Genomic DNA, 57,671 nt, shown 5'->3' with positions numbered 1-57,671 from the left:
GTCGTCCGGGGGCGCGGTGAGCTGCCCGTGGCGGTCGAGGCGCAGGTCGACGACCGGTGCCTCGACATCCAGGTAGGGAAGGGTGAGCGCGGTGGGGCGGGAGCGCGGGAGGAGTGCGGGCGCCCGGGGCGGGACCGGCACTCTCGGGCGGGCGGCCGGTGGTGTCGGGCGGGCGGGCCCCGGCTGTCCGTTCGCGGGGCCGGCCGCCCGGGTCGACGCGACCGGCTCGGGCCGGCCGGTGGCCGGCGCCGGTCTCCGTTCCCGTACCGCCCGCCCCACCCCGGGGTTCTCGCCGCTCCCGGCGGACGGTGCGACCGGTGCGCCGTCGGTGGCGGTGACGGGTGCGGGGGCGGGCTCGTCGATCCGGGCCCACCAGACGCCGCCGACCGCCAGAGCGACGGTCAGGACGACCGTGCGGGTCAGGCGGTAGGCGCGCGTCCGACGCCAGGGCCTGGGCCGACGGGCGTGGTCAGGCCGCGCCATCGGCACGTCGGCGGGTCCGGAAGTAGACCGCTCCCCCGACCACGATCAGGCCCACGGCAGCCGCGCCGGCGACCGGCGAGAAGGCCTCCGCACGGGCGACCCCGCCGCCGCCCGCGGGAACCCCGCCGTGCGGGCCGCCCGGGCCGCCACCGGGACCGCCGGGACCGCCACCGGGGCCACCCGGACCGCCGGGCGGGGTCGGGGACGGGCTCGGGTTGCCGATCGGGCAGTCGACCTGGAACACCTTGTGCTTGCCCGCGCCCTGGCCGCCGACGATGTTCCACGTCAGCTTGTACTGACCGTCCGGCAGCGCGAGGGGCAGGGTGTGTCCGGTGCCGTCGGGCTCCAGGTCGAGGGTGTCGCCGAGGGTGGCGCCGTTCGCCTCCAGGGGCTGGGTCTCGATGGACCACTCGATGTCCTGGCCGTCGGGGAGGTCGTCGAAGTTGAACGCGGCGAGATAGAAGTCGCAGACCTTGGGCTCGTCGCGCTGGTCGTTGAAGGGCGTACCCACCTTGTGGATCTTGACGTCGCCGTTGTCGCCGGGGGCGGCGAAGGCGGGGGCGCCGACGAGGGTGGTGCCCGCGAGGGTGAGGGCCGCGAGCGCGGCGGCACGGGCGCCGGTCCGGCGCGGGCGGAGTGAGGTGGTCATGCGCGATTCCTCCGAGTCAGATGATTTTCATACAAATCCTTCTTCTTCTGACTCTCTTTCACATAAGCACCCACGAAGCGGCAAGCAACGCCCTACGCCCCGTCGGACATCACCCTTCCGGCCCTCTCCGGCTTCTCCGCCTGCACCTGCGGGGCCGACGAGCGCATCGCCGTCCCCGCCGACAGCAACAGCAGCGCGCCGAGCATCACGAACGGCGCCGCCACACCCGTGACCCCGGCGACCAGACCGGCCGTGGCGGGCGCGGCGACCTGGCCGAGCCGGTTGCCGGTCAGACGCAGCGCGAGGGCGGTGGAACGGGCGCCGGGCGGGGCCGCCTGGACGACCGTCGTCATCGACAGCGGCTGTCCGACGCCCAGGCAGAAGCCCAGTACCGCGAGCATGATGGCCAGCCCCCACACCGGCACCGGCAGCGCGATCCCCGCGCACAGCACGGCTGCCAGCAGGCAGGTCACCGTGAGCAGCAGGCGCCGGCCGAGCAGCCGCAGCAGGGGCGTCAGCACCAGCCGGCACGCGATGGTGGCCGCCGCGCGCAGCCCGAGCAGTACGCCGATCACCGCCGGCGCGATGCCCCGGTGCTCGCCGACCACCGGAAGGTAGGCGGTCAGGATGTCCGTCGCGGACAGTACGGCGAGGCTGACGAAGATGCCCGCGGGGACGCCCCGGGTGCGCAGGATGCGGTGCACGGGGACGCGATCACCCTGCTCCGTACGGGACTTGACGGCCGTACGGTCCTCGACGCGCCACAACGACGTGAACGACAGCGCGGCCACCGCGCCCGCGACCAGCAGGGCGCGGGCACTGGTGGCCGCCATGTCGTGGCCGCCGATCAGCGCGCCCGCCGCGATCGGGCCGACGAACTGGCCCAGCGAGACACCGATGGTGAAGTGGCCGAAGTTGCGGTCCTGTTCGTGCGGGGCGGACCGGCGGGCGACGATCGACTGGCCGCCGATGACGAAGCAGAGGTGTCCGAGGCCCATCACCCCGCTCCACGCGGCCATCGTGCCGAGGGAGCCGGCGGTCGCGCCGAGGGCGCAGCCGCCGGAGACCAGGAGGGCACCGACGGTCAGCAGGGGTGCGCAGCGGCCGTGGTCGGTGCGGCGGCCCAGGGGTACGGCGGCGAAGAGCGGGAGCAGGGCGTACGCGGCGGCGATCACGCCGATCGCCCGTTCGTCGGCGCCCAGCGCGAGGGCCCGGTAGGAGACGGCGGGCCGGGCCATCGACACCGCCCCCTGCGTGAAGCTGAAGGCGATGACTAGGCGGAGCAGCCAGCCGCGGTTCCCACCGGGCCTCATGGTCGTGTCCTCCATCGAACGGTCGGACAGGGAAGGGCGGTTGAACGGACAGTTGGGCGGGGAGCCGCCCGGACGGTCAGATGATGCCGAACAGGATGCCTGCCCCGAGGATGGCCAGCGAGGTCAGCACGGCCCACTTCACCACGAACTTCGTGTGGTCGCCGAACTCGACCTTCGCCATGCCTACGAGGACGTACACGGCCGGGACGAGCGGGCTGGACATGTGCAGGGGCTGGGCGATGAGGGAGGCGCGGGCGATCTCCAGCGGGGAGACGCCGTGGGCGGCGCCGGCTTCGGCCAGGACGGGCAGGACACCGAAGTAGAAGCCGTCGTTGGACATGAAGTAGGTGAGCGGGATGCTCAGCAGGCCGGTGACGAAGGCCATGTGCGGGCCCATGCCGTCGGGGATGTTGTCGACGAGCCAGCGGGCCATGTGGTCGACCATGCCGGTGCCGGTGAGGACGCCGGTGAAGACGGCGGCGGCGAAGACCATGCCGGAGACGTTGAGGACGTTCTCGGCGTGGGCGCCGAGGCGGGCCTTCTGGTCGGGCATGTGCGGGAAGTTGACCGTGAGGGCGAGCGCGGCGCCGAGCAGGAACAGCACCGGGATCGGCAGCCACTCCATGATCATGGCGGTGAGGAGCGTGACCGTGAGGAGCGCGTTGAACCAGTAGAGCCTGGGGCGCAGGGTGGTGCGGTTGGGGTCGAGGACCTTCAGCATCCGGTCGTCGTCATCGTCCGTGCTGCCGCTGTCGGTGGCGCCCTCGGCACCCGAACCGCCGGTGAGCGGGGCCGGGTTGCCCGCACCGGAGCCCACGGCCGACTTGGCGCCCGAACCGGCGCCGACGAGCACGGTCTCCGACTCCTGCTCCTGTTCCCGCTCCTCCACCAGGACCGCGTCCAGGGTGAGCACGCCGAGCCGCTTGCGCTCGCGGCGGCCGAGGACGTACGAGAGGGCGATGACGAAGGCCAGGCCGACGGCGAGGGCCGGGATCATCGGGACGAAGATGTCGCTGGCGTCGAGCTTCAGGGCCGTCGCGGCACGGGCCGTCGGACCGCCCCAGGGCAGGGTGTTCATCACACCGTTGGCCATCGCGGCGACGCCGGTCATCACGACGAGGCTCATCTTGAGGCGCTTGTACAGGGGGTACATCGCCGAGACCGTGATCATGAAGGTGGTCGAGCCGTCGCCGTCGAGGGACACGATCGCCGCGAGGATCGCCGTACCGACGACTATCCGCAGCGGGTCCGCCTTGGCGAACTTCAGGATCCCTCGGACGATCGGGTCGAAGAGACCGACGTCGATCATCACACCGAAGTAGACGATCGCGAACATGAGCATCGCCGCGGTGGGGGCGAGGCTGGTGACGCCGTCGATGACGTAGTCACCGAGCTTGGCGCCCTTCCCGACGAAGACGCAGAACAGTGCCGGGATCAGTACGAGCGCCGCGATCGGCGACATCTTCTTCAGCATGATCAGGACCAGGAAGGTCGCGATCATCGTGAAGCCCAGAATGGTCAACATGAGTGGGTTACCTAACGTTCGCCCTTGAACTCCCACCGGAGTCGGCAGTGCGTTGACGTTAGGTCGGCCCCACAAGTCTTAACAAGATGTTGACGCGCGAGCAATAAGCGCAAAACTCCAGGTCACAGCGTTGTGCCTGCTGGGGCGAGATCGATGGGTACACCATTCAGCACGGCGTTGCCCGACAGCGGGTCCAGCAGACTGCCGTCGAGGAGCTGGTTGACGTTGACACCGGGGTCGACGGCGGCGTGCGCCAGCCGGGTCCCCGGCCTGTCGTGTCCCCACCCGTGAGGCAGGCTGACGACCCCGCGCCGTACGGCGTCGGTGATCTCGGCGGGAGCCACCACCTCTCCCCCGGCGCCCTTGATCCGCACCGGGGCTCCGTCGAGGACACCGAGGCGTTCGGCGTCCTCGGGGTGGATGTGCAGCGTGCAGCGGTTGGTGCCGCCGGTGAGGGCGGGCACGTTGTGCATCCAGCTGTTGTTGGAGCGAAGATGCCGGCGCCCGATGAGCACGATCCCGGCGGGGCGCTCGCGCAGGGCCTCGCGCAGGCGGGGCAGGTCGCCGGCGATGGGCTCCGGGAACAGTTCGATCTTTCCGCTGCGCGTCTTCAGGGGCTGCGGCAGGCGCGGCCGAAGTGGTCCGAGGTCGATGCCGTGCGGGTGGGCGAGCACTTTCGCGAGGCTCAGCCCGTCCGGTCGTACGCCGAAGCCGTCGCCGTACGGGCCCAGGCGGAGCATCAGGTCGAGGCGCCGCTCGGGGCCGTTGTCGCCGTCGAGCTCCTTGGCGAGCTGCTGCGGATCGCGGCCGTGGACCGGGGAGTGGGGTTCCCTGACGGCCTTGCCGAGGGTCTGGTCGATGACCATGGCGTCCACGGCACCGGGGTCGGCGCCGTGCATGCCGGTCGCGGCCAGGACGAGCCGCGCGAAGATCTCGGTCTCGGCCATCCTGCCCGGCTCCAGGGGGACGGCGGGGCGGTTGTAGCGGACCTGGTTGCGGACGGCGAGGGTGTTGAGGGCGAAGTCGTGGTGCGGACTCTGCGAGGGCGGGGGCGGGGGCAGCACGACGTGCGCGTGACGTGAGGTCTCGTTGAGGTAGGGGTCGACGCTGACCATGAAGTCGAGCGAGTCCAGCGCCTTGTCGAGCCTGTTGCCGTCGGGCGCGGAGAGCACGGGGTTGGCTGCGGCGACGACGAGGGCGCGGATCGGCTCGCCCTCCGCGGTGACGGTGTCGATCTCCTCGGCGAGCGCGGAGAGCGGCAACTCGCCCTTCGCCTCCGGGTGTCGACCGACCCGCGAGTGCCAGCGGCCCAGCGCGAACCCGTGGCTGGGTCCGGCCGGCCGGGGTGTCCGGTCGGTGGCCGCCTGCGGGAACAGGGCGCCGCCGGGCCGGTCGAGGTTGCCGGTGAGGATGTCGAGGACGTCGACCAGCCAGCTGGCGAGGGTGCCGTGCAGGACGGTGCAGCTGCCCATGCGGCCGTAGACGGCGGCGGTGGGCGCGGCGGCGAGTTCACGGGCGAGGGTACGGATGGTGCCGGCGTCCACGTCACAGGCCTCGGCGACGGCCTCGGGGGTGAAGTCCCGTACGGCCGCCTCCACTTCGTCGACGCCCTGGACATGAGGCGCCAACTCGCCCAGGTCGACGAGGTGTTCGGCGAAGAGGGTGTGGGTCATCGCGGCGAGCAGGAGGGCGTCCGTGCCGGGGCGGATCGCGATGTGCCGGTCGGCGAGCCTGGCGGTGCGGGTGCGGCGCGGGTCGATGACGGTGAGCGTGCCGCCGCGCGCCCTGAGGGCCTTGAGCTTGCCGGGGAAGTCGGGTGCCGTGCACAGACTCCCGTTGGACTCAAGGGGGTTGGCGCCGATGAGCAGCAGATGGTCGGTGCGGTCGAGGTCGGGGACGGGGATCGCGTTGGCGTCGCCGTAGAGCAGCCCGCTGGAGACGTGCTTGGGCATCTGGTCGACCGTGGAGGCGGTGAAGACGCTGCGGGTGCCGAGGCCGGCGAGCAGGACCGGCGGGTAGAGACCTCCGGCCACGGTGTGCACGTTCGGATTCCCGAAGACGGCTCCGACGGAGTTGGGCCCGTACCGCTCGACCACGCCCCGGATGCCCGCGGCGACGGCGTCGAAGGCCTCCGCCCAGCTCGCCTCGCGCAACTCGCCGTCCCGTCGCACGAGGGGGGTGCGCAGCCGGTCGGGGTCGTTGTCGAGGGCTCCGAAGGAGGCGCCCTTGGGGCAGATGAACCCCTGGCTGAACACGTCGTCGCGGTCACCGCGGGCCCGGGTGACCCGGCCGCTCTCGATGGTGAGCGTCAGTCCGCAGGTGGCCTCGCACAGGGGGCAGACACGCAGGGCGGTGCGGGACTCGGTTCGGGAGTCGGTGGGGCTGGACACGGGTCCTCCCGGTGGGTGGCGGCAACGGTGACGCACGGATGGAGTCGAGCATACCGACCGGTACGGATGGAGGGGAGGGGTTGCGCGCACCCACCTCGGCCGGGCCTGGCGAGTCGACCGAGTGCGGCCGGGCGTGACCGGGCGTGACCGGGAACCTCAGTCGAGCACCCGCGCCAGATACGCCCTCAGCAGTTCCCGCGCCTCCGCGATGATCCGCTCGTCCCCCTCCGGGGCGACCCGGAAGGCCAGGTGGACCAGGGTGTCGGCGGTCTCGACGGCGACCAGGAACGTGCGGCGAAGGTCGTCGTCCGGTTCGCGGCCGATGACGTCGGAGAGGAGAGCGGTGAGGGTGTCGGCGACGAGGTGGTTGGGCCCGGCGTCACGCTTGCCGACCGGGATCTGGTTGCCGAAGTCGACGAGCGAGAAGCCCGGCGCGGTCCGCTTCATCGCCAGGTACTCGTCGAGCACGGCGTCCATGGCCCCGCGCCAGCCGCCCCCGGTCTCCTGCCCCAGGCGCTCGGTGACGCGCGCGATGTAGCGCTCCAGGTTCCGCTGGGCCAGCGCGTCCGCCATGGCGCGCTTGTTGCCGAAGAAGCGGTACACGGAGCCTATGGGGACACCGGCGCGTATCGCCACCGCCCGGGTGCTCAGGGCGTCGTAGCCGACCTCGTCGAGGAGGTCGGCGCAGGCGTCGAGGATTCTGGTCAGCCGTTCGGCACTGCGCCGCTGTACGGGCGCACGACGTAGCGAGGTCGCTGGGGGCACGGGATTCATCATGCCGTTCCGCGACGGTCCGGTGAACCTCGCCCCTTACTTTCCCCCTCTTGCGCCCGCGAACGCCGAATCCTACGGTGAAGCATAGGAATGAGGGCCAGGGAGCGAGGGAGCGCAGATGAGCGAGGACGCACGGAAGGCCGACGAGGGACTCGGCAGCCTCGCCGGGCTCTCGTCGCTGTCCGGTTTCGGCAATGAGCACAGTTCGGAGGCCGTCCCGGGCGCCCTGCCCGAGGGCCGCAACTCGCCACAGCGCGCCCCCCTCGGCCTCTACGCCGAGCAGCTCAGCGGTACGGCGTTCACCGAGCCCCGCGCCCACAACCGCCGTTCCTGGCTGTACCGCATCCGCCCCTCGGCCGCGCATCCCCCGTTCACCCCCACCGGCAACGGCGCGATCCGCACGGCCCCCTTCACGGAATCCGTGCCCGATCCGAACCGCCTGCGCTGGAATCCACTGCCCGAGCCCCCGGCCGGGACGGACTTCCTGGCAGGCCTGTGGACCCTCGGCGGCAACGGCGACGCCACACAGCGCAGCGGCATGGCCGTGCACCTCTACCACGCCGACTCCTCGATGGAGCGGGTGTTCAGCGACGCCGACGGGGAGCTGCTGATCGTCCCGGAGACCGGCGGGCTGCTGCTGCGCACCGAGTTCGGGCCGCTGTTCGTCGAGCCGGGCCAGGTGGCGCTGATCCCTCGCGGGGTGCGCTTCCGGGTGGAGCTGACCGACCCGGCGTCGAGCGGCGGGCGGAGCCCGACGGCCCGCGGTTACGTGTGCGAGAACTACGGCGCCCCCTTCCGGCTGCCCGACCTCGGCCCGATCGGCGCCAACGGGCTGGCCAACGCACGGGACTTCCGGGCGCCGGTCGCCGCGTACGAGGACGTCGAGGGTCCGGTGGAGGTGGTCAACAAGTTCTGCGGCAACCTCTGGGCGGCCGAGTACGACCACTCCCCGCTCGACGTCGTCGCCTGGCACGGCAACCATGTCCCGTACGCCTACGACCTGCGCCGTTTCAACGTCCTCGGCAGCCTCTCGTACGACCATCCGGACCCGTCGATCTTCACGGTGCTGACGTCGCCGTCGGACACCCCGGGGCTCGCGGGCATCGACTTCGTCGTCTTCGCGCCGCGCTGGCTGGTGGGCGAGGACACCTTCCGGCCGCCGTACTTCCACCGGAACGTGATGACCGAGTACATGGGGCTGATCGAGGGCGCGTACGACGCGAAAGCGGACGGGTTCCTGCCCGGGGGCGGCTCGCTGCACAACATGATGTCCGCGCACGGGCCCGACCGGGAGACCTTCGACCGGGCCAGCGCCGCCGAGCTGCGGCCGCAGAAGGTCGACGACGGGCTGGCGTTCATGTTCGAGACACGGTGGCCGATGACCCTGACGGCACAGGCGGCACGGGCGGAGCATCTGCAACCCGGGTACGACGACGTGTGGTCGGGCCTCCAACGCCACTTCCGCCCGTTGCACTGAGCGTTGCCGACCGGTACGGATACCTCCGTGACCTCCTTCGCGCCCGACTCGATCGTCCTGAACCGCAAACTGCCGCTCTGGTACCAGGTTTCGCAGTCCCTGCGCGCCTCGATCCTCGGCCGCTCGGCGCGGGACCCGCTGCGGCTGCCCACCGAGGAGCAGTTGGCGGGGCACTACGGCGTGAGCGTGCTGACCATGCGCCAGGCGTTGAAGGAACTGGAGGACGAGGGGCTGATCAGCCGACACCGCAGGCGCGGCACGTTCATCGAGCCGGACGCCCGACGCGGCGCTCCCGTACGACTGCTGGGCTCGGTCGACGCGATCGTCGCCCAGCAGTCCGGCATGACGACCGAGCTCCTCGACCACGGCAGGGCGCCCGTGCCCACCGAACTCGCCGAGTTCTTTCCGGATCTCGTCGAGGTGGCCACGTACCACCGGCTGCGCGGCGACGAGGAGACCGGTGAACCGACCAACCACGCCCGCAACTACGTCCGTCCGGAACTCGCCGAGCGCATCGACCGGCGCGATCTGGTGCGCTGGCCGATGACCAAGGTGCTGCGGGACGTGGTGGGCGTGGACATCAGCCGGATCACGGACACCGTCCAGGCCCGCCTCGCGGACCCGGAGACGGCCCGGCTGCTCCGGGTCCCGCTGCTCAGCCCGATCCTGCACTACACGGGTGTCGCGTACGACGAGACGGGCCGGGTCCTCGACGTCGCCGTCATCAACTACCGGGGCGACCGCTTCTCCTTCACGGTGACTCTGGACGCGACCTAGGACCGGGAGAGGAGGCGGCGTCGTACGATGCCGAGCGTGACGCCCGACGACGACGCTCCGCTGCTCGCGGACCTCATGCCGTGGTCCGTCGCACCGCCGCGGCTGGGCCGGGGGTGGCCGGCGGCCCCCGACGCCGCGTCCCTGAGGACACGCTGGGACACCCTCCTGAAGGCCGAAGGACCGGACCGCGAGGCCCTGTTCGAACCGACGCGCGCCCGCACCCCGCACTCGGCGGTCGGACAACTGCCGGGCAGGCACGGCGGCACGGAAAGACTCGCCCGTGCCACCGGCCCCTGCGCGGAGCCGGTACGGGTCCTGCGGGCGCCCTTCGACGAGCAGTGGCTGATCCCGGACCACCGGCTGATCGACGCGGCACGTCCGGAGCTGTGGCGGGTGGCGGACGAACAGCAGGTGTTCGTCGTCGAGGCGGCGACCGCGCCGGCGGACTCCGGCGGGCCGCTGCTGCTCGCCTCGGGCCTGCTGCCGTTGGTCCGCCCGGGCCGGATCCGCCCCCTCTACCGGCGCCCCGGCGGCACCGAACCCAACCTGGCGCCGGGCCTGTTGGACCACCTCTCCGACCGCCTCGGCCACCGCACCGGCCCGCTCGACGTCCTCGCCTGGGCCCTGGCCGCCGTACGCCCGGGCCTGGCTGTCCCCCTCACCGCCGATCCCGGACTCTGGTCCCGGGGTGTCGAGTCGGGCCGCCGGATGCTGTGGCTGATGCGACGGGACGGAGACCGGCCCAAACTGCCCGGCGGACGGCGGCCGTACGTGCGGGCGCCGCTGCCCTCCCGCCCGGTCGCCGTCCACTACGACCGCACCGAGGAGACCCTCGATGTCGACGACGGCCGGATCTCCCCGGTGCCGCCGGAGGCGTGGGACTTCGAGGCGGGCGGGGTGCGGGTGCTGGAGCAGTGGCTGGCGGTGCGGCTGTCCGGTCCCGCCGAGCCCGGGACCCTGGAGGAGATCCGTCCGGCGACCTGGCCGCAGCCCTGGACCTCCGAGCTGCTGGAACTGATCACGGTACTGGCACTGCTGGCGGAACTGCGCCCGCAACAGGCCGAGGTCAAGGTGACGGACCCGATCACGGCGAGCGAGCTGCGGACGGCGGGCGTACTCCCGGCACCGGACACGGCACGCCGCCCCGCGTCGGTCCTGGACCACCGGGAAGAGGGCCCGGAAGGCCAGTTCACGCTGCTGTGACCGAGCTGCCTCAAGGGGCGCGGGGCTGTGACATCGTGCGGCTCCGCCGCGTGGGCGCGACAAGCCACAACGAACCCGCACCCGGCAACGAACCCCTCACCCCCGCGGCGCGAACCCGTCCAGCACCCGCAGAAGCATCCGCTCGAACACCGCCTCCAGATCGATCGGCCCCGCGTCCTCCATGAACGCCGCCGCCATCCGCGGATACGCCCCGCTCGCCACCTGCCCCCCGAGATACCCGATCCGCATCGCGTTCTCCTGCTCCTCCGACCACGGCAGGGACCGCGCCCGCTCGGCCGTCGCCAGCTCGTTGCCGACGTAGGTCGTCACCAGGCCGTTGAGCATCGCGATCAGCTCGAACTTCGTGCCGTAGGAGGCGTCGAAGGAGTCGAGGCAGGTCAGGCAGTGTTCGAGATAGCGCAGGGCGTTGGGGCTGAAGCCGTAGACCGGGGACATCAGACGCGGCAGCCACGGATGGCGCCGCATGAGGGCGCGCGTCTGGTGGGCCACCCGGAGCATGTCGGCGCGCCAGTCGCCCGACGGCTCCCACAGCTCGTGCTCGCCGCTGATCGCGTCGACCATCAGCTCGTACAGGTCCTCCTTGCGGGGGACGTAGTTGTACAACGACATCGTGCCGCAGCCCAGTTCGGCCGCGACATGCCGCATCGAGGCCGCGTCGAGCCCCTCCGCGTCCGCGATCCGCACCGCGGCGGCCGCGATGTCGGCGCGGCTGTACGCGGCCTTGGGACCACGGCCCGCACGTTCGGGACGCGTCCAGATCACTTCGGGTACGGCGGCTCGGCCGGCCATCGATCATCACCTCGACCACCCATCGTAGTTACGTACGGCGTACGTAGTGCGCTATGGTCACCGCATGACTACTACGTACGCTGTACTTAGTGAGGGGCTGGAGAAGTCCTTCGGGAAGGTCCGTGCCGTGCGCGGGCTGGACCTGGCCGTGGCCGAGGGGTCCGTGTGCGGGCTGCTGGGGCCCAACGGCGCGGGCAAGACCACGGCCCTGCGGCTGTTCAGCACGCTGCTTCGGCCCGACGCGGGCTCGGCGCGCGTCGCGGGGCACGACCTCGTGCGGGAGGCGGCTGCCGTACGGCGCCGGATCGGCGTCACCGGGCAGTACACGTCGGTGGACGGGGATCTCACCGGCCGCGAGAACCTACGGCTCTTCGCCCGGCTGCACCGGGTCAGGGGGCCCGCCGCGCGCGCCGCCGAACTGCTCGACCGCTTCGGACTGGCCGACGCCGCAGACCGGCCCGCGTCCACCTACTCGGGCGGCATGCGCCGCCGCCTCGACCTCGCGGCGAGCCTCGTGGAGCGGCCCGAGGTGCTCTTCCTGGACGAGCCGACGACGGGACTCGACCCCGCGGCCCGCAACCAGATCTGGGCGGCCGTACGCGGACTGAGGGACGAGGGTACGACTGTCCTGCTGACCACTCAGTATCTGGAGGAGGCCGACCGACTCGCCGACGAGATCGCCCTGGTGGAGCACGGCAGGGTCGCCCACACCGGATCTCCCGCCCAACTGAAGGCGCTCATCGGCTCGTACGCCGAGGTCGTGACGGCCGATGCCGACGCACTGCTCCGCGCGGCGGGAGTTCTGGACCAACTCACCGGTTCCGAACCGGCTTTGGACCGCGACCGGCTCGTCGTCGGCGCGGTCACCACCGACCCGACGGTCACCCTCCCCCGACTGGTGCGCGAACTCGACACCGCGGGCGTGGCGTTGCTCGACGTGAGCCTACGCCCGCCGACCCTCGACGACGTGTTCCTCCGCCTGACCGAGCGCAAGGAGCTTGCCGCGTGAGCACGTTGACCGCCAAGGCTTCCCCGGCTTCCGCGATCTCCACGATCTCCGCCCTGGCATACGACGGTACGGCCATGCTGGGCCGGCATCTGCGGCGGCTGCGGCACAACCCGGGGCTGCTGATCCTCACCCAGTCCATGCCGATCACGATGCTGCTGTTCTTCGGCTACGTCTTCGGCAGCGCCCTCGCGATGCCCGGCGAGGACTACCGGGCCTTCCTGGTACCGGGGTTGCTGGTGGCGACCGCCGCCAACGGCATCATGACGGGGATGTTCCAGGCGGCCCAGGACATGCACCGGGGGGTGACCGACCGGCTCCGTACATTGCCGATCAGCCGGGCCGCCGTACCGCTGGGGCAGGCACTCGCGGACCTTGTGGTGACGGCCGCGGGGACCGTGCCGTTCCTCCTCGTCGGGCTCGCGGTGGGGTGGCGGATCGAGGGGTCGGCGCTGCGGGCCGCCGGTGCGGTGGGGTTGCTGCTGCTCTTCCGGTTCGCCACGACATGGATCGGGATCTGCCTCGGGCTGCTCTCCCGGAGCGAGGAGGCGGCGGGTCAGCTGGGCGGGGCGACCTTCCTGCTGCCCCTGCTGTCGAACGCGTACATCCCGACGGACGGTCTGCCGGGGTGGCTGCGGACCCTGGCCGAGTGGAACCCGATCAGCGCGGTCGCGACGGCGATGCGAAGCCTGTTCGGCAACGCTCCGGTCCCGGTGGACGGCGCGTGGCCGGTCGTCCACCCTGTCGCCGGGTCGCTGGCGTGGTGCGGGGTGCTGATCGCGGTGTTCCTGCCCCTGGCTGTACGCCGGTACACGGACGGCGAAGCCTGACCGCCCGAGGTGCTGTTCTCACCCCCGCCGCCCTTACCCGTCCCGTTCCTGGGGGCTGCCGCCCCCAGACCCCCGCTTAGGCCCTGAAGGGGCCTCGTCCTCAAGCGCCGGACGGGCTGGACATTCAGCCCCTCCGGCGCTTGAGGAGCGGGGGTTCAGGGGCGGAGCCCCCGAGGACGGGACGGGTAGGGGCGGCGGGGGCGAAAAGACGACATGATCCCCCGCATGGAACCCCTCCCCCTCGACGGTCTCACCGTCGTCGCCCTCGAACAGGCCGTCGCCGCCCCGTTCGCCACCCGGCAGCTCGCCGACCTCGGCGCCCGGGTCGTCAAGATCGAGCGGATCGACGGCGGCGACTTCGCACGGGCGTACGACACCGCCGCACACGGCCTCGCCTCGCACTTCGTGTGGTGCAACCGGGGGAAGGAGTCCCTCGCCCTCGACGTCAAGGATCCTCGGGGCCTCGCCGTCGTCCGGCGGCTGGTCGCCGACGCCGACGTGTTCGTGCAGAACCTCGCCCACGGCGCCGCCGCCCGCCTCGGCCTCGACGCGGCCACCCTCTGCGCCGCGCACCCCCGGCTGATCGCCGTGGACATCTCCGGATACGGGCCGTCGGGGCCGTACGCCGGCAAGCGGGCCTACGACATGCTCGTGCAGTGCGAGGCCGGGCTGGTGTCGGTGACGGGTACGCCCGGGCAGCCGGTCAAGGCCGGGATCCCGGCCGCGGACATCGCGGCCGGGATGTACGCGTTCTCCGGGGTGCTGGCGGCGCTCGTACGGCGGGGCGTGACCGGGCGGGGCGGACCGGTGGAGGTGTCGATGCTGGACGCGCTCGCCGAGTGGATGGGGCACCCCCTCCACCATGCGATGCACGACGGCACTCCCCCGGCGCGCACCGGCCTCGCGCACGCCGTCATCGCCCCGTACGACGCCTATCCGACGGCGGACGGCGGTCGGGTGCTGCTGTCGGTGCAGAACGACCGTGAGTGGCGGCGGCTGGCCGAACAGGTGCTGGGGAGGCCCGAGTTGGGGTCCGATCCGGCGTACGCGACGAACGCGGCGCGGGTCGGGAACAGGGAGCGGACCGATGCCCTGGTGGCCGCGGCCCTCGGCGGGCTGGGGACCGACGAGGCCCTGGCGCGGCTGGAGGGGGCCGGGATCGCGTGCGCGCGGCTGAGGGACGTACAGGAGGTGGCGGAGCATCCGCAGTTCACGGCGCGGGACCGGTGGCGGGAGGTGGGGTCACCGGTGGGGCCGTTGCGCGCGTTGTTGCCGCCGATCACCCTGCCGGGCGGGGCCGGGGCGCGGATGGGTGATGTGCCCGCGCTCGGGGAGCACACCGATGCACTGCTGCGTGCCGTGGGGATGACGGGCGAGGAGATCGCAGCACTGCGCCGGGACGGTGTGGCCGCCTGAGCACGGGCATGGAACAACTGGACGAGCTACCGGACGGTGGACGGAACCGGTGACCCGGTGAACCACGGACGGCGCGGGGACGCCGGTACGGTCCGCTCAGCGCCCGCCGAACAGGGTGCGGCTCAGACGGCGCAGCGGGGCGAAGAGCGAGAGCCTGCTGACACGCGTACCGAGGTCGCTGCGCTGCTTCACGGTGTCCCGCGAGGTGAGTTCGCGCATCAGTGAGGTCGCCTCCGCCGTCTCGCGCTGAGGGACCGCGGGTCCCGACAGCACCGAGAGATGGCGGTCGAGGCGCGCCTTGGTCGTACTGCTCCCGCACGTGATCGCGGGCACGCGTGCCCTGCTGTGCATCGTTATCTGTTCCATGTCACTCCCCACCCGTACAAGTCCACCCGGCCCGGGCAGGTTAACCCTATCGCTCCCCCGGGGCACACGTGTATCTCGGTCACAGGATTCACCTTCCCCACAAGGGTGTTGACGATTACTCTCCGAATCCAACCGATTCCAGGGCGAGTTGGACAACTGGTGCACTGGTGGGCTGTTCTGAGCCTCCGTCGGGTTCGACGGTCACAGCGAGTGATGTGGCCGACTTGTCGAGACCGGTCGCGACCAAGGGCGTGTCGCCCTTGAAGAGTCCCAGGGAGCGCGGTTGCACATCAGGGCGCATGAGCCACAGTTGGCGCACGCGGTCGCTCGGCAGCTCCCCGTACCCACTGAGGGTCACCACGGCGCGCCCTTCCGAGGCGGAGGCGATCGCGGTGATTCCCTGGCCCTGCGCGTCCCGGTCGGAGGTCGCACGGGCGTCGGGAGCCGACAGAACGTCGGCAATCTCACGTGCCTGGGCCTGCGCGGTGTCCAGCTTGTCCTGGGTCTGCGTGTTCTGGACGGCGAACAGCGCGGCGACGACGAGGGCGGCTGCCGCCGTGAGCGTGGCCAGCGGGGCGAACATGGGGCGCATGCGGGGCGCACGGCGGACCGGTGGCGGCGGTTCGGTGCCCCACACGTGCGCCGGCAGCTGGTGGCTCCGCCTGCGGGGCGCTTCGGCGGGGCGGCCGGGGGCGCGCGACGCGGAGTGGCCCGGTGACTCCTGCGGAGTCGCGCGTACGGCGGACAGCACCCGGTCGCGCATGGCGAACGGGGGCGGCGCGGCCGTGGACCAGGCCAGCCGGACCGCGTCCTCGGACAGCAGGCGCACCTCGGCGGTGCAGGAGTCGCAGCGGGACAGGTGCTTCTCGAACCGGCGCCGCTCGTCGGGATCGAGGGCGTCGAGGGCGTAGGGGGCGGCGAGCGAATGGAGATCCTCGCGGCCGAACAGTCTGCCGAGCGCGCTCATGCGACACCTCCCAGGCATTCGCGCAGCCGGGTCAGTCCGTCGCGCATCCGTGTCTTCACCGTGCCCAGCGGGAGCGACAGGCGCTCCGCCACCTCACGGTACGTATAGCCCTCGTAGTAGGCGAGGGTGACCGACTGGCGCTGCAGGGTGGTCAGCCGGTCCAGGCAGCGGCGCACCCATTCGCGCTCCATTCCGGCCTCCACCTCCTCGGCCACGTGGTCGAAGGCGGGACGGTGGGAGCGCTGGGCCTCGCGCTGCTCGCGCTCACCGGCCGCGCGGGCGCTGCGCACCCGGTCCACGGCCCGGCGGTGCGCGAGCGTGAGTATCCAGGACAGGGCGCTGCCCTTCCTGGGATCGAACCGGGGCGAGGAGCGCCAGAGTTCGAGCAGGACCTCCTGGGACACCTCCTCCGACTGCGCCGGGTCCCGCACCACGCGCCGCACCAAACCGAACACCGGCCCGGACACGATCCCGTACAGCTCTTCGAAGGCCTTCTGGTCTCCCCCGGCCACGAGAACCAGAAGCTCGTCCGCTCCCACCCGCGTCCCCTCTCTATGGCCGCACACGGCCCCTCCCCGCTCCATCACGCTTGTCACCGTCACCTTAGGCATTCGTAGCGGACCTGCCTCCGGATGGGTACGGATCAACTGCCCTCGAAACGCGGGTGGGCCGCCTCCCAAACGTTTTCAAGAAAGTTTTCAGGTTCGACCAATCCGCATCGGAGAGGGCTCCGAATCTCCGTCGTCAGGCAAGTTGACACGGTGAGGACGGACGGCATGACGACAACCATCTCCAAGGGCGGCGCGCGGCGCAGGAGCATCGCGACCCTCATTTGCGGTGCGCTGGCCGCCGGGGGGCTCGCGGCCGCCGGCGTCACCGCACTCATACCGGGTACGGCCGCTGCCTCCAGCCACCGCGAGGCTCCGCTGATCTCGGGCACCCCCCAGTACGACAACACGGACGTGTACGCGTTCGTGAGCCCGGACAAGAAGGACACGACGACGATCGTCGCGAACTGGATCCCGTTCGAGGAGCCGGCCGGCGGCCCGAACTTCTACCAGTTCGCCGAGGACGCCCAGTACGACCTCCACATCGACAACAACGGTGACGCGCAGGGCGACATCCTGTTCCGCTACACCTTCAAGACGCACGTGAAGAACAAGAAGACGTTCCTGTACAACACGGGTGCGGTGGAGAGCCTTGACGACAAGGACCTCAACATCACGCAGACGTACGACATCGAGCTGATCAAGCTCAAGAACCAGCGCGTCCAGTCGAAGACGAAGATCGCCGACGACGTTCCGGTCGCCCCGTCGAACGTCGGCAAGGCGTCGATGCCGAACTACAAGAAGCTGCGCGACCAGGCCATCCACAAGCTGACGAACGGTTCGACGACGTTCGCCGGCCAGGCCGACGATCCGTTCTTCCTGGACCTGCGTGTCTTCGACCTGCTGTACGGCGGGAACCTCTCCGAGGTCGGCAACGACACGCTCAAGGGCTACAACGTCAACTCGATCGCGCTCCAGGTGCCGACGCACATGATCGTGGAGTCGTCGAAGCAGCCGATCGTCGGTATCTGGTCGACGACCCAGCGCAAGAACGCCAGCGGCTACTACGCGCAGGTCTCGCGACTGGGCATGCCGCTGGTCAACGAGGTCGTCAACCCCATCAAGGACAAGGACAAGTTCAACGCGTCCTCGCCGTGGGAGGACGCGCAGTTCCTGAAGAACGTGACCAACCCCGAGCTGCCGAAGCTCATCGAGGCGATCTACAAGATCCCCGCGCCCAAGGAGCCGCGCAACGACCTGGTGGACGTCTTCCTCAAGGGCGTCAAGGGTCTCAACCAGCCGCCGTACGTGACTCCGGCCGAGGAACTGCGTCTCAACACCTCGATCGCCCCGTCCAAGCACCCCAAGCGTCTCGGTGTCCTCGACGGTGACAACGCGGGCTTCCCGAACGGCCGTCGTCTGACGGACGACGTGATCGACGCCTCGCTCCAGGTCGTCGAGGGTGAACTGCTCGGCGCGAAGAACGACCTCGGTGACGCGGTCGACAAGAACGACAAGAAGTTCGAGAGCTACTTCCCGTACGTGGCTCTGCCGACCGAGGGTTCGCGCGGTCCGCTCGCCAAGGGCACGACCGGCACGAACGACGTCCGCAGCCAGCTCGGTGACGCGCTGCAGCCCGCCGGCGCCTCCGGTGGCACCGACACCATGCTGATCGCCGGTTCGGCGGCGGCCGGTGCGGCCGGGTTCCTGCTGATCACCGCCGGTGTCGTGTGGTGGCGCCGGAACATGGGGAACCGGGCGTACTGACCCGCTTCCCGTCCTCACCCCCACCAGCTGGCGCGGCCCGCTCGTATCCATCCCCCACGGCGCGGGCCGCGCCGCACCCCGGTCGACTCCCGGCCCCACCCGGGCGGTCGTCCACCCGCTTCCCCCGCAGATGACCTGCCCAGGAACCTTGAGGAGAGGGCATGCCCCCGCGTACGAACGACAGCGCACCGGACCGCGAGCAGGCGCCACAGCCGCCACTCACGCGACCGGGCCGTGAGCTCGGCAGCCGGCCGACCGACACGGCGGGGGCAGCCGCGAACCTCGGCACGGTGGATGCCGGGGACACCGATGGACACACCGGCGCGGCGCTGTCCGTCCCGGCCGGAACGGACGTACCCGGCCGGACCGACGTCTCCACGGGGACGGACACGGCCGCGCCGGGCGTGACCGAACCGGCCGGCGCCGACGAAGCAGGCGACGCCGAGCCCGGCTCCGGCCGCACACAGGCCCCGATCACCGCGTCGGCCCCCGGGCCGAACAGCTCCGAGCAGGACTCCGGAGCCCTCGGCACCGCTTCCCCCGCCTCCGGTCTGTCCGACCCCGACGAGCGGGTCACCGCGGTCCGGCGGCTCGGGGAGTCGTCCCGGCGGTGGCGGGCGGTTCAACTCGGCGCCTGTGCCGCCGCGTTGGCGGTGGCGTTCACCGCGGGCGCTGTGGTGCTGGGGGCCGTTCGGGACGAGGGCGGGACCGCCACCGTCGCGTCGGCCCCGGCCGCGATGTCTCCCGCGCTGCTCGCGAGTGGGGACATCGGCGCGAGCATCGCCTCCCTCCAGGCCCATCTCCGGGCGCAGCCCAAGGACTTCGGCAGCTGGGCCACTCTCGGGCTCGCGTATGTCGAGCAGGCCCGCACCAAGGGCGACCCCTCCCGGTATCCGCAGGCCCAGCAGGCCCTGAACCGGTCCCTAAAGCTGGAGCCCGACAACGATCCCGCCCTCGCCGGGCGCGCCGCCCTCGCCGCCGCCCGCCATGACTTCCCCGGCGCCCTCAAGTACTCGGACCAGGCCCTCGCGCAGAACCCCTACAGCGAGCGCGCCCTGTCCACCCGTATCGACGCTCTCGTCGAACTCGGGCGCTACGACGAGGCGTTGAAGGCCACCGACGAGGCCGACGCCAAGCGGCCCGGGGTGCCTGTCTTCACCCGGTACGCCTACGTGCGTGAGCTGCGCGGCGATGTCACCACCGCCCGGCGCGTGCTGGAGCAGGCGCTCGGCTCCGCGACCTCCCGGGGGGACATCGCGTACGTGTCCACCGCGCTCGGGCAACTCGCCTGGAGCCAGGGCGAGTACAAGTCCGCCCTGGAGCACTTCGCCCGCGCCCTCGCCGCCGACGACGCCTACCTTCCGGCGCTCGAAGGCCGCGCCCGCGCCCAGTTCGCCGACGGCGACCGGGCCGGCGCCATCAAGGGCATGGAGGACGTCGTCTCCCGCTATCCGCTGCCCGGTCCGCTCGTCGAACTCGGCGAGCTGTACGAAGTCCGGGGCGGCGAGGGCGACTCGGACAAGGCCCGCGACCAGTACGCGCTCGTCAACGCGTGGACGGCCATCGCCCGCGCCAACGGCGTCAACGCCGACCTGGACACCGCGCTCGCCGCCGCCGACCACGGCGACAAGAAGTCGGCACTGCGCGCGGCCCGCGCGGAGTGGGACCGCCGCGAGACCGTGCACACGGCCGACGCCCTCGCGTGGGCGCTGCACGTCAACGGCCACGACGAGGAAGCCCTTCCGTACGCCCGCCACGCCACCGCGACCGGCTACCGCAACGCCTCCTTCCTCTACCACCGCGGCATGATCGAGCAGGCCACGGGCCACGCGAAGGAAGCCCGCACCTCGCTCTCCGCCGCCCTCGAACTCAACCCCGGTTTCTCCCCGTTGGGCGCCCGCAAGGCCCGTACGGCTCTCAAGTCCCTGGAGGCGGCGAAGTGAAGCCCCGTCGTTCGGCCGCCGCCGGTGCCGCCGTGTTCACGGCCGCCTGCGCGCTCATACTGGTTCCCGCCTCCGCCGCGAGCGCGCATCCGCTCGGCAACTTCACCGTCAACCGGTACGACGGTCTGGTCGTCGCCCCCGGACAGCTGCGGGTCGCCCACGTCGAGGACCTCGCCGAGATCCCGGCGACCCAGGCCAAGCCCGACATCGAGAAGCTGGGTCTGACCGACTGGGCCGGGCAGCGGTGCGCGAGCGCGGCGCAGGGCAGCAAGGTCACCGTGGCGGGCCGGACCGTCACGCTCTCCGTGGGCAGCGCCAGGGCGAGCACGCGGCCCGGTCAGGCCGGCCTCAACACCCTGCGCGTGGAGTGCGAGCTCAAGGCCGCCCTCCCCGGGGTCGCCGAAGGGGACACCGTCGCCCTCGGCTTCCACAGCGCGGGCACCGAGTCGGGGCCCGGCTGGCGCGAGATCACCGCACGCGGCGACCGGATGACGCTCGCCGAGTCCGACGTACCGCAGAAGTCGGTCTCCGGTGAACTGACCAGCTATCCGCAGGAGTTGCTCTCCTCCCCGGCCGACACCGCGCGGGCCGCCCTCCAGGTGGCCCCGGGCGGCCCGGCCCTCGTCGACAGCACGGAGAAGGCGGCACCCGCCTCCTCCGTGCTGCCGCGCGGCGCCGACCGCTGGACCCGCGCACTGGACTCCCTGGTGGCCCGGCACGACCTCACGGTCGGCTTCGCCGCGCTGGCACTGGTCATCGCGACCTTCCTCGGCGCGATGCACGCGCTCGCGCCGGGCCACGGCAAGACCCTGATGGCGGCCACGGCAGCCGCCCGGGGCGGCAGGGCCCGCCTGCGCGACGTCATGCCGCTGGCCGCCTCGGTGACGGTCACCCACACCCTGGGCGTGGTCGCCCTGGGCCTGCTGGTGACGGCCGGTTCGGCGGCGGCGCCGTCGGTCATCGCCTGGCTGGGCGTGGCGAGCGGCGTACTGGTGACGGGAGCGGGCCTGACCCTCACACGACGCGCCTGGCGCCAGCGCGCACACGAGCGCGCGCAAGCCCACCCTCACCCTCACCCCCATCCGCACGATCACGATCACGATCACGATCACGACCATGGTCACTCCCACGACCACGACCACCCCCACCCCCACAGCCACACCCACGCCGCCGACAAGGCGCCGGAACGCGAACTGGTCCTCGCCCACGCATCGCACGCCCACGCGCACACCGCGCTCGCACCCGCCGCAGCTCCCGCGCATGCGCACGACCACGACCACGACCACGGGCATGACCACCAGCACGATCACAGCCACGAGCACCACAAGCACAACGACCGCAAGCACAAGCACGACCGCACCACCCTCGAACACACCCACGGTGGCTTCACCCACACGCACGACATCGCTCCCACCCTGCGCGGCACGATCCTGCTCGGGTTCGCCGGTGGGCTGGTGCCGAGTCCGTCGGCCGTGGTCGTGCTGGTCGGGGCCGCCGCGCTGGGGAAGGCGTGGTTCGGGTTCCTGCTGGTGCTGGCGTACGGGGTCGGGCTCGCGCTCACCCTCACCGGCGCCGGGTTCCTCGTCGTGCGGCTGGGAAGCGGGGCGAACCGGCTGCTGAACCGGCGCCCAGGGCTGGCCGGAGGTCCGGTGCTCGCACTTGTTCGGCGTACCGCGCCGCTGGCATCCGCGTTCCTCGTAGTCGCACTGGGGGTCGGATTGGTACTCAAGGGGGCGGCATCCGCACTCGGCTGAGCTACTTTTGGTAAGAAATCAGGCGGAGTGCAGAAAATCAGCGTGCAATGAGACCGAATCCGTGAGCACGCGGCTGCGATGGGGGGACGCCCGTGTCCGAAGAACCGGGCAGTGAACGCGTGATCGCGGGCCGCTACCGACTGCTCTCGCCACTGGGCGAGGGCGGTATGGGCACGGTGTGGCTGGCCCGCGACGAAGTGCTGCACCGCGAGGTCGCCGTCAAGGAGGTGCGCGCACCCGCCGGACTGCCGACCTCCGAGGTCGAACGGCTGTACGCCAGACTGGAGCGCGAGGCCTGGGCCGCGGCCCGCGTCTCCAACCGGAACGTCGTGACGGTGTACGACGTGGCGACCGACGGGGGCCGGCCCTGGATCGTCATGGAGGTGGTCCGCGGGCTCTCGCTCGCCGACCAGCTGGACGCCGAGGGGCCCATGTCCCCGCAACGGGCCGCACACATCGGCGCCGAGGTGCTCGCCGCGCTCCGGGCGGCGCACGAGGCCGGGGTGCTGCACCGGGACGTGAAGCCGGCCAACGTGCTGCTGTCCAACGACGGCCGGGTGGTGCTCACCGACTTCGGGATCGCGACGGTCGAGGGCAGTTCGGCTCTCACCATGACCGGCGAACTCATCGGCTCCCCCGAATTCCTCGCGCCCGAAAGGGCGTTGGGGCGCACACCCGGCCCCGAGTCCGACCTGTGGTCGCTGGGCGTGCTGCTGTACGCGGCGGTCGAGGGCAACTCGCCCTTCCGACAGAACACGCCGCTCAGCACCCTGCGCGCCATCGTGGACGAGGAGTTGCCGCCGCCGCTCCGGGCGGGGCCGCTGACGCCCGTCATCGAGGGGCTGTTGCGCAAGGATCCGGCCGAACGGATCGCCGCCGAGCGGGCCGAGCACGATCTGCGGATCATCGGGGCCGGGGGTATCCCCTCCGAGGGAGGGACCCTGAGCGCGGACGACGTCCGGACGGTCCCGTACTCGCCGACGATCGCGGCGGCCTTCCCACAGCACCCGACGACGCCCCCGCAGCCGATGCCCGTTCCCACGGCGGCGACCCGGCCCGTCATGCCTCCCCCGGACACCCGTCCGACCACTCGCCCCGCCGAACCAGATCGCAACCGCCGGGCGGCCGTCGTCCTGGTCGCCGGCCTCGTCGCCATCGCGCTGGCGGTGGCCGGACTGACGTACGCCCTGCTGAACCGCGACAACGGCGGGGACGGCACGGACAACGACGCGGGCAGCAGTACGCAGCAGAGCAATGCCGGTACGGGTGCGGCGAGTTCGCCGAAGGACAGCCCCAGCGACTCCGGGGAGGAGACCAGCCCCACTCCGAGCAGCAGTGACAGCGGCAGGACCACGCAGCCGGCGCAGACCGTGCAGGTCCAGGTCGTCGGTTCGGACACCGACTACTCGGGGGTCTGTCCGCCGCCCAACGACCAGGCGCCCGGCTTCACGGCGACGTTCACGGTGGGCAACGTGCCCACGAAGGTCTCCTACCGCTGGGTGACGGAGACGGGCGAGGCGCCGGAGCAGGGGTGGCGAACGCTGTCGTTCCCGGCGGGCGGCGGGAAGACCAAGGAGAACAAGGTCTTCGTGACGACGTACGACAAGAGCGGGACGATCGAGAACGCGATCGGGGTGGAGGTCCGCGACCCGGTGAGCGTGAAGTCCAACTCCGTGCCGTTCTCGGTTACTTGCGAGACGGAGACCCCGACGGACGGGGCCTCCTCTCCCACTGGCACTCCCGCCGCTACACCCTGAACGGACGCCGGTCGGACGGTGAGGCGGTGAGGCGGTCGAGCGGTCAGGCCGCGCTGGTGAACACCGGCAGGTAGCCGCCCGACTGGCCGGCGGCCGTCGGGTGGTAGGACTCGCCGATGTTGAGCAGGTTGAGGCTGTGCAGCCACGAGCTGCCCGAGCAGAGTTCGTGACCGGTGAAGGCCGGCTTGACGTCACCGAAGGTGAAGCCGTGGTCGGCGGCCCTCTTGGCGAGTGCGCTGTTCAGGTAGTCGGCCGCGCCGTTGATCGCGGACCGCTTGGCCTCGGACAGTCCGAGGCAGGTCTGGCCGAGCTTGTAGAAGCGGGGGTAGCCCAGGACGACCACATGGGCGGCGGGCGCCCGGGAACTGATGGCGTTGTACACCTTGTCGAGGAGACCGGGGAGGGTCGAGTCGACGTACGCCCTGGCGGTGTTGATGCGGGAGACGCAGGAACTGTCGGACTGGAGGACACAGGTCGACATGACGTCGGCGAAGCCCGCGTCGTTGCCGCCGACACTGATCGAGACGAGGCCTGTGGAGGAGCCGAGCGGGGTCAGCTGGTTCGCCAGAACATCACCCGTTCGGGCGCCCGAGCAGGCCGTGAAGTTGAAGCTTGAGGGTGAATGAGCGGCGGCCCACAGGTACGGGTACGCCTTCGTGCTGCGCTTGCAGTCGCCGCTGGAACCGATGTAGCTGCCCGAGCCGACCCCCGAGGAGTAGGAGTCGCCGAGGGCCACATAGCCGGTGGGGGCGGCGAGTTGGGACGCCTGCGCCGATGTTGCCCCGGTGAGGGCGGCGACGGTGGCGAGGAGGAGCGAGGTCACGTATGCCGTAATTCGGGAACGTCTCATGGAACCTCCCTTAGCAGGATCTCTGCCACAACGTTCGTACCAACTACGCGTGTTGAACGGAAGTGTCCATGCCAAGACTTTTCCGCCCCTACCAGGTCGGATGGATCGCGTTCACGTTTCGTTCGATTGCCTGTTCATGACATGCATGTGACAAGCCGCGCAGCCTCTTGAGCAACTCCCGTTCATGACCGAGTCTTTACCTCAGCCCGGGCGGAACGCGACGCTCCGGGTCGTGTCCGCGCCAGCGGGCATCCCCCCACAGACGCGCCCTCACCCAGGCGCGTGCTGCCTCAGAGGAGGACTCCCTCGTTATGGCACAACTGCGCAGCAAGAAGATCCGGACCGCCGCGACCACCGTCGTGGCAGCCGCCGCTCTCGTCGGCGGATTCACCGCACTCCCCGCCCAGGCAGCCCCGGCACCCGCCGAGGGCAGGGTGCTGGCCGCCGGCTCCCCCACAGCCGTCAAGGACAGCTACATCGTCACGCTCAAGAAGACAGCGGGCCTGAAGTCCGCGTCGAGCGCCGGCAAGAGCCTGATCAAGGAGTACGGCGGCACGGTGAAGAAGACGTTCAGCACCGCGCTGAACGGCTACACGGCGACCCTCTCGGCGGCCGAGGCCCGCAGACTCGCGGCCGACCCGGCGGTGGCCGCCGTCGAGCAGAACCAGACGGTGCACGTCGACGCCACGCAGTCGAGCGCCCCCTGGGGCCTCGACCGCATCGACCAGGCCGCCCTGCCGCTGTCCGGCACCTACACCTACCCGGACACGGCCGGCGCCGGGGTGACCGCGTACGTCATCGACACCGGCGTACGCATCACGCACTCCCAGATCAGCGGCCGGGCCACCAACGGCTACGACGCCGTTGACGGCGACAGCGTCGCGCAGGACGGCAACGGTCACGGCACCCACGTCGCCACCACCATCGCGGGGTCGACCTACGGTGTCGCCAAGGCGGCGAAGATCGTGGCGGTCCGTGTGCTCGACAACGCCGGCTCGGGCACCACGGCCGGCGTCATCGCGGGCATCGACTGGGTGACCGCGAACCACAGCGGCCCCTCCGTCGCCAACATGTCGCTCGGCGGCGGCGCCTCGACCTCGCTGGACACGGCCGTCTCCAACTCCATAGCCAGCGGCGTGACCTACGCGATCGCGGCCGGCAACAGCAGCGCCAACGCCTCCTCCTACTCCCCCGCGCGGGTCGCGGCGGCCATCACGGTCGGCGCCACCACCAGCACGGACGCCCGGGCCAGCTACTCCAACTACGGCTCGGTCCTGGACATCTTCGCCCCGGGTTCCTCGATCACGGCGGGCTGGAACACCAGCGACACCGCGACGAACACCATCTCGGGTACGTCGATGGCCACCCCGCACGTCGCGGGTGCGGCGGCGGTCTACCTCGCGGGCCACACCTCGGCCACCCCGGCCCAGGTCGCCACGGCCCTCACGGGCGGCGCCACCACCGGGGTGGTCACCAGCCCGGGCACCGGTTCCCCGAACCGTCTGCTGAAGCTCGTCTCGTAACACCCGTCCCACATCGATAACCCGCCCTACCCGAGCGGCAGTTCCCCGGAGGCAGCCGGCGCCTCCGGGGAACTCGTCCGTCCACCCATTCGTTCCCCTCCGGGGAACGTCGTGTACGCGTTCGGGCCAGGTGTCGCGGGAGTTGCGCATCTTGACTGGCCCGTCCCGCTGCGCGACATTGAAGCCCGGCATCCGGCGCGTCGGGGGGCAAAGTCGCCAATGCAGACCATACGTATCAAGCCACCTCCGTCCGGGAGCGGATCGAGCGACGGTGATCCGTCGGAACAGGGGTTGCGGAAGGACCTGTTCCCGCTGCTCACGGGCGTGGCCGTGGCAGTCGCGGCCATCGGCGCGGCCCTCGCGCTGACCGGCAGCGCCTCGCCGCTGCGCGGCCCCCTCACACTGTTCTTCCTGCTCGCCGCGCCGGCGGTCGCCGTGGGAGCCGCCCTGCGCGGACTGGAGCCGCTCGGCCGGATCGTGACGTCGGTGGCGGCGGCGGTCGCACTCGATCTCCTGGTCGCCCAGGGGATGCTGGCGACGCACCGGTGGTCGGTCCGCGGCGGAGTCGTGGCCGTGACCGTGATCAGCGCGCTGATCCTTCTGCTGGTTCTGGCAGGGCGGCAGCGCGGCCGTACGGCGAGAAGACGGACTTCCTGACGTGGCTGGTGACGTGGCTCGTAATCTGACACCCGAGGTGACCCTCACCGTGCACCGGCCCGGCGAACTGACCGCCGCGGACCGGGCCGCCTGGACGGCGTTGCAGGCCAAGGCCCATCTGCACGGCTCACCCGAACTGGCGAACCCCTTCCTGTCCCCGGAGTTCACGCTCGCGGTCGGCCGCTGCAGACGCGGCGTACGCATCGCGGTGCTCCACGAGGGCGGGGAACCTGCCGCGTTCTTCCCGTTCCAGAGATCCGCCGCCGGCGTCGGCCGGGCGGTCGGGCTCGGGGTCTCCGACTGCCAGGGGCTGGTGCACCGCCCCGGATTCGACTGGGACGCGCGGGAGTTGCTGCGGGCGTGCGGGCTCGCGGTGTGGGAGTTCGACCACCTGGTGGGGGGCCAGGCACCGTTCGAGGCCGAGGCCTCCGGCACCTTCCCGTCCCCGGTGATGGACGTCGACCAGGGGTACGAGGCCTATCTGGCCCAACTCCGTTCACGCTCGCCGAAGTTCACCCGTACGACGCTCGCCAAGGAGCGCAGGCTCGGCCGGGACACCGGCGAGATCCGCTATGTGCACGACGAGCGCGATCCCGAGGCGCTGACGAGGCTGATGGCCTGGAAGTCCGCCCAGTACCGCAGGACCGGCCGCAGCGACCGGTTCGCGCACCCCTGGATCACGCGGCTCGTGCAGCAGCTCTTCCACACCCGTTCCGACCCGTTCGCGGGCATCCTGTCGGTGCTCTACGCCGACGGGCAGCCGATCGCCGCCCACTTCGGACTGCGCACGGAACGCGTGCTGGCCTGCTGGTTCCCGGCGTACGACCCGGCCTACTCGAAGTACTCACCGGGGCTGATCCTCCATCTGCGGATGGCCGAGGCGGCTGCCGCCGACGGCATCGCGTACCTGGATCTGGGCCGGGGGCAGAAGGAGTACAAGGACTCCCTGAAGACACGTGAACTCCTGGTGTCCGAGGGGTGGGTGACACGTCGTCACCCGGTGGCGGCCGGACACCGTGCGCGACGCGCTCCGGTGCGGGCGCTGCGCAACGTGGTGCTGTCGCGGCCGGAGCTCTTCGAGCCGGCCGACAGGGCGCTGAAACGGATGGGACAACTCCGTTCCAGAAATCGATCAAAGTAGTTGCGTAACGGTCAAACCAACAAAAACGTGAGACCTCGTTTCAGGTCTTGCCATAAGGGTGCAAGCGTCAATACCGTCATACATCTCACCCGCATCGGTACGTCGTCCTGTGACTCAGGGGAGGGCTCAGGGTCCACGACGACCGTCGGAGCGGGGCGCGGTAGGGGGGTGCCGCGCTCGGCGAGCGTTCGTCTCGCCGGGCCGTGCCGCGAAACCGACCACCGGATCATGGTGTTCGGCCAGCTTTGCCAGCTCACCCGGCATGTACGAAAACAGCTAGAGACTGATACGGAGAATCCATTCGGCATGCTGTGAGTGAGAACCCCCCTTTCGAACCGGACAAATAACCGGGCTGCCCGGGGGCGGGCCGTCCACCGGACGAGAGGGACCAGACTCATGAGTTCTGTTCTGCGACCGGCGATACCGGGCCAGGAGCCCACGATCGCCGATCAGCAACCGACCACGGCCGACGTGTACCGGCCGATCTCCTCCCACCTGGCGATCACGCCACCGGTGAGTGTGGTGATCCCCGCCATGAACGAGGCGCAGAACCTGCCGTACGTCTTCAAGACACTGCCCGACTGGATCCATGAAGTGGTCCTGGTCGACGGCAACTCCACCGACGACACCGTCGAGGTCGCCCGTGATCTGTGGCCCGGGGTGAAGGTCGTCGAACAGCAGGGCAAGGGCAAGGGGGATGCCCTGATCACCGGGTTCGAGGCCTGCACCGGCGACATCATCGTGATGGTCGACGCGGACGGGTCGGCGGACGGCGACGAGATCGTGTCGTACGTCTCCGCGCTCGTCTCGGGCGCCGACTTCGCCAAGGGCTCCCGCTTCGCCAACGGCGGCGGCACCGACGACATGACGCCGATCCGCAAGCTCGGCAACTGGGCGCTGTGCACGGTCGTCAACAAGAAGTTCGGCGCCCGCTACACCGATCTCTGCTACGGCTACAACGCGTTCTGGCGCCACTGCCTCGACAAGATCGACCTCGACTGCACCGGCTTCGAGATCGAGACCCTGATCAACATCCGGGTGGTCAAGGCGGGGCTCAAGGTGCAGGAGATCCCCAGCCACGAGTACCTCCGTATCCACGGCACGAGCAATCTGCGGGCCGTGCGCGACGGCCTGCGCGTCCTGCGGGTGATCCTGAAGGAACGCTCCAACCGGCGTGCCCTGCGCAGTCGTTCGCACTCCCGCGTCCTCAGCGCGAGCCGGGGAGAGGCGTCTTGAACGAGCCGGACATCTCGGTGGTCGTCTGCGTCTACACCGAGGACCGCTGGGAGGACATCCTCGCGGCGGTCGCCTCGGTGCGGGCGCAGTCACGGCCGGCCCTGGAGACACTCCTGGTCGTCGACCACAACCAGCCGCTCCTGGAACGGCTGGCCAAGGAGTACAAGGAGACCGACGAGGTACGGGTCCTCGCCAACGCGGGCCCGCGCGGCCTGTCGGCCGGCCGCAACACCGGGATCGCCGCCTCGCACGGGGGGATCATCGCCTTCCTCGACGACGACGCCGTGGCCGAACGCGACTGGCTGCGCCACTTCGCCGAGGGGTACGCGGACCCCCGGGTGCTGGCCGTCGGCGGCCGTACGATGCCGATCTGGGCGTCGGGCCGCCGGCCGGCCTGGTTCCCCGAGGAGTTCGACTGGGTGGTGGGCTGCACCTACAAGGGGCTGCCCGGGGGACGCGTCGAGGTCCGCAACGTGCTCGGCGGGAACGCCTCCTTCCGGCGTACGGCCTTCGACGCGGCCGGCGGTTTCGCCACCGGCATCGGACGGGACGGCGACAAACGGCCGTTGGGCTGCGAGGAGACGGAGCTGTGCATCCGGCTCACCCGGGCCAGACCCGACGCGGTGCTGCTGATCGACGACCGTGCGGTGATCCACCACCGGGTGCCCGAGGCCCGCGAACACTTCGGCTACTTCCGCACCCGCACCTACGCCGAGGGCCTGTCGAAGGCGCTGGTCGCCCGAAGTGTGGGCGCGGACAAGGGACTTGAGTCGGAACGCCGGTACACCACCCGGGTGCTGCCCGCCGGGGTCGCGCGCGGTCTGCGCGACGCCCTGCTGGCCAGGCCGGGCGGCGCGGGCCGGGCGGGCGCGATCGTCGCCGGGGTGCTGACGGCGGTGGGCGGGTACGTCCTCGGGAGCCTGCGGGCACGCCGGGGCGGAGCCACGTTCACGGTCGTGGAGATCGAGAGCGCGGTGCGAACCGAGGGAGGAGGCCCGCGATGACCGACGCACGCGTACCGATCCTCATGTACCACTCCGTCGCCACCGAGCCGAACGACGCGACCAGGACCCTGTCGGTGACCCCCGAGGCGTTCGCCGAACAGATGGCGCTGCTGGCCGAGCACAGCTTCACACCGCTCAACACCGCAGATCTCGCGGCGAGTTGGCGATCCGGTCGCCCACTTCCCGCCCGCCCCCTGCTGATCACGTTCGACGACGGCTACGAGGGCGTGCACCGGCATGCGCTGCCGGTGCTCACCAAGCACGGCTTCCCGGCCACGCTGTTCGTGTCGACGGGCTGGCTCAGGGGCCCGTACGACACCGGGGGCGGCCTGGACACCATGCTCGACTGGGACCAGGTGCGCGAACTGGCGGGCAGTGGCGTCGAGATCGGCGGTCACAGCCACACGCACCCGGAGCTGGACCGGCTCGGCGACGACGCGCTGCGCTTCGAGCTGACCCGCTGCCGGGACGTCGTCGCCGACCAACTCGGATCCGTGCCCATGTCGTTCGCCTACCCGTACGGCTACTCCAGCCGCCGGGTACGGCAGGCGGTACGGGCGGCCGGGTTCGCCCAGGCACTCGCCGTCGGCAACGGTCTGGCGCGCCGCAAGCAGGGCCCGTACGCCCTGCGGCGGGTCACCGTGCGCCGCTCCACCGGAATCGAGGAGTTCGCGCGACTGGCCGAAGGCCGTTCCGTCGCCCGCGACTTCGCCCGGGACCGTGCCCTCACCAAGGGGTACGCCATGGTCCGCAGAGCACGTCAGGTCCGCCGGAAGGCCACCAGCTCCCGTGTCTGACACGACGACCACACCCGAGACCCAGACCGATACGCCCGAGGCCGGGACATCCGAGCGGCGCCCTGGGCGGCGGCTGCGGCTGCCCGGCCTGGGCCGGGGCCGGAGGAGCGGCAGCCAGCTGTTCCGCAACGCCTACGCGCTGATGCTCAACACCGGCATCTCCGCCGTGCTCGGGCTCGGCTTCTGGCTGGCCGCCGCCCGCTACTACTCCGAGTCGGCGGTCGGCCAGAGCTCCGCCGCGATCGCCGCCATGAAGCTCCTCGCCGGTCTCACGGCGGTGACACTGACGGGCGCCCTGGCTCGCTTCATCCCGGTCGCGGGCCGCGCCACCGGACGGTTCATCTTCCGTACGTACGCGGGCAGTTCGGTGATCGTCGCGCTGGCCGGCGGCGTCTTCCTGCTCACGCTGGACAGCTGGGGGCCGTCGTACCGGTTCCTGCACGGGCCGGTGCCCGCCCTGGGGTTCGTCGGCGCCGTCGTCCTGTGGAACCTGCTCACGCTCCAGGACGGGGTGCTGACCGGGCTGCGCAACGCGCTGTGGGTGCCGGTCGGCAACACGGTGTTCTCGGCGGTCAAGCTGGGTCTGCTGGTCGTCTTCGCGGCGGCGATCCCGACGAGCGGTGTCTTCGTGTCGTGGGTCGCGGCGATCGCCATGTCGATACTGCCGCTCGGCTGGCTGGTGTTCCGGCGGCTGGTGCCCCGGCACGTCGCGGCGACCGCGGAGCACACGAAGGCGGAACCGCCGACGCCGAAGGAGATCGGCCGGTTCCTGGCCGGCGACTACACCGGGTCGCTGTTCTCCCTCGCGGTGGTCTACCTGGTGCCGGTGATCGTCGCCTCGCAGGTCAGCTCCACCGACAACGCGTACTTCTACATCACCACCACCATCGGCGGCACCGTCAACCTGCTCGCCATCAACATGGGCGCGTCCCTGACCGTCGAGGGCTCGCACGATCCGGCCCGGCTGGCCGCCAACACCAGGGCCGCGCTCCGGCGCATGGCGCGGATCATGCTGCCGGTCGCCGGTGTGCTGTTCGTCGGCGCCCCCTGGATCCTGAGCGTCTTCGGCTCGGGCTACGCGGACGCGGCGACCCCGCTGCTGCGCTGGTTCGCGGTCGGCGCGGTGCTGCGGGTCGTCATGGAGACGTACTTCGCGGTGCTGCGCGCCCAGAGCCGCACCGGCCCACTCGCCTGGATGCAGGGCCTGTTGTGCGTCCTCGTGCTCGGACTGACGCTGCTGCTGCTCCCCCGGATGGGTCTGACCGGAGCGGGCGTCGCGGAGATCTCGTCCCTCGCGGTGATCGTCGCGCTCGCCGCGCCGAGGCTGTACCGGACGGTCATGGCCGCTCCGGCCGACGCCGTCCCCGAGGGCCCGGCACCGGACGGGGACCTCGCCGACCTGGGGACGCGTGACGTCCGGGCGGCCAACTCCCGTAAGCCCGGCCAGGGCTGGGCTCCGGACTCGGACACACTCGCGCTCGGCGTCCACCTCGACTTCGACCACCTGGAACGCCGTCCGGACGTCCGCCCGGGGCCGGGCACTCCGCCCACGGGGACGCCGGCACCGCGTGCGGACCACCGGCCGACCTGGGCGCTGAAACAGGCGGAGCCGGAGGCCGCCGAACCGGCGGTGGAGGGCGGCTCCCGGGAGGTCGCCGTCCCGGCGGGCGCGGACGCCGAACTCGTTCGCGCCGCACAGGCGTCCCTCGTAAGGGAGTTGCGGACCCCGCACGCCCCACCCGAGCCAGCGCCTCCACCGCTCCCCCTGCGCGTACGTCTGCTGCCCACCCGCGGCGGAGTGGTCCTCGGCAGTCTGCTGATCGCCGCGCTCCTGCTCTACTGGGTGCCCGCGTCCCGCCTCGGCGAGGCCGACCTGGACCGGATGGGCGGGCTCGGGCTGGTCTCCGTGCTGCCGCTGCCGACACTGATCGGGGCCGGGCTGCTGGTCGTGGTGTTCTCGTCACTGCTGTGGGGAAACCGGGAACACCGGACACTGCTGGCACTGACACTGCTCGCCACCGTCGTGTCGCTGCACGCGCTGCCCGCGGTGATCGAGGCCGAACCGCGGTTCGCGACGGCCTGGCAGCACCTCGGGTTCATCGACTACATCGACCGGACCGGAACCGCCGTCCCGGACCTGGACGCGCGCTGGAGCTGGCCGGGCTTCTTCGCCGGGGCCGCCTTCGTGGCGAAGGCCTGCGGAGTCGGTGATCTCACCGAGGTCATCCGCTGGTGGCCGCTGACCATGCAACTCCTCTACCTCGCACCGCTGTTCCTGCTGACGCGCTCACTGCGGGCGAGCTGGCGCGCCAAGTGGACCGGCGTGTGGATCTTCGTCCTGAGCGGCTGGGTGGGCCAGGACTACTTCTCCCCACAGGGCTTCACCTACCTTCTCTATCTGGTCTTCGTGCCGATCCTGCTGGTGTGGTTCCGGGCACCGCGGGTGCTGTGGGCGAAGGTCCGGCCCGGGGAGGCGGAGGTCGAGCCGACGGACCGCCGTCAACAGGCCGTACTGCTGGCCGTGTTGATCGCCCTGTTCGCGGCGACGGTCCCGGCCCACCAGCTGACGCCGTTCGTGATGCTGGGCGTGCTGGCGGTCCTGGTCCTGATCGGCAAGTCCGAACTGCGCGGCCTGCCCATCCTGTTCGGCGTCATCGTCGCGGCCTGGGTCGGTTTCATGGCCGAGCCCTACTGGTCGGGACACTTCGACGAACTCTTCGGCGGGCTGGGCGGAGTGGGCGGCAATGTGTCGTCGAGCGTCTCCGGCCGTATCGAGGGCGGCAGTTCGACCCACAAACTCGTCCTCTACACGCGCGTCCTGCTGGCCGGCGGGGTCATGGCCCTCGCCTGCTACGGCTGGTGGCGCCGCCGCGACCACAAGTATCGCGAACGCTCCCTGCTCGTCCTCACCTTCGTCCCGTTCCTGGGCTTCGGCATGCAGTCGTACGGCGGCGAAATGGCCCTGCGCGTCTTCATGTTCGCCCTGCCCGGCGCGGCCCTGCTCGCCGCGCTCGCGCTCTTCCCGCGCACCGGGGTCACCCCGAAGGAACAGGAACGGGACCGGATCAGCCTCGCCCCGCTGGCCGCATTGATGGCGGGCCTGGTCCTCATGGGCGGCTTCCTGGTGGCCCGTTGGGGCAACGAGCCCTTCGAACGGACCCGCCCCGGCGAGGTCGCCGCGATGAACTACGTGTACGCCCACGACGATCCGACCGTACGGCTACTGTGGCTGAGCAACGACCTCGTCGACAACGTGACGCCGGCCCTGCCGTGGGGCGCCCGGGACATGGAGAAGGTGCGGTACGAGCCGACGCTCGCACCGGCCGACCCGGTACTGGTGTCGGGGCTGGTGAAGGCACTCAAGGACGCGGGCCCCAACTCGTACCTGATGGTCAACCGCAGTCAGGTCGTCTACCTCCGGCTGGACGTGGGCTACTCGGCCACCTGGGAGCACCGGCTGCTCCAGAACCTGGACGGCCGGGACGAGTTGAAGAAGGTGTTCGTCAACTCCGACGTCACGATGTACGCGCTGCGGCAGCAACCGGAGGGCAAGGTCCCGAAGGCCGATCCCGGCCCGATCGGCCCCCAGGTGACCTGGACACCGTGGTCGGTGGTGGGCGGTCTGGCCGCCGTCGCCCTGATCCTGCTCCTCACGGCCCGGGAGACCGTACGGGTCGCGGTGCGGCCGGGGGTTCGGCAACTCCGCTGGCTGCAGAGCAGCTTCTGGTTCTCGCTGCCCCTGCTGACGGTGCTGCTGGCCTCGCTGGTGCAGCGGTTCCTGACGATGAAGTGAGGGGGATGGCGGGGGGGTGTGACCGCGGGGATGTGCTGGCGGGACGGGGCGTGACTCCCTGGGTGAGGTGGCTGGGCCGGTGACTGGCTCAGCCTCTCGGCGGCTGGGTGGATCAGCCGCCGAGTGGTTCAGCCACCGACTGGCCGAGTGGTTCAGCCACTGAGCCGTCGAGTGGTTCGGCGGGCGAGTGGCTCACACATTGGGTGGCTGAGCGGCCCGGCCACCGACCGGCCCGCCCCGCCGGCCGCCCGAGTGGCTCAGCCACTAACCGGCTCACCGGCCAACTGACCGACTGGCTCACCGGTTCACCGGTTCAGCCACTTCACCTCGTACGCGCCCATCCCGAACCGCTTCCCGTCGACCTGTGCGTCGATCGGCCGGTCCAGGGTGTTGACCACGAGGACGGCCTTGTCGTCGGCGAGTACGCGCACGTTGGGCCGGTCGTCCGGGGCCACCGGCACGGTCCGGTACTCCGTGCCCGGCGGGAAGGCGGCGCCGAAGCGGGTGACCAGGTCGTACATGGGAAGTGCCGTCCCCCCGCCACCACCTGAGGTGGGCGTCCACAGGCACCCCGCGCAGTCGGTGCCCGTCTCCTCCTCGGGGTTCCAGTAGAAGCCGGAGGAGGCGCCGCCCTTGGCCATCGCGATCAGGCCGGCGGCCTGGACGGCTTCGCGGCGGGTCTCGGACCAGCCCGCCCGGTCGTCGTTGCTGTCGGCGGGCTCGACGTAGTACTCGGCCCACCACAGCGGGAGCCCGTCCGTCCGAGCGCGCACCCACTTCCCGACGGCGGTGAACTTGTCGGTCGCCGCGAACTCGTCGGGCAGCAGTTCGTCGTCCTTGGTGTAGCTGGAGCCGTCCACGACGACGAAGTCGGCACCCGCCCTGTGTGTGTTCCAGTAGTCGAAGGCGTCGAGGATCCGCTGGTCCATGGCACCCCAGGGCCCCTTGAACGTCGCGGAGGCGTCCGCCTTCTGCCGCGGGTCGAGGCTGTCCATGACGAGATACGGACCGCCCACCATGATGTCCTCGTCGACCTTCTTCAGCGCCTTGTAGACCAGGTTGTACAGCTCGGTGTAGCCCTCGTAGTCCCAGCGCGCCTCGGTGTTGTTCCAGAAGCCCTTGAACTCGTTCCAAACGATGAAGTGGCGTACGTCGGGATAGCGCTTGGCGACGGTCGCGGCGAGCGCGGCGAAGTCCTTGTAGTGGGCGCGCTCCGGGGCGGTTTCCAAGGCGGACTGGCTCCAGTCCGTGTTGTCGGAGCCGGAGCTGCCGCCCTTCATCCAGTCCGGGGCGCAGCACAGGGTGACCACCGGGGTAGCGCCGGTGGCGCGCATGAAGTCGATGCGGCGGTCCATCTCCGTGAAGTCGTAACGCCCCTTGACCGGCTCGGGGTTGCCGGCGCCCCAGCCCATGATGTGCTGGTTCTGCGGCATCCCGGCGTTCTTGGAGAGGAGCCCCTCGACCCGGCCGACGGCCGCCGCGTTGCCCTCGTCGGCGCTGAACTGGGTGTGGGTGAAGCCCCATCCGACGTCCGGCTCCGACGACGCGGGCGAGGAGGCCGGGGGCGTGCCGTGCACCTTGTCGCCGTCGCGGGAGGTGCCCGCGGTGCTGCCGCCGTTCGACGGCAGTGTGTTGAGCAGGGTCAGGACCAGGGCCAGCGCGGCGGCCCCCACACCGAGCAGGGCGGTGAGCTGCCACCGCCGAGCACCCGAATTCCACCCATGACGTCCCATCAAGGGCAACAGTAACGGCGGGGTACGGGCGGAGGGCAGACCTCCGCAGTGCACAGCCCGGTAACAGGACCCGGACGTATCGGACGCGCGTGGCGAAGGCACCGCACTCACCGACACTCGGCGCGCAACGCGGAAACCGGGTGCACTCGGCGGCCGGGTGCCGGATCATGGCGGCATGTCCGCGAACCCGTACGACGCGCTGCCGGTCCGGCTCAACGTCGATGACAGTGACTCCCCGTCCGACGTCGTCGACGCGCTGTTCCTCGGCCGCTTCGCGACGGGCGAGCAGCCGTACTCGCACGCGGCGAACATCGACCGCGTACGGTCCGGGGCGACGCTTCTCCCGCCGGGCGCCCGCGTCCTGCGCAGCGCCCGCGACGACGACCGCAGCGCCACCCTGGCCGCGGGCGACGGCTGGACCCTCCTGGTGTCCCGCTGGAACCGGGGTGCCGACGTCACGGTGACGGCGACCACCCCCGAGCTGGCCGCGAAGGTCCTCGGCCAGGCGACGGACGGCGCGGCGGACGAGCCCGAACCCCAGCCGGAGAACGTGACGATGGGCTTCTGGTACGTGTCCCCGCGCCGGGGCCCGCACCGCACGACCCGCCAGATCTCGGCAGGCACGTGGGACGAGGTCCGCGCCAACTACACCGCGCCGGTGGCGGACGCGATGGACGGCCTGATGAAGACGACACCGGAGGACATCGCGGGCCGGCTGCTGCTGCTCCACGGCCCGCCGGGTACCGGCAAGACATCCGCGCTGCGCACGCTGGCCCGTTCCTGGCGGGACTGGTGCCAGGTGGACTGCGTACTGGACCCCGAGCGTCTCTTCTCCGACGTCGGCTATCTGATGGACATCGCGATCGGCGAGGAGGACGGCACGGGCAAGGGCCGCTGGCGGCTGCTCCTGCTGGAGGACTGCGACGAGCTGATCAGGGGCGAGGCGAAGCACACGGCGGGCCAGGCACTCTCCCGTCTCCTGAACCTGACGGACGGTCTGCTCGGGCAGGGCCGCAACGTCCTGGTGGGCGTCACCACCAACGAGGACCTGGAACGCCTCCACCCGGCCGTCGTCCGCCCGGGCCGCTGCCTGGCCCGCATCGAGGTGGGCCCCCTGACCCACCGGGAGGCGACAACCTGGCTGGGCACGGAGGAGGGGATCACCCGCGAGGGCGCCACCCTGGCCGAGCTGTACGCCCTGCGCAGAGGCACGACCCCGACCATGGTCCCGGACCAGCGAGAGGGAGCGGACGCAGGCCTGTACCTGTAGTCGCCGGGGCGTGCACAGGGGCGGAGCAAACCGCAGGCCCTTCGAGGGCGCCGCGTCGAACACACCGGCAACCGCAGGCTGTTAAGGGGCGCGGGGAACGGCGCGACAAGCGCCCATCGCGCCGCAGCCGAAGCACCACCTCTCTCACCCCTGATAGGCCGCCCGCAGGGCATCCCTGACGGCGTCAAGTGCCGCCCCTTCCCCCAGCCCGAGCCGCCGAACCTGTTCCGCGTAAGCCTGCGCGGCAACCGCCGCGCCTCGCTCCGCAGCCGAGCCCGCGGCAGCGATGTACGTGCCGTTGCGCCCCCGCGTCTCGATCACCCCGTCCGACTCCAGCGCCCGGTAGGCCTTCGCGACCGTGTTCGCAGCAAGACCGAGCGACTCGGCAAGCCCTCGCACAGTGGGCAACCGGTACCCCACCGGCAGCGTCCCGGCCCGGGCCTGTTCGGAGATCTGGGCGCGGACCTGCTCGTAGGGCGGCGCGCTGTCGTCGATGCGGATCTTCAGGGTCACGCTGCGATTGTCCCGTACGGGCCGGAAAATGAGAGGCATCCTCCCTGTCCCCCCGCGTAACGTCCGAGTTCATGACAGTGACCGTGCGTGCCCTTCGCACCGAAGACCGGCCCGGCATCGAGGCGTTCGCGCACGTCCGGCGCATCGCGCTTCCCTACCTCCTGTTCACGCCGGAGGCCGTCGCGTACGACATCGCGCACGCCCACCCCGACGCCCACTACCGGGCACTCGTCGCCGAGGAGGACGGCGAGGTCATCGGCACCGCCCAGACCGCGGTCGTCCACGACAGCCCGGAGCCGGGCCAGGGGTACGTCAACGTGTACGTGCACCCGGAGCGGACCCGGCGTGGCGCCGGTGCGCTCCTCGTCCGTACCGCCGAGCGGCACCTCGCGGCGGCGGGGGTGACGACGTCCTTCTCCTGGGTGCTGGACGCCCCCGGCAACCGCGCCTTCGCCGAACTCCACGGTTACCGCTCCAGCCGCAGCGCGCACTTTCTGCGCCTGGACCTGGCGAACGGCAAACTGCCCCCGCTCCAGGACCCCCCGCCCGGCGTCGAACTCCGCACGGCTGCCGACTTCGCCGCCGACCCGCGCCCGCTGTTCGACCTGGACGCGGAGACGACGCTGGACGAACCGAGCGATGTGGACTACGAGTTCACGGACTACGAGGCCTGGCTCCGCGAGACGTGGCAGCACCCCTTGCTCAGCCACGAGCTGACCTCGGTCGCCGTCGTCGACGGCCGCCCCGCCGCCTTCAGCGCGGCCCGTACCGACGGCGGCACCCGCTACGGCACCGTGATGACCGGCACCGCCCGCGACTTCCGTGGCCGCGGCCTCGCGAAGCTCGCCAAGAACGACTCCCTGCACCGAGCCCGCGCCGCCGGGTACACGGAGGCCCTCACCGGCAACGACGCCGGGAACGGCCCGATGATCGCCATCAACAACTGGTTCGGATACGAGATCTGCGCAACGGAGGTGCGGTATGTCCGCGAACTCGCCTGAGGCCACAGCCTCATCCCCCTCCCCACCCACGGTGAACGTCGTCCTGGTCAAGGCGGGCCGCACGAAGATCATTTACCCCGCCGAGCTGCTCCACGACGACGGCACACGCCTCGCCGTACGCGCCGCCTGGGCCACCGACGGAGTCCGTGACTTCGGCTTCGTCCGCTTCGAGCCCGGCGACGTGTTCACGGAGTACTACTGGCGGGACCGCTGGTACTCCGTGAAGGAGGTACGGGACGCGACGGGCACGCTGAAGGGCTGGTACTGCGACATCGCCCGCCCGGCCACGCTCGCCGGCACCGAGCTGGTCGTGGAGGATCTCGACCTGGACCTGTGGCGCTCCGCGGACGGCACGGACGTACGACGGCTGGACGAGGACGAGTTCGAGGAGAGCGGTCTGACGGAGTCGGACCCGCGGGCCGCGTCCGCCGCCGTGGCGGCCCTCGACGAACTGGAGTCGTTGGCACGCGAGGGCGGCTTCGAGGCGCTGCTCATCTGAACCCGCTCGCCCGAAGCCGCTTCTCAACCTGCTCGCGTGTCTACGGCTGGGCCAGTACCGCGTACCGCTCGTCCTCGACCTCGCGCCCCCACAGCCGTGCGTCGCCGGACAGCCGCTCCACCCGGACGTCCGCGGCGAGGGGTGCGAGCAGTGCGGTGAGCGTGTCGGCGGGTATGCCGACCGGGCTGACCGTCCCCCACACGCCCTCGACCAGCACCAGCCGCCCGCCGTCCCTGAGCAGCCCGTGCCAGTGGCGCAGCACGCGCGCGGGGTCGGGCAGGGCCCACAGGACGTGCCGTACGAGCACGACGTCGAAGCGCTCCTCCCCGACCGGCGGCGCCGCCGCGTCGCCGACGAGGAACACCGCGGCGCGGCCGGCCAGTTTGCTCCGGGCGTGCTCGACCATGACGGCGGAAGCGTCCACACCGGTGACGCGGTGTCCCTGTTCGGACGCCAGGAGGGACAGGCTGCCGGTGCCGCAGCCCAGGTCGAGGACGTCGGCCGGGCGGTCCGGCAGCCAGGAGCGCAGCCGGGCCGCCCAGGCCTCGCGCACGAGCGGGTCGCGCAGGCCGTGGTCGGGCTCGTCGTCGAAGGTGGCGGCTTCAGCGTCCCAGTCGGTGTCCGTCATGGGGCCAAGAGTGACACCCGCCACTGACAATCGAATCGTGACCGCCGCCACTGACAGACCGGCGCCGATGAGTCACCCTCCCGGAAATGGTCTATCCCCGTGAAAACGCGGAACCCGGTGGACCGAAGGAGGCAGCCATGCGCCGCGTAACCGTGCAGAAGCCCCTGAAGAAGTCCGACACCCGACGGGTGCGGAAAGAGGCCGACGAACGCACCACCGAGCGTCCCGAGGTCCGCAAGGACATCGCCCGCACCTGGTGGCCGGACGGCTGAGGCCGCCCGCTCTACCTGAGGGCAGTCCGAACCCTTCCTTAAGCCGACCATAAGGATCTCCCCCACCCGCCTCCAGCAGGCGATTCAGCGGTTTCCTGGGGCTAGTTTGCAGAGCGCCCCCGATCGACCGTTGCGAGGAGATCCCGCATGCCCGCACGCTGCCGCACGGCCGCCGTGATCACCACCGTCGCCGGCCTCGGTTTCGCCACGCTCGCTCTGGGCGCCACGCCCGCGTCCGCGCACGGCTCCATGGGCGACCCGGTCAGCAGGGTCGCCCAGTGCTACGCGGAGGGGCCCGAGCATCCCTCGTCGGCCGCGTGCCGGGCGGCGGTCGCGGCGGGCGGTACCCAGGCGCTCTACGACTGGAACGGCATCCGCATCGGTGACGCGGGCGGCCGGCACCACGCGCTGATCGCGGACGGCGAGCTGTGCAGCGCGGGCAACGACGAGTTCAGGGGCCTCGACCTGGCCCGCGCCGACTGGCCGGCGACGGGGGTGCGCGCCGGCCCGTACACCTTCAGGTACCGGGTGACCGCCCCGCACAAGGGCACCTTCGTGGTGTACCTCACCAAGGCGGGCCACGACCCGGCCCAGCCCCTGTCCTGGGCCGACCTGGACCTCGAACACCCGGTCGCGACAGCGACGGACCCGGTCGCGGCGGGCGGCTTCTACACGTTCTCCGGCACTCTGCCGCAACGCTCCGGCAGGCAGCTCCTGTACGCGATCTGGCAGCGCTCGGACAGCCCGGAGGCGTTCTACTCGTGCTCCGACGTGACGTTCGGCGCGAGTGCGGGGGCAAGCACAGGTGCGGGCGCGGGCGAAGGGCCGGCGGAAGGCACCGGCCAAGGCGCGGTCAGCGGTGCGTCGAGCAGCGCCTCCGCGCCCTCCGAGGAACAGATCGAGGACGGCGCCGACAAGTCGACGGTCGGGCACACGGGGCATGCGGAGACGGCGGCCGAGTCGGCGGCCGGTACATCCTCCGCCACGTCCGTCAGCGCGCCGGTCGCGCAGCCGAAGGCAGCGGGCTCCGCGGTGAACCTCGCCGAGACCGGGGGCACTTCCGGCACCGCGTACCTCGCGATGGGCGGCGCGGGCGCCCTGGCGCTGGGCGCCGCCGCCCTGTTCCTCCCGGTCCGCCGACGCGCGGTGGGCGGCGGCGGGCGATCCGGCCGCTGACCTGTCACTCCGTTCGCCGGGGCATGGCTGGCGGCTCAGGCCGGCCACGCCCCGGCGGACGATCCCCGACCGGGGTCAGCCGACCGCCGACAGACAGGTGGTGGCGGTGGCGTGCGCCGGGTCGAGGGCGTTCGTCACCTCGTGGAAGGCGATCCGGTCGAGCAGTCCGATGGCGGCATGCTCGGAGAGGTCCAGCGGGCACAGGTCCTGGATCAGGACGTTGTGTACGTCGGAGCCGCTCAGGAACTGGCTCTGGTACGGCGTGACGACCTCGTCGTACCGGGTCGCGAGGACGGTGTAGCTGACCCCCGGGACGGTGTCACCGCCCGCGTTGAGCTTGGCGAGGAAGGCGGACCCGGCCACCTGTTCGGCGAGGGCGGGGGTGGCCGTGGTGAGCAGGTCGTCGGCCCCGGGGAAGTACTTCAGCAGGTTGGTGAGGCCGTTCAGGGTGGTGCCGTGGTTGCTGGGCGCGATACCGACGAAGGTGTGCACCTCGGCGGCGCCGCCGAGGAACTTGAGGTAGTAGCGGGGCATCAGGCCGCCCTGCGAGTGACCGACGAGATCCGTCTCGGCGGCGCCGGTCGCGGCGAGCACCTTGTCGACGAAGGCGGCGAGCTGCTCGGCCGACCTGTCGATGGGGCCCAGGCCGTAGAAGAGGGGTACGCCGGGCAGTTGGCCGTAGTCGAGCGAGAAGACGCAGTAACCGCGGTTCACCAGGTACGGCGCGAGGGTGAGCCAGTTGTCCACTCCGTTGGCGAAGGTGCCGTGGACGAGGACGACGGGGCGGGGATGGGCGGTGGACGGCTTGCAGGAGTAGTCGTTCCAGCCCCTGCTGGAGGCGGACTCGGCTTGCGTTTCGATCTGCGCTTGGGTCTGTGATTCGGCTTGCGCGGTGGCGACGGGCACGGCGGTGGCCGCGGCGGCCAGCAGCAGTGCGGCGAGAGGTCTGAGTGCGCGTTTCCAGGGCAGCATCGAGTGATCTCCTTGCGGCTCAAGGGAGTTACGACGGCTCTACGCCCTGTGATCCGGATCACTGGATGTTGTTCATCTGTCAAGTTACGGGCGAGTAGCGCAACGGGGGAAGTTACGCGTCAGTAAAAAATTCCCGTTGTAGCTGGAGGTCGTGATAATGGGCCGACACGCTCGGCTCGGTCTCACGCCCCGCCCAATGACACCGGGGCACTATCCGCCCGCCGGATCCGGTTCCGCGGCCACGCTCCGGGCCGTCCCTGGAACCAGGGCCAGCGCGGCCGGCCGTACGGCCTCCGGACCGAAGCGCCGCCGGGCACGGTCCGCGGCCGCTTCGGCGGCGCGGGCGCGGGCGTCGCCGGGATCCAGGGAGAGCTGACGGTGGGAACCGTCGGCTGGCACCAGGGCGTCGGCACGGATCACGAAGGCGCGGACTCTCGCCCGCTGCAGCCCCAGAGCGGCCAGCAGACCCAGGGCGGCCGAGGCGAGGGCGGGTGAGTGGTCGGTGGGTTCCGGCAGCACGCGCGTACGTGTGGTGGAACTGCGGTCGGCGTACCGCACCGTGAGGGTGAGCCGGCCGGCGGTCCGCCGTTCGCCGCGCAGACGCCCGCCGATCCGGTCGGCGAGCTCCAGAACCGCCCGGTGCTGCTGCGCCGGGTCCAGACAGTCACGGGCCAGCACCAGGTCGGCGACCAGCTGCGCCGCCGGTTCCGAAGGGGTGACCGGACGGGGGTCGTGCCCCCGCGCACGCTCGGCCAGCAGCCGGGCGGGGCCCGCGCCGAGAAGTCGCTGGAGGGTCCCCGCCGGCAGGTCGACGACCTGACCGATGGTGTGCAGGCCGTACCTGCCGAGCAGTTCCGTCGTGGCGCGGCCGACCCCGGGCAGCGCGGTGACCGGCCGCGGTCCCAGCCAGTCGGCGGCCCGTTCGGCGGACACCCAGGTGGTCTCGCCCGGCGCGGAGGCGTCGGCCGCCATCGCCGCCAGCATGCGGTTGCCCGCGAGCCCGGCACTGCAGTCGATGCCGTACAGACCCTTGAGCCTGAGCATCACCATCTGGACGACGTCGTACGGGGACTTGTCGAAGTAGCGGAGCGCCGAGGTCAGGTCGAGCTGGACGGCGTTCGGCGGGACGGCCTGGACGTGCGGCGTGATGTCGGACATCAGTTCGATTGCAGTGCTGTACCAGGCCTCGGTCGGTACGGCATGGAGATGAAGGTGGAGATGGGCGATGTACCGCTGCCGTGCGATCGTCCCACTCATCCCGCCCGTCTCACTCGTCCCACTCATCCCGCCCGTCTCACTCGTCCTGCCCGTCCTGCCCGTGCCGCTCATCCCGCGCTCCCCGGACTGCGATGGCCGAACTTCTTCAGGTCGGCCGAGCGGGTGCCGGCGGGCTGGAGGTCGGCGTACGGATGCAGACGGGCGCCGGTACTGCCGTTGGCCAGGGTCCGCTGCGGCTGGGCGGGCGTCGGGTGCGGGCGGGCGGCACCGAGGAGGGCGAGAGCGGCCTGGGGGCCGTTGTCGCGGCGGGCGGCGGCGATCTCGTCGAGGTCCCAAGCCATGGAGCCGACGACGGTACGACGGGTGCCGCGCACCTGGACCGTGCCGCGCACCAGCAGCAGCCCGCTGTGGAAGACGGTGTACGCGCACGCCGGATGCGAGTCCTCGAAGAAGGCCAGGTCGACCAGGCCGGAGCCGTCCTCAAGCGTCACGAAGATGATCCGCTTGCCGCTCGCGATCGGCGGGGTCTGGGTGGAGGCCCGTACCCCGGCGACCAGGACCTGCTGACCGGCGCGCAGTCCGGCCAGATGGGCCGCGTCGGTCGCGCCGATCTCACGCAGAAGACGGTGGTGGTGCTCCATCAGATGCCTGGAGACGTCGATGCCGAGGGTGCTCAGCTCGACACTGAGGGCCTCGCGTCCGGTCATCTCGGGCAGGCCGCTCGGCTCCACTCCACCAACAGCCCCTGCTTCGATGGGCAGTTGGCCCTTGCCGGCGGACCGGGTGCGGGACTGGCGATGGAGTTCGGCGATCTGGAGCAGCAGGTCGCGGCGTGTGAGGCGTCCGTCGTGGAGGGAGTTCAGGGCGCCGATCTCGGCAAGGCGTTCGGCGACCGGACGGCTGGGGCGGCCCCGCTGCCAGAAGTCCGACAGCGATCCGTACGGCTGCCCCTCCTCGATCCGGGCGCACTCGTCCTCGCCGATGCCGTGCACCGCGGACAGCGCGAGCCGCACACCCCACTGCTCCCCGTCGGCCTTCTCCACGGTGTGCTTCACCCGGGAACGGTTGATGTCGACGGGCAGGACCTGTACGCCGCCCCGGCGGGCGTCGGCGACCAGGACACGCTTGGGCCACATCCCGGGGTCGTGTTCGAGCAGGCCGGCCAGCAGGAACGCCGGGTAGTGGGCCTTGAGCCAGGCGCTCTGCAACGCGGGTACGGCGAAGGCGACCGCGTGGGCGCGGCAGAAGCCGTACGCGCCGAAGGCCTCGACGGTCCTCCAGACCTCGTCCCGGACGGCCGCGCTGTAGCCACGCGCGCGTGTCCGGTCGTGGAACCACTCCTTGATCCTGGGCAGCAGGCCGTTGTCACCGAGCGCCCGTCGGGTGATCTCCGCGAAGGCCCGGTCGCAGCCCGTCATGACGGACAGCGTCTCGATGATCTGCTCGTGCCAGATGGTCACGCCGTAGGTGTCGGCGAGCACCGGTTCCAGGTCGGGATGGGCGTACGACGGTGTGCCGCCGTGCCGGGCGGCGATGTACCGCTCGGGCATGCCGCCCGCGACCGGGCCGGGGCGGAAGAGGCTGATGTCGGCGATGACGTCCTGCGGGTCGCGGGGCTGCAGTCTCGACAGGAGATCCTGCTGGCCGGGCGACTCCAGCTGGAACAGGCCCAGGGTCCGGCTCTCCTGGATGAGCTTGAACGCGAAGACGTCGTCGAGCGGCACCTGCCGGGGGTCGTCGAGGTCGATGTGGTTGCCGGTGGTGCGTTCGATCTCGGTGACGGCGTGGGCCATCGCGGACTGCATCCGCACGCCCAGGACGTCGAGCTTGATGTTGCCGAGCGCCTCGATCTCCTCCTTCGCGGCCATGGCCATGGGGTAGTCGCCCTGCGGGGTGGGCTGCACCGGCAGCCGGTCCAGGAGGGTGGCGTCGCTGATGACCACGCCGCAGGGGTGCATGGCCATGCCGTGGACCAGGGAGTCGAGGCCTTCCGCCAGCTCCCACAGCGGCCCGAACCGGTGCGCCTCGGCGGCCAGTTGACGCAGCTCGGGCAGTTCGGCGAGCGCGCCGGTGATGTCGGAGGCGCGCAGGTGCGGGAAGCTCTTGGCGATCCGGTCGACGTCCGCGGGCGCGATGCCGAGGGCCAGGCCGGTGTCCCGCAGGGCGCGGCGGGCCCGGTAGGTCTCGGGCATCGCGGTGACCGCCACCCGCTCCTTGCCGAACCGTTCGAAGATCGTGTCGTAGCACTCCAGGCGCCGGGCGGACTCCACGTCGATGTCGATGTCGGGCAGTGAGGCGCGGCGCACGCTGAGGAAGCGTTCGAACAGCAGGCGGTGGTCGAGCGGGTTCGCGGTGGCGATGTCCAGGGCGTGGCAGACCAGCGAGCCGGCGCCCGAGCCGCGGGCCGCGACACGGATGCCCTTGGCCCGGATGTCGGCGACGACCTGGCCGACGGCGAGGAAGTACGAGGCGTAGTCCAGCGTGGAGATCACCCTGAGTTCTTCGGCCAGCCGGTCGAGTGCCGCACGGTCGTGGTCGAGGCCGCGTCGGGCCAGGCCCTCCTCGCACCGCCGGCGCAGCAACTGCGCGGCTCCGTCCGCTCCGTCCCCTCGATGCTCCCGATGCCCCCGATGCCCCCGATGCGTTCGATGCTCGGCGCCGAAGAGCGCGGGTTCCGGGAAGTGGCGGGTGCCGAGCCCGAGGTCCGACACCGGGTCGAGGCGGCACTCGGCCGCCGCGTCCGCGGTGTCGGCCATCAGGCGGCGGGCTCTTCGGACGTCCGTTCCGGCGGACTCGGCGACCATCCGCGCGACGACTGCCATTCCCCTCTCACCCTTGAGCCACCGCTGTCCGCCGTCCAGCCGGCGCGGGTCGATGGGCCGCAGCAGCCGGGCCGCGTCCAGGACGTCGGCGAGACGGTGCTGGCCGGGGTCGGCGTAGCGGACGGCGTTCGTGAGAACGGGGGTCGTGCGGGTGCGGTCGGCCAGGGCGAGGGTGCGGGCGGCGAGACGCAGGGAGCCCGGACCTGTGCCGAAACGTTTCTGCGCGACGGCTTCCAACCGGATCCCCCTCCCGAAGATCTCCTTCCACGGCGCCAGCAACCGCACCGCGACATCCTCCCGGCCCACCGCCAGCGCCCGCACCGGCTCCGAAAGGGGGCCGAGTAGTACGGTCAGACCGGGGCCGCCGTACTCACGCAGCGCCTCCCACGGCACCACCACCGGCGCCGCGCCGGACGCCGTACCGACATGCGCGGCCGAGGTGATCCGGCACAACCGCGCCCAGCCGTCCCCGTCCCGCGCGAGCAGGGTGAACCGCAGCGGCGGCTCGACCACATGGGCGCCGCCGCGCGCCGGGGTACGGCGCCGCCGGTCCGGGGGCGGCGGCGCGAGGGCGGCCACCGCCAGGTCGACGCCGAAGACCGGCCGGACCCCTTCCTTCGCGCAGGCCCGGGCGAACCGTACGACCCCGGTGACCGTGTCCCGGTCGGTGAGGGCCAGCGCCCCCATGCCGCGCTCGGCGGCCCGCCGGGCGAGCTGCTCGGGGTGGGCGGCGCCGTAGCGGGCGGAGTAACCGGACGCGACGTGCAGATGGGCGAAGCCCGTCATGCCGCACCTCCATCACTCCACCCCTTTTCGGCCACCTAATCGATCACCAGTTCGATAACCGATTCATAGAGATTCGCACTTCCGTTCGATTGGTTCGTTCACTCTAGCCCCATCGGCCCCGGTCAGCGACCTGATCAAGGGCGGCCACGGACGGTCGAAGGCCGCGGACGCTGCCGCAGCCCCCAGGTACGGCCTCGCCGAACGACGAAATCCCGCCCCCGGGAACCAGGGGCGGGACCGCCCCGGACCGATCGGCCCGGGAGAGGGATGGCGCGTGACGGGAGAGGCGTCAGCCGATCCGGGTACCGGTGGCCGACAGCGCCTCCGGGACCGGCTGGAAGAAGGTCTCCCCGCCCGCACCGCAGTCACCGCTGCCGCCGGAGGTGAGGCCGATCGCAGTGCTGCCCGAGAAGAGCGAGCCGCCACTGTCGCCGGGCTCGGCACACACGTCGGTCTGGATGAGCCCGTTGACGATGTCGCCGTTGCCGTAGTTCACGGTCGCGTTCAGACCGGTGACCGTGCCGGAGTGCACCTGGGTCGTGGAGCCGCTGCGGGTCACCGACTGGCCGACGGTGGCCGAGGCGGCGTCGATGATCCGCCGGGAGCTGCCGTTGCAGAGGTTGACCTGACTCGGGCGGGCGACGTCGGCCGTGTACTTGACCAGGCCGTAGTCGTTGCCGGGGAAGCTGGACGACTCGTTCCGGCCGATCACGCCGGACGAGTCGGACCACGTCGAGATCGACTCGGTGCAGTGCCCGGCGGTCAGCAAGTACGGCTCGCCGCCCTTGACCACGTTGAAGCCGAGCGAGCAGCGGCCACCGCCGCCGGTGATCGGGTCGCGGGCGGCGATGAAGGGCCTGAACTCCCCCTTCGTGCGCTGGAGTTCGGCCGTACCACCGAGTCCGTCGACGACCTTGGCGAGCTTGGTCCACTCGGCCGCGGAGACCGTGCGGTCGGCGGTGACGACGACCTTGTCGGCCGTCGGGTCGACCGCCTACGAGGTGCCGGGGATGGTCGCGTCCCGCTTCAGGGTCGTCCGGGCGCTGTCGAGCTCGGCGACGGAGTTCTCGACGATGCGGGCTCGGGCGCCGGCCGACTCGACCGTCCGGGCCGCCGCTTCGTCGAGCACGTTGACGACGAGGCTCTTCGTCTTCGCGTCGTAGTACGTTCCCGCGAGGTCGGAGCCGAGGTCCCTGCCGAGTGCCGAGGCGACCTTTCCGGCCGCCAGGACCGAGAGGGCCTTGGGTTCAGGGGTCCTGCTGACCTCACTCGCGTTCGCACTCTGGAAGGTCAATCCCGCGGCGACGAGTGCGGTGATGCCCGCACCTGTCGCGGTGGCACGGCGCCCGGACACGCGTCGGTGCTTCAACTCGCGTCCTCCTGCGGGGGTCCGACAGAAGGTTGTGGGGACCTCCCTTGCCGGTGGAACGCCACCCAATGTTCCGAGGCGTTCGGGAGCACACAAGGCCGACTTCAGGACGCGCGTGGACAAACGCACCCGCGCCCCACCCACCGACCCACCTTGACTGCCCACGGCCATCTCGCAATTGCTTCACAAGTATTCGCACCGCAAACACCACGTGTGAGTAACGAGTGGACAGACCGTAAGGTCTAGTCCTGTCTTGAAATCGACCTCTTGGAGTTCAATTCCAACAGGGAAGCGGCGGACGGCAGTTGCTCCCGCACCGATTGCTCGGACTGCTCTGACCGCTCGGGCTGCTCGTACTGTTCTGACCGCTCTGACCGCTCTGGTCGCTCGGCGATCTCCTGCCGCGCTTCTTCCTGCGGCGCCGGCATCACCTTCGTCGGCCCTGCCGAGGGTGCGGCCTGCGGTTCCGCCGCCGGTGCGGGCGCCGCTGCCGGTGCCGGCGGTGCGGCCGGATGCTGTGCCCGTTCCAGGAAGCGGAGCAGTTCCACCGGGAAGGGCAGGACGAGCGTCGAGTTCTTCTCGGCCGCGACCGCCACCACCGTCTGGAGCAGCCGGAGTTGGAGTGCGGCGGGCTGCTCGGACATCACTCCGGCGGCCTCCGCGAGCTTCTTCGAGGCCTGCAACTCGGCGTCCGCGTTGATGACCCGGGCCCGCCGCTCCCGGTCGGCCTCGGCCTGGCGGGCCATCGAGCGCTTCATGGTCTCCGGCAGGGACACGTCCTTGATCTCCACCCGGTCGATCTGCACACCCCAGCCCATGGCCGGGCTGTCGATCATCAACTCCAGGCCCTGGTTGAGCTTTTCGCGGTTGGACAGCAGATCGTCCAGATCACTCTTGCCGATGATCGAACGCAGCGAGGTCTGCGCCATCTGGGAGACCGCGAACCGGTAGTCCTCGACCTGGACGACCGCCTCGGCCGCGTCGACGACCTTGAAGTAGACGACCGCGTCGACCCGGACCGTGACGTTGTCCCGTGTGATGCCCTCCTGCGCGGGCACGGGCATCGTCACGATCTGCATGTTGACTTTGCGGATCCTGTCCACGAAGGGCACGATCACGGTGAACCCGGGTCCGCGCACATGCGACGAGAGCCGCCCGAGCCGGAACACCACACCCCGCTCGTACTGTTTGACGACCCGCGCCGCAGCCGTCACGTACAGCACTCCGGCGGACGCGACAGCGACTCCCGCCGTCACCAGCTCCTCGACCATGCCGGCCCCCAGGGTCCGAAGTGAGCGTACGCAGGGAGACTTCCCGTACTGCGGGTACCTGTCGTTCTGCCGATGCTTCCCGCACTTCTTCCTGTACTTCGAAGGTAACTCCGTGGGGCGGACAAGGGCGAGCCCCCGCACACGAGTCGCGTACGGGGGCTCTCCTGCTGCTGCCGGCTGCAGGTCGGACTGATCGTGCGGTCGGCCGTGCGGAGGCCGATGGTGCCGTGACCGGCCCTAGAAGACGCTGACGCCGTAGGCGCTCAAAGCCTCCGTGACGGGCTGGAAGAAGGTCGTGCCACCGGAGGAGCAGTTGCCGCTGCCGCCCGAGGTCAGACCGTAGGCGACACCGCTGTTGGAGTAGAGCGGGCCGCCCGAGTCGCCGGGCTCGGCGCAGACCGTGGTCTGGATCATGCCGTAGACGACGTCGCCGCCGCCGTAGTTGACGGTCGCGTTCAACGCGGTGACCCGGCCGCTGTGGATGCCGGTGGTGGAGCCGCGGCGGTAGACCGTGGTGTTCACGGACGGGGTGGCGGCGCTGGTGATGTCGACGCTGCCGACCGTGCCCGAGATCGAGCTGACGGGGTAGCTGCTCGCGTACTTGACGATCCCGTAGTCGTTCGTCGGGAAGCTGGAGCCCGAGGTCGCGCCGAGCAGAGTCGTCCGACCGGAGTTGGACCACCAGTTGCCCGCGCCGTCGGTGCAGTGACCGGCGGTCAGGAAGTAGTAGGTGGAGCCGCTGCGGACGTTGAAGCCCAGGGAGCAGCGCCAGCTACTCGCATAGATTGCGTCGCCGCCGGAGATCAGTTTGCTGAACTTGCCGGGGGTCTTCTTGATGGTGATGGCGCCGGCGGTGGTGCCCGCCTGTCGCTTGATCTTCGCGATCTCCGCCTTGGAGACCGTACTGTCGACGGTGACGACAACGCGGTTCGTCTTGGCGTCGACGGCCCAGGCGGTGCCCGGGATGTCGGCCTTGAGTACCGAGCCGCTCGCCTTGGAGAGCTGGGCGGTGCTGAAGGTGGTGACGTCGGCGGCTGTCGCATTGGGGATCGCGATGGCTGCGGCAGCCACGAGTCCGGTGCTGACGGCGATCAGCCGGGTCCGTCTCGTGATGCCACTGCGGGGGGTGGTGCGCTTGATCCTCACTTGTCGTTCCTCCACATGGGAAGTCGGGGGCCCGCGTGGGGTCGGGGCCCGTGAGGCGCAGTCGGAGTCGTTCTGCCCGGGTTCCGGACATGCTGTGACCCTGACAAGCGCTGGGTGGGAGTATTCGACCGTCCGACCGGTCGACGCAAGGGCGCCTTTCGGCCTCACGTTGTTCAACCCCGTACTGTCCACAGGGGTCGATCAAGGAACCCCGGCGTTCTGACGGAGATCGCGCTCCCCTGCGGCTATCGCGACGCCCAGCGTATTGCCCGGCGGCGGAAAGGGGCAGACGAAGTGGTCGGCGAACGCACACGGCGGGAGCAGGGACCGGTTGAAGTCCACCGTTGTGCGCCCCTCGGCGTCCGGGGCCGCGGGGCGCAGGAACCGGAAGCGGTAACTGCCGTCACCGCTGGTGGAGTCGGCGAAGACGGCCCAGAGTGTGCCGTCCTCCTCGACGCTCACGCGCAGCGTCTGCTCCTGCCCGTCGAGCGAGAACGTCAGTTCACCGCCGAGCCCCAGTCCGCGCTCGCGCCCGTCCGCGTTCGTGACACGCACGGTGTGCCGCCCGTCGTACGGCGTGAACCGGCCGGGTACCGACCAGCGCGGGTCGTACGGGGTCGCCTCGACGCCCTTGAACGCCGTGCGCGTCCGGGCGCCGGGGTCGAAGTCGCGCACACCCCAGCTGCCCTCGCGCACCAGTACGACCAGGCGTCGCTCGCCGAGACCGACCCGGGCCGCGCCCGCCGGACCGGCGTCGGCGGCCAGCCGGATCTCCCCCGCGAAGGGCTCGCCGTCGAGTGTCAGCCCGTCCGTGGCGTCGGCTGCCAGGAGGACCCCGTCACCGTCGGCCGTCCACCGACCCGGGATGGCCGGAAGTCGACCGTCCGGAAAGCCCTCAAGCCAGTGCGTACCGACGAGTGCGAGGGGCCCGTAGGGCGCCGACACCGTCTCGATGCGCCGTTCGTGCCACTTCTGCCATGCCTCGGCCCCGTCCACCGTCATGAACCCACACCAGAACCCACGCCAGCCCACTCCCTGGAAACCCGCTGTGCGCCGCCTTCGGCGCACGCCCCGGACCACGCGTTCCGTGCGCGGCCCGTACACAACCTGTATGTCATCTTTGTAAGTGCGGCGCCCAGTAGGCGCCCAGTCAGCCCGTCCATACGGGTTCGCCCGGTCCGAGGCGCGAGCGCAGCATGGCCGCCGCCTGTTCCGTACGGAACGCGCCATGTTCCTGGAGCAGCGGCACAACCCGGTCCACGCAGCCCGGTCCACGAACTCGTCCAGGCCGCCCGGGGCGGGATGCGGAACGAGGACGACCCCGTCGGCTGCGCCCTCTCGTACGAACGCCTCAAGCGCGTCGGCGACCGACTCAACCGACCGAGGGGCGCCGACCAAGGACTCCCGGGCGCTCGTCGCGGCGACGGTGGCCCGCGTACTGGTTGGCCGGCCGGGCCAGCCCCAGGTGCTCCCGGAGTGTGCGGCCCGGGTAGAAGGTGCGGAACAGGCTCCGGTGCTGGAGCAGCGCCACCGTTGCGTTGACGAGCCGCTCCAGGTCGCGGCGCGGCTCGGCGGGGACGAGATGGAAGCCGTCGACGACGCCGGACGTGTGCCAGGCGGTGATCAGTTCGGCGAGGTCCACAGGTCCGCCCCGGTACAGCGGGCCGTGCGCGCTCGGCCGGGGACCCCCGCCCCCGTGCCCGGGCTCGGCCGCGTGCTCGCCACCGCCCAGGTCGACGACAAGGCTCGCGAGGACCCGCAGCTCGTCCGGGTCGCGCCCCAAGTCCTTGGCGGCAACCCGCAGTTCGTCACGCACGGCCCCCGCCTGAGCGGCGCTCACCGCCCGGACGAGCACCACGTCGGCGTACCGGGCCGCGATCTGCCGGGCCTGTCCCTCGGTGGCGTCGACGACACGGACGGGGTGGCCCTGCGGTGGCCGCGGCACGACGGACGGGCCCTTGACGGAGAAGGTGGCGCCCTCGGAGTCGGCGTGGTGCGGCTTGTCCCGGTCGACGAAGCGGCCGGCCGCCATGTCCCGCACCTCTGCGTCGTCCTCCCCGCTGTCCCACAAGCGGGCCGCCGCGTCGGCGACTTCACCGGCCTCCCGCCACAGCTCGTCGCCGGGGGCGGCACGGCGGCGGCCGAAGAGCCGGGCCTCGGCCCCGGTCGCCGACACGTCGAGCTGCCAGCCGGCCCGGCCGCCGCTGATCCGGTCGAGGGTCGCCACCGCCGCCTGGACGTGGAAGGGCTCGGTGTGGGTGGTGGTCACGGTGGGCACCAGACCGATCCGCGTGGTGGCGGGCGCGACCCGGGTGAGGACGTCGAGCGCGTCCGGGCCGGGGCGCGCGAAGGAGTCGCCGAGCGTCACGAAGTCGAGCCCGCCGCTCTCGGCGAGCCGCGCAGACTCGACGTACAGGCCGGCGTCGAACAGTGCCTGTTGCCCGGCCACCGGCCGGTCGACGGCGGCGGCCAGGTGCAGCAGCCCCCGGCCGTGCGTTGAGGTCATGAGGATGAACCTTTCGTCGGTGCGTCACAGCACCCGCGTCGTCAGGAAGGCTTCATGCGGCGGTGTCGTGATCGACCACGGGTTCGATCACGGGTTCGACCGCCGGTTCGGCCACCGGGTCGACACCGCGCTCGGCAACACGATCGGCACCCCGCCCGCCACGACGTTCGACAGCACGTTCCTCACGACGTTCATCGCGACGTTCGACCGCGCGATCGGCGTGGTGTTCGGCAGCACGGTCCTCGCCGGACTCGGCGTCGGGCCCGCGGGCGTCCAGGGCCCCCAGAAAGGTCAGCACGGCGCGCGCGGTCGCGTCGTTCTGCCGGAAGGCGGGCCCTCCGGTGCGCGGCCGGGTGAACGCGCCGGAGCCCCGCGCCTCGGTGTGCGGCCCGAGTGCGAAGCGCCGTGGATGCGGCCGGCCGTCCCGGTCCAGGAGCCGCCCGTCACCGGGGTCCACGGCGAGCAGCCCCTCGGAGGTCACACCTGCCCCGTCGTTGTACAGCTCGCGCAACAGAGTGTCGCGGGCGCGCTCCAGGGTGGGTTCCGGCAGCCGGGCCTCGACGAGCGCGCGGGCCTCCACCGAGGCACCGGGCACACTGACGCCGCTCGCCCGGAAGACCCCGTCCGCGGCGGTGACGGTCACGTCGGCGCCGAGGAAGTCGAGGATGCCGGCCCGGGACAGTGCGAGCATCTGGTGGAGCCGGGGTCCGGGCGGCCCGGAGGCGAGGTAGCTGAAGAAGCCGTGCCACCAGGGTCCGATGTCACCGAGCCGCACCAGTTGCCCGTAGACGGAGAGCAGCCCGAGAAACACAGCCAGGTCCGGGCTGTACGACGGATCGTGACGACGGGTCAGATCGTCTCGGATGTACCCTCGCAGCCCTTCCTGAAGCGCTTCGTACGACGGATACCGCACCCCCTCCAGCGGACGGTCGAGGACGCCGAGGTCGAGCCGGTCGGCCGGATCGGGCACGGTGGAGGCGACCAGCGCCTCCCGCTCCACCCGGCTCGCGGCGACGTACTTCTCCTCGAAGTCCGTCCAGGCACCCCTGGTGCGCTCGGGGTGGACGGTGAACAGCCGGTGGTAGTGCGCGAACCCCAACTCCTTCTCCACCAGCGGCCACACGTCCCGCCGGAAGTCGAAGCCGTCCGGACGCGCGAGCAGGGCGTCCACCTCGCCGGGCCCGAAGAACCTTGGGAGGGGCGGCCGTTCACCGGTCCAGTCGTAGCCGATCTTCGAGTGGTACGGCACCCCGCGTCGCGAACCGACGTACAGCACGGGCTCCCGCCCGGACGGCCGGTAGACCAACTCCCCTTCGCCGTCTTCTTCATAGCGTCCGCCACGCCCTTCCGTGAGGAGCACCATCAGGTCGACGAAGGCCAGCCCGAAGCCCCGCACGAGGACGGGCTCACCGGGCCGCAGCGCGGACAGGTCACTGTCGGCGGTGAAGTCGGGTGGCAGATGGACCAGCCCGTTGGCCCGCGCATAGGCGGCCAACTCGCTCTGCTCTCGGTCGAGTTCGGCATCGAGATGTCCGAGCGTCAGCACGACGAGGTCGGCGGGCAGCGGCTGGTCGCGCCCCTCCAGCCACACCTGCTGGCGTCCCTCGCGCGGCCCGCCGACCCGCAGGGCGCGACCGACGTGGTACTGGACGCGGATGCCGGGCGGCAGGGCGGCCAGCGTGTCCTCGTACACCCAGTTCAGGTAGGCGCCGAGGCGTCGGCGGTCCGAGAAGACGCGGCCGTCGATGTCCGCCCACTCGTGCAGTGTGGGTCCCGGACGCACCGGGCCTGCCATGGCCACCGTCTCGTCGGTGAACATGGTGACGTCCTGTGCCTGCGAGTTCATCCACAGCAGCGGGGACTGCTCCTCGCGCCAGATCCGCCCGGCGCCCGGCGGATAGGGGTCGACGAGATGGATGTCGAGGCCGGAATCCCCGTACAGCTCGGGCGCGTTGGCGGCGATCCGCTCCAGAAGACCGGTCCCCCGCGGACCGGCCCCGACTATGACAAGGGTCGGCGGCGGCGCCGCGTCACGCGGCTGTTCCGGGTCTGTGGGTGAGGCCGGTCCGGCCAGGATCTCTGAGGACATGCAAAGGCTCCGCGACGCGATAGGTCGAACACGGTGACGCCTTCACACGGGTGTCGCAGGACGCGATACGGCGGTCCATTGCGCACGGTACGGCCGAGCCCCTCAGCAGGGCCGTCCAACGACTTTACGGGGACGTTTCCCCTCACTGTCAAGGCTGTCCGAACTGTGAGCGGTTCGTCTCATGTTGGTTGACGCCACACCGAATGCCTGTTCCACTTGCCCCATGCATCCACAGCAGTGGCTGGTCAAACGCTCCCACATCGACCTCGGTCGAGTGTGGTCCTCCTCCTGTTGAGCTGACCCCCTGCGCGCCCGCTCGTCCGGGCGCCTTTTCGCGTTTCTCCCGCACACCTTCACACCTCACGCCTCATCCGCGCCTTCACACTCACGCACACCCTCCCCTCAAGCACCTCCCCCTTTTTTCTTTCCTCGGCCCCATCACTTCCCTCCGCGCTTTCCCGCGGCCCTTTCCCCGCGACTCTTCCCCGCGCCCGCCCGGGAGACCGCCCGGCACGGGCGAAGCATGCTCACGGCCCGGCGATCGAGAAGTCACGGATCCCCCCGCCGGAGATCATGGACTGACCCACCGTCAGGTGTGATCCGGACTCGACTGGGCATCCGCCGACTGTGACTGAGCATCCGTCAGGAAAGCGGGCAGGACGCCCATTCACCCATACGTCCCAACGCTCACCCATACGCCACGAAGAATCATATTTCACTCTCAGTCAGCAGTCGGACACGGCAAGACCCTTGCGGCGCGGGGCCTCTCGACGAAATGGTTGTGCACCAGTACCGTCACGAAACCCCCGCGCGGCGTCTATTCACTTGGCGCGCCATCCGCATCATGGATGACCATAGGGATGCGGAATGCATGAGAGACCGCTGTGAGAGGAGGCGTCCATGGGATCGGTACGCAAGGCGAGTGCCTGGCTTGGCCTCGTCGACGACAACAACGATGACGAGCGTTACTACGACGACGACTACTCCGAGGGGACCGAGCAGCCCGGGGATGCCTGGGTCACGGACCCCCGGGTCAAGGTCGCCGGCGAGGTGGCCGAGGAGAAGGGCCGCCGGATCGGCACGGTCACCCCGGACAGTTTCCGGGACGCCCGCGCCATCGGTGAGCTCTTCCGGGACGGCGTCCCGGTCATCATGAACCTCACCGCCATGGACGCCGCCGACGCCAAGCGCGTCGTCGACTTCGCCGCGGGCCTCATCTTCGGCCTGCGCGGCTCCATCGAGCGGGTGTCCAGCCGCGTGTTCCTGCTGACCCCCGCCGACACGGAGATCGTCAGCGGGGAGGCCCAGCCGCACCGCGCGGACGGCTTCTTCAACCAGAGCTGAGCAAGGCCGCTCACCGGCCCCGCCGTCCGTTGTTCAGGTCAGCGGAAGGCGTCAAGTCCGGTGAGCGCCTTGCCCAGCACCAGCTGGTGCATCTCGACGGTGCCCTCGTACGTGAGCACCGATTCGAGGTTCGTCGCGTGCCGCATCACGGGGTATTCGAGCGAGATCCCGTTGGCGCCGAGGATCGTCCGGGCCGTACGGCAGATGTCGATGGCCTCTCGTACGTTGTTGAGCTTGCCGAAGCTGACCTGCTCGGGACGCAGGCGGCCGGCGTCCATGCGCCGCCCCAGATGGTGGGCG

The 57,671-nt window shown here is 71.0% G+C and carries 46 protein-coding genes and 1 pseudogene (2 of these 47 running past the window's edge); 23 read left to right on the top strand and 24 right to left on the bottom strand.

Annotation, left to right across the window (positions count from 1 at the left end):
• From OG595_RS34555 to OG595_RS34530, 6 genes are all read right to left on the bottom strand, one after another.
• A protein-coding gene (locus OG595_RS34555; protein ID WP_329278962.1) for a class F sortase crosses the window boundary here: on the bottom strand, nt 1–483 show its 5' portion. It extends 360 nt beyond the left edge of the window; the window shows 483 of its 843 coding nt (coding positions 1–483); it begins with the start codon at nt 481–483; its stop codon lies off the left edge, out of view.
• On the bottom strand, nt 470–1,132 hold the full coding sequence (locus OG595_RS34550; RefSeq protein ID WP_329278960.1) for a hypothetical protein: 663 nt from the start codon (nt 1,130–1,132) through the stop codon (nt 470–472). Before OG595_RS34550 ends, OG595_RS34555 begins: the two co-directional genes overlap by 14 nt.
• A 92-nt stretch (nt 1,133–1,224) precedes the next feature.
• Nucleotides 1,225–2,445: an MFS transporter gene (locus OG595_RS34545; protein ID WP_329278958.1), complete on the bottom strand. Its 1,221-nt coding sequence runs from the start codon at nt 2,443–2,445 to the stop codon at nt 1,225–1,227.
• A gap of 76 nt (nt 2,446–2,521) precedes the next feature.
• Nucleotides 2,522–3,970 carry a CitMHS family transporter gene (locus OG595_RS34540; RefSeq protein ID WP_329278956.1) on the bottom strand — a complete coding sequence of 483 codons (1,449 nt, stop codon included), beginning with the start codon at nt 3,968–3,970 and terminating at the stop codon, nt 2,522–2,524.
• A gap of 122 nt (nt 3,971–4,092) precedes the next feature.
• Nucleotides 4,093–6,360 carry a molybdopterin oxidoreductase family protein gene (locus tag OG595_RS34535; protein WP_329278953.1) on the bottom strand — a complete coding sequence of 756 codons (2,268 nt, stop codon included), beginning with the start codon at nt 6,358–6,360 and terminating at the stop codon, nt 4,093–4,095.
• Nucleotides 6,361–6,516: 156 nt separating this feature from the next.
• Entirely contained in the window at nt 6,517–7,134 is a 618-nt protein-coding gene (locus OG595_RS34530) for a TetR/AcrR family transcriptional regulator (protein WP_329283443.1), read from the bottom strand.
• Between the two features lie 118 nt (nt 7,135–7,252).
• Here OG595_RS34530 and hmgA point away from each other — a divergent pair, with 118 nt between their 5' ends.
• From hmgA to OG595_RS34515, 3 genes are read left to right on the top strand one after another with little or no spacing between them, the layout of a single operon-like run.
• Nucleotides 7,253–8,611, top strand: coding sequence for a homogentisate 1,2-dioxygenase (gene hmgA / locus OG595_RS34525; RefSeq protein ID WP_329278951.1), 1,359 nt, complete (start codon nt 7,253–7,255; stop codon nt 8,609–8,611).
• Nucleotides 8,612–8,638: 27 nt separating this feature from the next.
• A complete protein-coding gene (locus OG595_RS34520) occupies nt 8,639–9,388 on the top strand; it encodes a GntR family transcriptional regulator (protein ID WP_329278950.1) in 750 nt (249 codons plus the stop codon).
• Between the two features lie 27 nt (nt 9,389–9,415).
• A complete protein-coding gene (locus OG595_RS34515; RefSeq protein ID WP_329278948.1) occupies nt 9,416–10,591 on the top strand; it encodes a type ISP restriction/modification enzyme in 1,176 nt (391 codons plus the stop codon).
• 96 nt (nt 10,592–10,687) lie between these two features.
• Here the strand turns inward: OG595_RS34515 and OG595_RS34510 are convergent, their stop codons facing one another.
• A complete protein-coding gene (locus OG595_RS34510) occupies nt 10,688–11,401 on the bottom strand; it encodes a TetR/AcrR family transcriptional regulator (protein ID WP_329278946.1) in 714 nt (237 codons plus the stop codon).
• 64 nt (nt 11,402–11,465) lie between these two features.
• On the opposite strand from OG595_RS34510, the gene OG595_RS34505 reads away from it, so the two are divergent.
• From OG595_RS34505 to OG595_RS34495, 3 genes are all read left to right on the top strand, one after another.
• Complete coding sequence (locus OG595_RS34505) at nt 11,466–12,410, top strand: ATP-binding cassette domain-containing protein (protein ID WP_329278944.1); 945 nt, start codon at nt 11,466–11,468, stop codon at nt 12,408–12,410.
• A 74-nt stretch (nt 12,411–12,484) separates the two neighbouring features.
• Complete coding sequence (locus OG595_RS34500) at nt 12,485–13,237, top strand: ABC transporter permease (protein WP_329283441.1); 753 nt, start codon at nt 12,485–12,487, stop codon at nt 13,235–13,237.
• Between the two features lie 213 nt (nt 13,238–13,450).
• Entirely contained in the window at nt 13,451–14,653 is a 1,203-nt protein-coding gene (locus OG595_RS34495) for a CaiB/BaiF CoA transferase family protein (RefSeq protein ID WP_329278942.1), read from the top strand.
• Nucleotides 14,654–14,749: 96 nt separating this feature from the next.
• Here the strand turns inward: OG595_RS34495 and OG595_RS34490 are convergent, their stop codons facing one another.
• From OG595_RS34490 to OG595_RS34480, 3 genes are all read right to left on the bottom strand, one after another.
• Nucleotides 14,750–15,019: a hypothetical protein gene (locus tag OG595_RS34490; protein ID WP_329278940.1), complete on the bottom strand. Its 270-nt coding sequence runs from the start codon at nt 15,017–15,019 to the stop codon at nt 14,750–14,752.
• A gap of 115 nt (nt 15,020–15,134) precedes the next feature.
• Nucleotides 15,135–15,986 carry an anti-sigma factor gene (locus OG595_RS34485; protein WP_329278937.1) on the bottom strand — a complete coding sequence of 284 codons (852 nt, stop codon included), beginning with the start codon at nt 15,984–15,986 and terminating at the stop codon, nt 15,135–15,137.
• The gene (locus OG595_RS34480; protein ID WP_189146455.1) at nt 15,983–16,525 is read right to left on the bottom strand and encodes a sigma-70 family RNA polymerase sigma factor; all 543 of its coding nucleotides are present in this window, start codon (nt 16,523–16,525) and stop codon (nt 15,983–15,985) included. Before OG595_RS34480 ends, OG595_RS34485 begins: the two co-directional genes overlap by 4 nt.
• Nucleotides 16,526–16,762: 237 nt before the next feature.
• On the opposite strand from OG595_RS34480, the gene OG595_RS34475 reads away from it, so the two are divergent.
• From OG595_RS34475 to OG595_RS34460, 4 genes are all read left to right on the top strand, one after another.
• Nucleotides 16,763–18,301 (top strand): DUF4331 domain-containing protein, encoded by a 1,539-nt coding sequence (locus OG595_RS34475; RefSeq protein ID WP_329278935.1) that lies wholly within the window; start codon nt 16,763–16,765, stop codon nt 18,299–18,301.
• A 161-nt stretch (nt 18,302–18,462) separates the two neighbouring features.
• On the top strand, nt 18,463–20,244 hold the full coding sequence (locus OG595_RS34470) for a tetratricopeptide repeat protein (protein WP_329278933.1): 1,782 nt from the start codon (nt 18,463–18,465) through the stop codon (nt 20,242–20,244).
• Nucleotides 20,241–21,998, top strand: coding sequence for an urease accessory protein UreH domain-containing protein (locus tag OG595_RS34465; protein WP_329278932.1), 1,758 nt, complete (start codon nt 20,241–20,243; stop codon nt 21,996–21,998). Before OG595_RS34470 ends, OG595_RS34465 begins: the two co-directional genes overlap by 4 nt.
• 92 nt (nt 21,999–22,090) lie before the next feature.
• Entirely contained in the window at nt 22,091–23,755 is a 1,665-nt protein-coding gene (locus tag OG595_RS34460) for a serine/threonine-protein kinase (RefSeq protein ID WP_329278930.1), read from the top strand.
• Between the two features lie 43 nt (nt 23,756–23,798).
• On the opposite strand, the gene OG595_RS34455 is transcribed toward OG595_RS34460, so the two are convergent.
• A complete protein-coding gene (locus tag OG595_RS34455) occupies nt 23,799–24,605 on the bottom strand; it encodes an SGNH/GDSL hydrolase family protein (RefSeq protein WP_329278927.1) in 807 nt (268 codons plus the stop codon).
• 311 nt (nt 24,606–24,916) lie between these two features.
• Here OG595_RS34455 and OG595_RS34450 point away from each other — a divergent pair, with 311 nt between their 5' ends.
• From OG595_RS34450 to OG595_RS34420, 7 genes are all read left to right on the top strand, one after another.
• The gene (locus tag OG595_RS34450) at nt 24,917–26,128 is read left to right on the top strand and encodes a S8 family peptidase (protein ID WP_329278925.1); all 1,212 of its coding nucleotides are present in this window, start codon (nt 24,917–24,919) and stop codon (nt 26,126–26,128) included.
• Nucleotides 26,129–26,347: 219 nt separating this feature from the next.
• Nucleotides 26,348–26,785, top strand: coding sequence for a hypothetical protein (locus OG595_RS34445; protein ID WP_329278924.1), 438 nt, complete (start codon nt 26,348–26,350; stop codon nt 26,783–26,785).
• Nucleotides 26,786–26,798: 13 nt separating this feature from the next.
• Entirely contained in the window at nt 26,799–27,926 is a 1,128-nt protein-coding gene (locus OG595_RS34440; protein WP_443073275.1) for a GNAT family N-acetyltransferase, read from the top strand.
• Between the two features lie 396 nt (nt 27,927–28,322).
• The gene (locus OG595_RS34435; protein WP_329278922.1) at nt 28,323–29,162 is read left to right on the top strand and encodes a glycosyltransferase family 2 protein; all 840 of its coding nucleotides are present in this window, start codon (nt 28,323–28,325) and stop codon (nt 29,160–29,162) included.
• On the top strand, nt 29,159–30,166 hold the full coding sequence (locus OG595_RS34430; RefSeq protein WP_329278921.1) for a glycosyltransferase family 2 protein: 1,008 nt from the start codon (nt 29,159–29,161) through the stop codon (nt 30,164–30,166). The genes OG595_RS34435 and OG595_RS34430 overlap by 4 nt, the downstream gene beginning before the upstream one ends.
• A complete protein-coding gene (locus tag OG595_RS34425; protein WP_329278919.1) occupies nt 30,163–30,963 on the top strand; it encodes a polysaccharide deacetylase family protein in 801 nt (266 codons plus the stop codon). Before OG595_RS34430 ends, OG595_RS34425 begins: the two co-directional genes overlap by 4 nt.
• Complete coding sequence (locus OG595_RS34420; RefSeq protein ID WP_329278917.1) at nt 30,956–34,756, top strand: lipopolysaccharide biosynthesis protein; 3,801 nt, start codon at nt 30,956–30,958, stop codon at nt 34,754–34,756. The genes OG595_RS34425 and OG595_RS34420 overlap by 8 nt, the downstream gene beginning before the upstream one ends.
• Nucleotides 34,757–35,061: 305 nt before the next feature.
• On the opposite strand, the gene OG595_RS34415 is transcribed toward OG595_RS34420, so the two are convergent.
• Complete coding sequence (locus tag OG595_RS34415) at nt 35,062–36,489, bottom strand: GH39 family glycosyl hydrolase (protein ID WP_329278915.1); 1,428 nt, start codon at nt 36,487–36,489, stop codon at nt 35,062–35,064.
• A 175-nt stretch (nt 36,490–36,664) separates the two neighbouring features.
• Between OG595_RS34415 and OG595_RS34410 the strand changes: the two genes are divergently transcribed.
• Entirely contained in the window at nt 36,665–37,759 is a 1,095-nt protein-coding gene (locus OG595_RS34410) for a DUF5925 domain-containing protein (RefSeq protein ID WP_329278912.1), read from the top strand.
• Between the two features lie 144 nt (nt 37,760–37,903).
• Here the strand turns inward: OG595_RS34410 and OG595_RS34405 are convergent, their stop codons facing one another.
• Nucleotides 37,904–38,272: a GntR family transcriptional regulator gene (locus OG595_RS34405; protein WP_319098479.1), complete on the bottom strand. Its 369-nt coding sequence runs from the start codon at nt 38,270–38,272 to the stop codon at nt 37,904–37,906.
• Between the two features lie 71 nt (nt 38,273–38,343).
• Between OG595_RS34405 and OG595_RS34400 the strand changes: the two genes are divergently transcribed.
• Together OG595_RS34400 and OG595_RS34395 are read left to right on the top strand one after the other, a co-directional pair.
• Nucleotides 38,344–39,273: a GNAT family N-acetyltransferase gene (locus OG595_RS34400; RefSeq protein WP_329278908.1), complete on the top strand. Its 930-nt coding sequence runs from the start codon at nt 38,344–38,346 to the stop codon at nt 39,271–39,273.
• On the top strand, nt 39,254–39,772 hold the full coding sequence (locus tag OG595_RS34395; protein ID WP_329278906.1) for a DUF402 domain-containing protein: 519 nt from the start codon (nt 39,254–39,256) through the stop codon (nt 39,770–39,772). Before OG595_RS34400 ends, OG595_RS34395 begins: the two co-directional genes overlap by 20 nt.
• 40 nt (nt 39,773–39,812) lie before the next feature.
• On the opposite strand, the gene OG595_RS34390 is transcribed toward OG595_RS34395, so the two are convergent.
• On the bottom strand, nt 39,813–40,400 hold the full coding sequence (locus tag OG595_RS34390) for a class I SAM-dependent methyltransferase (RefSeq protein ID WP_329278904.1): 588 nt from the start codon (nt 40,398–40,400) through the stop codon (nt 39,813–39,815).
• A 137-nt stretch (nt 40,401–40,537) separates the two neighbouring features.
• Between OG595_RS34390 and OG595_RS34385 the strand changes: the two genes are divergently transcribed.
• Nucleotides 40,538–40,672, top strand: a complete 135-nt coding sequence (locus tag OG595_RS34385) for a hypothetical protein (protein ID WP_275406918.1) — start codon at nt 40,538–40,540, stop codon at nt 40,670–40,672.
• 147 nt (nt 40,673–40,819) lie between these two features.
• Nucleotides 40,820–41,848, top strand: coding sequence for a lytic polysaccharide monooxygenase auxiliary activity family 9 protein (locus tag OG595_RS34380; RefSeq protein ID WP_329278901.1), 1,029 nt, complete (start codon nt 40,820–40,822; stop codon nt 41,846–41,848).
• 75 nt (nt 41,849–41,923) lie between these two features.
• Here OG595_RS34380 and OG595_RS34375 read toward each other — a convergent pair whose 3' ends face one another.
• From OG595_RS34375 to OG595_RS34330, 9 genes and pseudogenes are all read right to left on the bottom strand, one after another.
• The gene (locus OG595_RS34375) at nt 41,924–42,820 is read right to left on the bottom strand and encodes an esterase/lipase family protein (protein WP_329278900.1); all 897 of its coding nucleotides are present in this window, start codon (nt 42,818–42,820) and stop codon (nt 41,924–41,926) included.
• Nucleotides 42,821–43,030: 210 nt separating this feature from the next.
• The gene (locus tag OG595_RS34370) at nt 43,031–44,077 is read right to left on the bottom strand and encodes a DNA polymerase Y family protein (RefSeq protein WP_329278899.1); all 1,047 of its coding nucleotides are present in this window, start codon (nt 44,075–44,077) and stop codon (nt 43,031–43,033) included.
• 68 nt (nt 44,078–44,145) lie between these two features.
• On the bottom strand, nt 44,146–47,646 hold the full coding sequence (locus OG595_RS34365; RefSeq protein WP_329278897.1) for a DNA polymerase III subunit alpha: 3,501 nt from the start codon (nt 47,644–47,646) through the stop codon (nt 44,146–44,148).
• 289 nt (nt 47,647–47,935) lie between these two features.
• Nucleotides 47,936–49,015: pseudogene (locus OG595_RS34360) on the bottom strand (S1 family peptidase).
• Nucleotides 49,016–49,257: 242 nt separating this feature from the next.
• Nucleotides 49,258–50,286 carry a slipin family protein gene (locus tag OG595_RS34355; RefSeq protein ID WP_329278895.1) on the bottom strand — a complete coding sequence of 343 codons (1,029 nt, stop codon included), beginning with the start codon at nt 50,284–50,286 and terminating at the stop codon, nt 49,258–49,260.
• Between the two features lie 237 nt (nt 50,287–50,523).
• Nucleotides 50,524–51,432 carry a S1 family peptidase gene (locus tag OG595_RS34350; RefSeq protein WP_329278892.1) on the bottom strand — a complete coding sequence of 303 codons (909 nt, stop codon included), beginning with the start codon at nt 51,430–51,432 and terminating at the stop codon, nt 50,524–50,526.
• A gap of 201 nt (nt 51,433–51,633) precedes the next feature.
• Nucleotides 51,634–52,434, bottom strand: a complete 801-nt coding sequence (locus tag OG595_RS34345) for a DUF1684 domain-containing protein (RefSeq protein WP_329278890.1) — start codon at nt 52,432–52,434, stop codon at nt 51,634–51,636.
• 370 nt (nt 52,435–52,804) lie between these two features.
• On the bottom strand, nt 52,805–53,938 hold the full coding sequence (locus OG595_RS34335; RefSeq protein WP_329278888.1) for an LLM class flavin-dependent oxidoreductase: 1,134 nt from the start codon (nt 53,936–53,938) through the stop codon (nt 52,805–52,807).
• 52 nt (nt 53,939–53,990) lie between these two features.
• Nucleotides 53,991–56,027, bottom strand: coding sequence for an FAD/NAD(P)-binding protein (locus OG595_RS34330; RefSeq protein ID WP_329278886.1), 2,037 nt, complete (start codon nt 56,025–56,027; stop codon nt 53,991–53,993).
• Between the two features lie 900 nt (nt 56,028–56,927).
• Here OG595_RS34330 and OG595_RS34325 point away from each other — a divergent pair.
• Nucleotides 56,928–57,371: a cell division protein SepF gene (locus OG595_RS34325; protein ID WP_329278885.1), complete on the top strand. Its 444-nt coding sequence runs from the start codon at nt 56,928–56,930 to the stop codon at nt 57,369–57,371.
• 38 nt (nt 57,372–57,409) lie between these two features.
• On the opposite strand, the gene OG595_RS34320 is transcribed toward OG595_RS34325, so the two are convergent.
• Nucleotides 57,410–57,671, bottom strand: the 3' end of a protein-coding gene (locus tag OG595_RS34320) for an acyl-CoA dehydrogenase family protein (RefSeq protein WP_329278883.1). 935 nt of this gene lie beyond the right edge of the window; the window shows 262 of its 1,197 coding nt (coding positions 936–1,197); the start codon falls outside the window, past its right edge; it ends in the stop codon at nt 57,410–57,412.

Origin of the sequence: Streptomyces sp. NBC_01451 (assembly GCF_036227485.1) — a bacterium.
Classification (GTDB): domain Bacteria; phylum Actinomycetota; class Actinomycetes; order Streptomycetales; family Streptomycetaceae; genus Streptomyces.
The sequence above is the reverse complement of the archived record's forward strand: the minus strand, read 5'-3'. Positions and strand labels throughout refer to the sequence as shown.

What these genes read in the sequence shown, in the direction of transcription:
- OG595_RS34550 (WP_329278960.1), bottom strand. Translation starts at nt 1,132, where the DNA reads ATGACCACCTCACTCCGCCCGCGCCGGACCGGCGCCCGTGCCGCCGCG.
- OG595_RS34545 (WP_329278958.1), bottom strand. Translation starts at nt 2,445, where the DNA reads ATGAGGCCCGGTGGGAACCGCGGCTGGCTGCTCCGCCTAGTCATCGCC.
- OG595_RS34540 (WP_329278956.1), bottom strand. Translation starts at nt 3,970, where the DNA reads ATGTTGACCATTCTGGGCTTCACGATGATCGCGACCTTCCTGGTCCTG.
- OG595_RS34530 (WP_329283443.1), bottom strand. Translation starts at nt 7,134, where the DNA reads ATGAATCCCGTGCCCCCAGCGACCTCGCTACGTCGTGCGCCCGTACAG.
- hmgA (WP_329278951.1), top strand. Translation starts at nt 7,253, where the DNA reads ATGAGCGAGGACGCACGGAAGGCCGACGAGGGACTCGGCAGCCTCGCC.
- OG595_RS34515 (WP_329278948.1), top strand. Translation starts at nt 9,416, where the DNA reads ATGCCGAGCGTGACGCCCGACGACGACGCTCCGCTGCTCGCGGACCTC.
- OG595_RS34510 (WP_329278946.1), bottom strand. Translation starts at nt 11,401, where the DNA reads ATGGCCGGCCGAGCCGCCGTACCCGAAGTGATCTGGACGCGTCCCGAA.
- OG595_RS34505 (WP_329278944.1), top strand. Translation starts at nt 11,466, where the DNA reads ATGACTACTACGTACGCTGTACTTAGTGAGGGGCTGGAGAAGTCCTTC.
- OG595_RS34500 (WP_329283441.1), top strand. Translation starts at nt 12,485, where the DNA reads ATGCTGGGCCGGCATCTGCGGCGGCTGCGGCACAACCCGGGGCTGCTG.
- OG595_RS34495 (WP_329278942.1), top strand. Translation starts at nt 13,451, where the DNA reads ATGATCCCCCGCATGGAACCCCTCCCCCTCGACGGTCTCACCGTCGTC.
- OG595_RS34490 (WP_329278940.1), bottom strand. Translation starts at nt 15,019, where the DNA reads ATGGAACAGATAACGATGCACAGCAGGGCACGCGTGCCCGCGATCACG.
- OG595_RS34485 (WP_329278937.1), bottom strand. Translation starts at nt 15,986, where the DNA reads ATGAGCGCGCTCGGCAGACTGTTCGGCCGCGAGGATCTCCATTCGCTC.
- OG595_RS34475 (WP_329278935.1), top strand. Translation starts at nt 16,763, where the DNA reads ATGACGACAACCATCTCCAAGGGCGGCGCGCGGCGCAGGAGCATCGCG.
- OG595_RS34470 (WP_329278933.1), top strand. Translation starts at nt 18,463, where the DNA reads ATGCCCCCGCGTACGAACGACAGCGCACCGGACCGCGAGCAGGCGCCA.
- OG595_RS34455 (WP_329278927.1), bottom strand. Translation starts at nt 24,605, where the DNA reads ATGAGACGTTCCCGAATTACGGCATACGTGACCTCGCTCCTCCTCGCC.
- OG595_RS34450 (WP_329278925.1), top strand. Translation starts at nt 24,917, where the DNA reads ATGGCACAACTGCGCAGCAAGAAGATCCGGACCGCCGCGACCACCGTC.
- OG595_RS34445 (WP_329278924.1), top strand. Translation starts at nt 26,348, where the DNA reads ATGCAGACCATACGTATCAAGCCACCTCCGTCCGGGAGCGGATCGAGC.
- OG595_RS34435 (WP_329278922.1), top strand. Translation starts at nt 28,323, where the DNA reads ATGAGTTCTGTTCTGCGACCGGCGATACCGGGCCAGGAGCCCACGATC.
- OG595_RS34425 (WP_329278919.1), top strand. Translation starts at nt 30,163, where the DNA reads ATGACCGACGCACGCGTACCGATCCTCATGTACCACTCCGTCGCCACC.
- OG595_RS34415 (WP_329278915.1), bottom strand. Translation starts at nt 36,489, where the DNA reads ATGGGACGTCATGGGTGGAATTCGGGTGCTCGGCGGTGGCAGCTCACC.
- OG595_RS34410 (WP_329278912.1), top strand. Translation starts at nt 36,665, where the DNA reads ATGTCCGCGAACCCGTACGACGCGCTGCCGGTCCGGCTCAACGTCGAT.
- OG595_RS34400 (WP_329278908.1), top strand. Translation starts at nt 38,344, where the DNA reads ATGACAGTGACCGTGCGTGCCCTTCGCACCGAAGACCGGCCCGGCATC.
- OG595_RS34395 (WP_329278906.1), top strand. Translation starts at nt 39,254, where the DNA reads ATGTCCGCGAACTCGCCTGAGGCCACAGCCTCATCCCCCTCCCCACCC.
- OG595_RS34390 (WP_329278904.1), bottom strand. Translation starts at nt 40,400, where the DNA reads ATGACGGACACCGACTGGGACGCTGAAGCCGCCACCTTCGACGACGAG.
- OG595_RS34385 (WP_275406918.1), top strand. Translation starts at nt 40,538, where the DNA reads ATGCGCCGCGTAACCGTGCAGAAGCCCCTGAAGAAGTCCGACACCCGA.
- OG595_RS34380 (WP_329278901.1), top strand. Translation starts at nt 40,820, where the DNA reads ATGCCCGCACGCTGCCGCACGGCCGCCGTGATCACCACCGTCGCCGGC.
- OG595_RS34375 (WP_329278900.1), bottom strand. Translation starts at nt 42,820, where the DNA reads ATGCTGCCCTGGAAACGCGCACTCAGACCTCTCGCCGCACTGCTGCTG.
- OG595_RS34370 (WP_329278899.1), bottom strand. Translation starts at nt 44,077, where the DNA reads ATGAGTGGGACGATCGCACGGCAGCGGTACATCGCCCATCTCCACCTT.
- OG595_RS34365 (WP_329278897.1), bottom strand. Translation starts at nt 47,646, where the DNA reads ATGACGGGCTTCGCCCATCTGCACGTCGCGTCCGGTTACTCCGCCCGC.
- OG595_RS34355 (WP_329278895.1), bottom strand. Translation starts at nt 50,286, where the DNA reads ATGGTCGAGGAGCTGGTGACGGCGGGAGTCGCTGTCGCGTCCGCCGGA.
- OG595_RS34345 (WP_329278890.1), bottom strand. Translation starts at nt 52,434, where the DNA reads ATGACGGTGGACGGGGCCGAGGCATGGCAGAAGTGGCACGAACGGCGC.
- OG595_RS34335 (WP_329278888.1), bottom strand. Translation starts at nt 53,938, where the DNA reads ATGACCTCAACGCACGGCCGGGGGCTGCTGCACCTGGCCGCCGCCGTC.
- OG595_RS34330 (WP_329278886.1), bottom strand. Translation starts at nt 56,027, where the DNA reads ATGTCCTCAGAGATCCTGGCCGGACCGGCCTCACCCACAGACCCGGAA.
- OG595_RS34325 (WP_329278885.1), top strand. Translation starts at nt 56,928, where the DNA reads ATGGGATCGGTACGCAAGGCGAGTGCCTGGCTTGGCCTCGTCGACGAC.